The sequence below is a fragment of the Stappia sp. genome (assembly GCF_965276915.1).
Classification (GTDB): Bacteria; Pseudomonadota; Alphaproteobacteria; order Rhizobiales; family Stappiaceae; genus Stappia.
The window spans coordinates 1085962-1141723 of record NZ_OZ255709.1 but is presented as its reverse complement, the minus strand read 5'-3'; the positions used below and the strand labels follow the sequence as shown (position 1 = coordinate 1141723).

At 65.0% G+C, this 55762-nt stretch carries 53 protein-coding genes and 1 other RNA gene (2 of these 54 running past the window's edge); 17 read left to right on the top strand and 37 right to left on the bottom strand.

Annotated elements, in window-relative coordinates; translation table 11 throughout:
• The 3 genes from atpA to ACQY46_RS05335 form a co-directional block, all read right to left on the bottom strand.
• Nucleotides 1-1445, bottom strand: the 5' portion of a protein-coding gene (gene atpA, locus ACQY46_RS05345; protein WP_428699249.1) for a F0F1 ATP synthase subunit alpha. Its footprint begins 85 nt before the window's first position; 1445 of the gene's 1530 nt are visible here — the first part of the coding sequence; its start codon is at nt 1443-1445; its stop codon lies beyond the left edge, outside the window.
• The gene (locus ACQY46_RS05340) at nt 1445-2005 is read right to left on the bottom strand and encodes a F0F1 ATP synthase subunit delta (RefSeq protein ID WP_428699248.1); all 561 of its coding nucleotides are present in this window, start codon (nt 2003-2005) and stop codon (nt 1445-1447) included. Before ACQY46_RS05340 ends, atpA begins: the two co-directional genes overlap by 1 nt.
• A gap of 257 nt (nt 2006-2262) precedes the next feature.
• On the bottom strand, nt 2263-4497 hold the full coding sequence (locus tag ACQY46_RS05335) for a primosomal protein N' (protein ID WP_428699247.1): 2235 nt from the start codon (nt 4495-4497) through the stop codon (nt 2263-2265).
• A 180-nt stretch (nt 4498-4677) separates the two neighbouring features.
• Between ACQY46_RS05335 and fsa the strand changes: the two genes are divergently transcribed.
• From fsa to ACQY46_RS05315, 4 genes are all read left to right on the top strand, one after another.
• Nucleotides 4678-5331 carry a fructose-6-phosphate aldolase gene (fsa, locus tag ACQY46_RS05330; RefSeq protein WP_306028143.1) on the top strand — a complete coding sequence of 218 codons (654 nt, stop codon included), beginning with the start codon at nt 4678-4680 and terminating at the stop codon, nt 5329-5331.
• A 68-nt stretch (nt 5332-5399) separates the two neighbouring features.
• On the top strand, nt 5400-6362 hold the full coding sequence (locus tag ACQY46_RS05325; protein WP_428699246.1) for a tyrosine recombinase XerC: 963 nt from the start codon (nt 5400-5402) through the stop codon (nt 6360-6362).
• 62 nt (nt 6363-6424) lie between these two features.
• Nucleotides 6425-6841, top strand: coding sequence for a hypothetical protein (locus ACQY46_RS05320; RefSeq protein WP_428699245.1), 417 nt, complete (start codon nt 6425-6427; stop codon nt 6839-6841).
• Between the two features lie 201 nt (nt 6842-7042).
• On the top strand, nt 7043-7276 hold the full coding sequence (locus ACQY46_RS05315; protein ID WP_428699244.1) for a hypothetical protein: 234 nt from the start codon (nt 7043-7045) through the stop codon (nt 7274-7276).
• Between the two features lie 116 nt (nt 7277-7392).
• Here ACQY46_RS05315 and lpdA read toward each other — a convergent pair whose 3' ends face one another.
• The 12 genes from lpdA to ACQY46_RS05255 form a co-directional block, all read right to left on the bottom strand.
• Complete coding sequence (lpdA, locus tag ACQY46_RS05310; protein ID WP_428699243.1) at nt 7393-8802, bottom strand: dihydrolipoyl dehydrogenase; 1410 nt, start codon at nt 8800-8802, stop codon at nt 7393-7395.
• A gap of 54 nt (nt 8803-8856) precedes the next feature.
• Nucleotides 8857-9615 (bottom strand): SDR family oxidoreductase, encoded by a 759-nt coding sequence (locus tag ACQY46_RS05305; protein ID WP_428699242.1) that lies wholly within the window; start codon nt 9613-9615, stop codon nt 8857-8859.
• Between the two features lie 35 nt (nt 9616-9650).
• A complete protein-coding gene (locus tag ACQY46_RS05300; RefSeq protein WP_428699241.1) occupies nt 9651-10265 on the bottom strand; it encodes a LysE family translocator in 615 nt (204 codons plus the stop codon).
• Nucleotides 10266-10307: 42 nt separating this feature from the next.
• Nucleotides 10308-11834: a 2-oxoglutarate dehydrogenase complex dihydrolipoyllysine-residue succinyltransferase gene (gene odhB, locus ACQY46_RS05295; protein ID WP_428699240.1), complete on the bottom strand. Its 1527-nt coding sequence runs from the start codon at nt 11832-11834 to the stop codon at nt 10308-10310.
• Between the two features lie 145 nt (nt 11835-11979).
• Nucleotides 11980-14970: a 2-oxoglutarate dehydrogenase E1 component gene (locus ACQY46_RS05290; RefSeq protein ID WP_428699239.1), complete on the bottom strand. Its 2991-nt coding sequence runs from the start codon at nt 14968-14970 to the stop codon at nt 11980-11982.
• 203 nt (nt 14971-15173) lie between these two features.
• Complete coding sequence (gene sucD, locus ACQY46_RS05285; protein ID WP_428699238.1) at nt 15174-16082, bottom strand: succinate--CoA ligase subunit alpha; 909 nt, start codon at nt 16080-16082, stop codon at nt 15174-15176.
• Entirely contained in the window at nt 16083-16367 is a 285-nt protein-coding gene (locus ACQY46_RS05280; protein WP_428699237.1) for a hypothetical protein, read from the bottom strand. It lies immediately after the preceding gene.
• 99 nt (nt 16368-16466) lie between these two features.
• Entirely contained in the window at nt 16467-17660 is a 1194-nt protein-coding gene (sucC, locus tag ACQY46_RS05275; protein ID WP_428699236.1) for an ADP-forming succinate--CoA ligase subunit beta, read from the bottom strand.
• 78 nt (nt 17661-17738) lie between these two features.
• Nucleotides 17739-18701 carry a malate dehydrogenase gene (mdh, locus tag ACQY46_RS05270; RefSeq protein WP_428699235.1) on the bottom strand — a complete coding sequence of 321 codons (963 nt, stop codon included), beginning with the start codon at nt 18699-18701 and terminating at the stop codon, nt 17739-17741.
• A gap of 122 nt (nt 18702-18823) precedes the next feature.
• On the bottom strand, nt 18824-19984 hold the full coding sequence (zapE, locus tag ACQY46_RS05265; RefSeq protein WP_428699234.1) for a cell division protein ZapE: 1161 nt from the start codon (nt 19982-19984) through the stop codon (nt 18824-18826).
• 190 nt (nt 19985-20174) lie between these two features.
• Nucleotides 20175-20582, bottom strand: coding sequence for a carboxymuconolactone decarboxylase family protein (locus tag ACQY46_RS05260; protein WP_428699233.1), 408 nt, complete (start codon nt 20580-20582; stop codon nt 20175-20177).
• Between the two features lie 63 nt (nt 20583-20645).
• Nucleotides 20646-21215: an AprI/Inh family metalloprotease inhibitor gene (locus ACQY46_RS05255; RefSeq protein WP_428699232.1), complete on the bottom strand. Its 570-nt coding sequence runs from the start codon at nt 21213-21215 to the stop codon at nt 20646-20648.
• A 372-nt stretch (nt 21216-21587) separates the two neighbouring features.
• Here ACQY46_RS05255 and ACQY46_RS05250 point away from each other — a divergent pair, with 372 nt between their 5' ends.
• On the top strand, nt 21588-22160 hold the full coding sequence (locus ACQY46_RS05250; protein WP_428699231.1) for an N-acetyltransferase family protein: 573 nt from the start codon (nt 21588-21590) through the stop codon (nt 22158-22160).
• Nucleotides 22161-22171: 11 nt separating this feature from the next.
• Here the strand turns inward: ACQY46_RS05250 and ACQY46_RS05245 are convergent, their stop codons facing one another.
• Nucleotides 22172-22621, bottom strand: coding sequence for a low molecular weight phosphatase family protein (locus ACQY46_RS05245; RefSeq protein WP_428699230.1), 450 nt, complete (start codon nt 22619-22621; stop codon nt 22172-22174).
• Nucleotides 22622-22845: 224 nt separating this feature from the next.
• Complete coding sequence (locus ACQY46_RS05240; protein WP_428699229.1) at nt 22846-23193, bottom strand: carboxymuconolactone decarboxylase family protein; 348 nt, start codon at nt 23191-23193, stop codon at nt 22846-22848.
• Nucleotides 23194-23370: 177 nt separating this feature from the next.
• On the opposite strand from ACQY46_RS05240, the gene ACQY46_RS05235 reads away from it, so the two are divergent.
• Nucleotides 23371-23748: an MAPEG family protein gene (locus ACQY46_RS05235; RefSeq protein ID WP_428699228.1), complete on the top strand. Its 378-nt coding sequence runs from the start codon at nt 23371-23373 to the stop codon at nt 23746-23748.
• A 141-nt stretch (nt 23749-23889) separates the two neighbouring features.
• Here the strand turns inward: ACQY46_RS05235 and ACQY46_RS05230 are convergent, their stop codons facing one another.
• The 9 genes from ACQY46_RS05230 to ACQY46_RS05190 all read right to left on the bottom strand — a co-directional run bounded on the left by ACQY46_RS05230 (nt 23890) and on the right by ACQY46_RS05190 (nt 31243).
• Entirely contained in the window at nt 23890-24672 is a 783-nt protein-coding gene (locus ACQY46_RS05230; RefSeq protein WP_428699227.1) for a succinate dehydrogenase iron-sulfur subunit, read from the bottom strand.
• A 67-nt stretch (nt 24673-24739) separates the two neighbouring features.
• Nucleotides 24740-25585: an FkbM family methyltransferase gene (locus ACQY46_RS05225; RefSeq protein WP_428699226.1), complete on the bottom strand. Its 846-nt coding sequence runs from the start codon at nt 25583-25585 to the stop codon at nt 24740-24742.
• A gap of 38 nt (nt 25586-25623) precedes the next feature.
• Nucleotides 25624-27453, bottom strand: coding sequence for a succinate dehydrogenase flavoprotein subunit (sdhA, locus tag ACQY46_RS05220; RefSeq protein ID WP_428699225.1), 1830 nt, complete (start codon nt 27451-27453; stop codon nt 25624-25626).
• A gap of 4 nt (nt 27454-27457) precedes the next feature.
• Entirely contained in the window at nt 27458-27841 is a 384-nt protein-coding gene (sdhD, locus tag ACQY46_RS05215) for a succinate dehydrogenase, hydrophobic membrane anchor protein (protein WP_428699224.1), read from the bottom strand.
• Nucleotides 27842-27854: 13 nt separating this feature from the next.
• Entirely contained in the window at nt 27855-28238 is a 384-nt protein-coding gene (gene sdhC / locus ACQY46_RS05210; RefSeq protein WP_428699223.1) for a succinate dehydrogenase, cytochrome b556 subunit, read from the bottom strand.
• 196 nt (nt 28239-28434) lie between these two features.
• The gene (locus tag ACQY46_RS05205; protein ID WP_428699222.1) at nt 28435-29094 is read right to left on the bottom strand and encodes a sulfate transporter family protein; all 660 of its coding nucleotides are present in this window, start codon (nt 29092-29094) and stop codon (nt 28435-28437) included.
• A 100-nt stretch (nt 29095-29194) separates the two neighbouring features.
• Nucleotides 29195-29800: a histidine phosphatase family protein gene (locus ACQY46_RS05200; protein ID WP_428699221.1), complete on the bottom strand. Its 606-nt coding sequence runs from the start codon at nt 29798-29800 to the stop codon at nt 29195-29197.
• Nucleotides 29797-30744, bottom strand: a complete 948-nt coding sequence (gene nudC / locus ACQY46_RS05195) for an NAD(+) diphosphatase (RefSeq protein WP_428699220.1) — start codon at nt 30742-30744, stop codon at nt 29797-29799. Before nudC ends, ACQY46_RS05200 begins: the two co-directional genes overlap by 4 nt.
• A gap of 79 nt (nt 30745-30823) precedes the next feature.
• Nucleotides 30824-31243 carry an HIT domain-containing protein gene (locus tag ACQY46_RS05190; RefSeq protein WP_428699219.1) on the bottom strand — a complete coding sequence of 140 codons (420 nt, stop codon included), beginning with the start codon at nt 31241-31243 and terminating at the stop codon, nt 30824-30826.
• A 212-nt stretch (nt 31244-31455) separates the two neighbouring features.
• Here ACQY46_RS05190 and ACQY46_RS05185 point away from each other — a divergent pair, with 212 nt between their 5' ends.
• The 6 genes from ACQY46_RS05185 to ACQY46_RS05160 all read left to right on the top strand — a co-directional run bounded on the left by ACQY46_RS05185 (nt 31456) and on the right by ACQY46_RS05160 (nt 37666).
• On the top strand, nt 31456-33102 hold the full coding sequence (locus ACQY46_RS05185; RefSeq protein WP_428699218.1) for an acyl-CoA synthetase: 1647 nt from the start codon (nt 31456-31458) through the stop codon (nt 33100-33102).
• A gap of 58 nt (nt 33103-33160) precedes the next feature.
• Nucleotides 33161-33258, top strand: an RNA gene (gene ffs / locus ACQY46_RS05180) — signal recognition particle sRNA small type.
• Nucleotides 33259-33410: 152 nt separating this feature from the next.
• Nucleotides 33411-35330: a DNA polymerase III subunit gamma/tau gene (locus ACQY46_RS05175; protein WP_428699217.1), complete on the top strand. Its 1920-nt coding sequence runs from the start codon at nt 33411-33413 to the stop codon at nt 35328-35330.
• A gap of 89 nt (nt 35331-35419) precedes the next feature.
• Nucleotides 35420-35740: a YbaB/EbfC family nucleoid-associated protein gene (locus tag ACQY46_RS05170; RefSeq protein WP_306028113.1), complete on the top strand. Its 321-nt coding sequence runs from the start codon at nt 35420-35422 to the stop codon at nt 35738-35740.
• A 4-nt stretch (nt 35741-35744) separates the two neighbouring features.
• Complete coding sequence (gene recR, locus ACQY46_RS05165; protein ID WP_428699216.1) at nt 35745-36353, top strand: recombination mediator RecR; 609 nt, start codon at nt 35745-35747, stop codon at nt 36351-36353.
• Between the two features lie 89 nt (nt 36354-36442).
• Nucleotides 36443-37666 (top strand): lytic murein transglycosylase, encoded by a 1224-nt coding sequence (locus ACQY46_RS05160; RefSeq protein WP_428699215.1) that lies wholly within the window; start codon nt 36443-36445, stop codon nt 37664-37666.
• A gap of 3 nt (nt 37667-37669) precedes the next feature.
• Here the strand turns inward: ACQY46_RS05160 and ACQY46_RS05155 are convergent, their stop codons facing one another.
• The 9 genes from ACQY46_RS05155 to ACQY46_RS05115 all read right to left on the bottom strand — a co-directional run bounded on the left by ACQY46_RS05155 (nt 37670) and on the right by ACQY46_RS05115 (nt 48845).
• On the bottom strand, nt 37670-39301 hold the full coding sequence (locus ACQY46_RS05155; protein ID WP_428700419.1) for an ABC transporter ATP-binding protein: 1632 nt from the start codon (nt 39299-39301) through the stop codon (nt 37670-37672).
• Nucleotides 39301-39807: a type II toxin-antitoxin system VapC family toxin gene (locus ACQY46_RS05150; RefSeq protein ID WP_428699214.1), complete on the bottom strand. Its 507-nt coding sequence runs from the start codon at nt 39805-39807 to the stop codon at nt 39301-39303. Before ACQY46_RS05150 ends, ACQY46_RS05155 begins: the two co-directional genes overlap by 1 nt.
• Entirely contained in the window at nt 39807-40049 is a 243-nt protein-coding gene (locus ACQY46_RS05145) for a hypothetical protein (protein ID WP_428699213.1), read from the bottom strand. Before ACQY46_RS05145 ends, ACQY46_RS05150 begins: the two co-directional genes overlap by 1 nt.
• Nucleotides 40050-40080: 31 nt before the next feature.
• Nucleotides 40081-41253 (bottom strand): ABC transporter permease, encoded by a 1173-nt coding sequence (locus tag ACQY46_RS05140; RefSeq protein WP_428699212.1) that lies wholly within the window; start codon nt 41251-41253, stop codon nt 40081-40083.
• 1 nt (nt 41254) lies between these two features.
• Entirely contained in the window at nt 41255-42361 is a 1107-nt protein-coding gene (locus ACQY46_RS05135; RefSeq protein ID WP_306028109.1) for a microcin C ABC transporter permease YejB, read from the bottom strand.
• Nucleotides 42362-42442: 81 nt separating this feature from the next.
• Nucleotides 42443-44341, bottom strand: coding sequence for an extracellular solute-binding protein (locus tag ACQY46_RS05130; RefSeq protein ID WP_428699211.1), 1899 nt, complete (start codon nt 44339-44341; stop codon nt 42443-42445).
• Complete coding sequence (locus ACQY46_RS05125; protein WP_428700418.1) at nt 44338-46155, bottom strand: extracellular solute-binding protein; 1818 nt, start codon at nt 46153-46155, stop codon at nt 44338-44340. Before ACQY46_RS05125 ends, ACQY46_RS05130 begins: the two co-directional genes overlap by 4 nt.
• Before the next feature lie 311 nt (nt 46156-46466).
• Nucleotides 46467-47855: a diguanylate cyclase gene (locus tag ACQY46_RS05120; RefSeq protein WP_428699210.1), complete on the bottom strand. Its 1389-nt coding sequence runs from the start codon at nt 47853-47855 to the stop codon at nt 46467-46469.
• A gap of 345 nt (nt 47856-48200) precedes the next feature.
• Nucleotides 48201-48845, bottom strand: coding sequence for a c-type cytochrome (locus ACQY46_RS05115; RefSeq protein WP_428699209.1), 645 nt, complete (start codon nt 48843-48845; stop codon nt 48201-48203).
• A 238-nt stretch (nt 48846-49083) separates the two neighbouring features.
• On the opposite strand from ACQY46_RS05115, the gene ACQY46_RS05110 reads away from it, so the two are divergent.
• Genes ACQY46_RS05110 through ACQY46_RS05100 form a run of 3 tightly spaced genes read left to right on the top strand, consistent with a single transcriptional unit; the run spans nt 49084 to nt 51752 of the window.
• Complete coding sequence (locus tag ACQY46_RS05110) at nt 49084-49800, top strand: 3-deoxy-manno-octulosonate cytidylyltransferase (protein WP_428700417.1); 717 nt, start codon at nt 49084-49086, stop codon at nt 49798-49800.
• Nucleotides 49801-49814: 14 nt separating this feature from the next.
• The gene (locus tag ACQY46_RS05105; RefSeq protein WP_428699208.1) at nt 49815-50705 is read left to right on the top strand and encodes a prephenate dehydratase; all 891 of its coding nucleotides are present in this window, start codon (nt 49815-49817) and stop codon (nt 50703-50705) included.
• 39 nt (nt 50706-50744) lie between these two features.
• Complete coding sequence (locus ACQY46_RS05100; RefSeq protein WP_428699207.1) at nt 50745-51752, top strand: adenosine kinase; 1008 nt, start codon at nt 50745-50747, stop codon at nt 51750-51752.
• Nucleotides 51753-51857: 105 nt separating this feature from the next.
• Here the strand turns inward: ACQY46_RS05100 and ACQY46_RS05095 are convergent, their stop codons facing one another.
• Together ACQY46_RS05095 and dapB are read right to left on the bottom strand one after the other, a co-directional pair.
• On the bottom strand, nt 51858-52478 hold the full coding sequence (locus tag ACQY46_RS05095; RefSeq protein WP_428699206.1) for a 2,3-bisphosphoglycerate-dependent phosphoglycerate mutase: 621 nt from the start codon (nt 52476-52478) through the stop codon (nt 51858-51860).
• A gap of 55 nt (nt 52479-52533) precedes the next feature.
• Nucleotides 52534-53346 (bottom strand): 4-hydroxy-tetrahydrodipicolinate reductase, encoded by an 813-nt coding sequence (gene dapB / locus ACQY46_RS05090; RefSeq protein WP_428699205.1) that lies wholly within the window; start codon nt 53344-53346, stop codon nt 52534-52536.
• Nucleotides 53347-53667: 321 nt separating this feature from the next.
• On the opposite strand from dapB, the gene ACQY46_RS05085 reads away from it, so the two are divergent.
• Nucleotides 53668-54795: an autoinducer 2-binding periplasmic protein LuxP gene (locus tag ACQY46_RS05085; RefSeq protein WP_428699204.1), complete on the top strand. Its 1128-nt coding sequence runs from the start codon at nt 53668-53670 to the stop codon at nt 54793-54795.
• A protein-coding gene (locus tag ACQY46_RS05080) for an EAL domain-containing protein (protein WP_428699203.1) crosses the window boundary here: on the top strand, nt 54792-55762 show its start. The gene runs 1792 nt beyond the window's last position; only the first 971 of its 2763 coding nucleotides appear in the window; the start codon lies at nt 54792-54794; its stop codon lies off the right edge, out of view. Before ACQY46_RS05085 ends, ACQY46_RS05080 begins: the two co-directional genes overlap by 4 nt.

Genomic DNA, 55762 nt, shown 5'->3' with positions numbered 1-55762 from the left:
GCATCCAGGAGGTCGGCATGTTCGCCACGCAGGTTGAGCAACAGGCCTTCCTCGAAGGCCTTCACCTTGTCCAGCGGCAGCTTGTCCAGGTAACCGTTGACGCCGGCATAGATGACGGCGACCTGCTCCTGGGTCTTCAGCGGCTGGAACTGTCCCTGCTTCAGAAGCTCGGTCAGTCGCGCGCCACGGTTCAGCAAACGCTGGGTCGTGGCATCGAGGTCCGAACCGAACTGGGCGAAAGCCGCCATCTCGCGGTACTGGGCAAGCTCGCCCTTGATCTTGCCCGCAACCTGCTTCATCGCCTTGATCTGGGCGGACGAGCCCACGCGCGACACCGACAGGCCGACGTTCACCGCCGGGCGAATGCCCTGGAAGAACAGATCCGTCTCCAGGAAGATCTGGCCATCGGTGATCGAGATCACGTTGGTCGGAATGAAGGCCGAAACGTCGTTACCCTGGGTCTCGATGACCGGCAGCGCGGTCAGCGAGCCAGACCCGTTGGCCTCGTTCAACTTGGCCGAACGCTCGAGCAGGCGGGAGTGCAGGTAGAACACGTCGCCCGGGAAAGCTTCGCGCCCCGGCGGACGACGGAGAAGAAGCGACATCTGGCGATAGGCCACGGCCTGCTTGGTCAGATCGTCGTAGCCAATCACGGCGTGCATGCCGTTGTCGCGGAAGAATTCGCCGATCGCGGTGCCTGCGAACGGCGCCAGGAACTGGAGCGGAGCCGCGTCGGACGCTGTGGCCGCGACGATCACCGAGTACTCAAGGGCACCCGATTCCTCCAGCTGCTTCACGAACTGGGCGACGGTGGAACGCTTCTGGCCGACGGCAACGTAGATGCAATAGAGCTTCTCGCCCTCATTGTCCGTCGCGTGCATCGACTTCTGGTTGAGGAAAGTATCCAGAATGATCGCGGTCTTACCGGTCTGGCGATCGCCGATGACCAGCTCACGCTGGCCGCGACCGACCGGGATCAATGCATCGATGGCCTTGAGGCCGGTCGACATCGGCTCATGCACGCCTTTGCGCGGCAGAATGCCCGGCGCCTTGACGTCGACGCGGCGCATCTCGGTTCCCTCGATCGGACCCTTGCCGTCGAGAGGCTGGCCGAGCGGATCGACAACGCGGCCGAGAAGGCCCTTGCCCACCGGGATCTCGACGATTGCGCCGGTCCGCTTGACCGTGTCGCCTTCCTTGATGTCACGGTCGGATCCGAAAAGCACGATACCGACATTGTCGGTTTCGAGATTGAGCGCCATGCCCTTGATGCCGCCCGGAAACTCGACCATCTCGCCGGCCTGGACCTGGTCGAGACCGTAGACGCGAGCGATACCGTCGCCCACCGAGAGCACCTGACCAACTTCCGTAATTTCGGCTTCCTTGCCGAAATTCTTGATCTGGTCCTTGAGGATGGCGGAGATTTCCGCTGCCCGAATATCCATCAGCCGACCTCTTTCATCGCGAACTTGAGGGAATTGAGTTTTGTCTTGAGCGAAGTGTCGATCATCCGGCTGCCGACCTTGACGACAAGGCCGCCGATCAGCGAGGGATCCACCTTCGAAGAAATCACCACCTTCTTGCCGGTCGCCGCATCGAGCGCTTCGGCAAGGGCGGAAAGCTGGGTGTCCGACAGCTGCGCCGCCGAGGCGACCTCCGCCGGCACTTCCCCGCGGCGGCGCGCGAGATCGGCGCGGAACGCCTGGATCATGCCCGGAACGGCGAAGAGGCGCCGGTTCTTGGCTGCCAGCTTCAGGAAGCTCGCCGCGAGGCCCGTCTGACCTGCCTTGTCGAGAACCGCCGACAGCGCCTTCAGCTGTTCATCGGCGGAAAAGACCGGGCTTGTCACGAGACGGCGCAGGTCGGCACTGTCCTGGAGCAGCTTCTCGAACGCGTTCAGCGCAGTCTCGACCTCGGCGACGGAGCCTTGCTCCTCGGCCAAGTCGAGCAGCGCCGTTGCGTAACGGTGAGCCACACCTGAAATGAGAGATACGTTGTCGGTCACAGGGTCCGTGCTCTCTTAGGCAGGTTTGAGCCGGTGCGCCCAGCAGGGCTGATCGCAAGGCTTTGGAAAATCGTAGTTTTCTCAGAAGCGGGAAAAGCCTGTCGGCGTCTGCCCCGCAAAACCGCGCTTCGATTAGCACAGGCTTCACACCGGGGCAACATCGCCACGGGGTCCAAATGCCGCAATCCGGTCCGAAAAAGGTCAAACAGGCTTAAAAGCCGCAAGGCAGCGGCGCAAGGTCCATCTGCAAGGAAGCGTCAGAAGAAGCTCTGCGGATCGATATCCACCTGCAGCCGGACCCCGCCGGCAGGCTTGGGAAGCCGGGCCAGCCAGCCCCTCAGGACAGCCTGCAAATCCGTGCCGCGTGGCGCCATGGCAAGCAGCCGGAACCGGTAGCGGCCACGAACGAGGGCCAGCGCCGCCTCGGCCGGCCCGAGGACGGTGATATCCCGGTCATGCGGGCTGGCCCGCGCCACCTGTCGGGCATAGTCCTGCGCTTTTGCCTTGTCGGGCCCCGAGACGATGAGCGCGGCCAGCCGGCCGAATGGCGGCAGGCCCGCCACCCGCCGGGCCGCTATCTCCGCCTCGTAGAATGCCGTGCTGTCACCGGACGCCAGCGCCCGGATGACGGGATGCTCGGGCGCGTAGGTCTGCAGCAGGCCGCGCCCGCCGCCGCCGATACGCCCCGCCCGGCCGGTGACCTGTGCCAGCAACTGAAAGGTCCGCTCGGCCGCGCGCGGATCGCCATTGGCAAGTCCGAGATCGGCATCGACGACCCCGACAAGGCGCATCAGCGGAAAATTGTGCCCCTTGGCGACAAGCTGCGTGCCGACGACGATATCCGCCCCCCCCTCCTCGATCACCCGCATCTCGCGCCTGAGCCGGTCGGGCCCGCCCTGCAGGTCGGAGGACAACACCAGCACCCGTGCCTGGGGAAAGAGTTCGGCCGCCTCTTCGGCGATCCGCTCCACGCCCGGACCGCATGCCACCAGCGACTGCGTGTCGCCGCAAGACGGACAATGGTCCGGGGTCGGCTCGCCATGGCCGCAATGATGACAGGCCAGCCGTCCCCGGAAGCGGTGCTCGACAAGCCAGGCGCTGCAATTCGGGCACTGGAAGCGATGGCCGCAGGAACGGCACAATGTCAGGGGGGCATAGCCGCGGCGATTGAGAAAAAGCAGCGACTGCCCGCCTCCGGCGAGCGTTTCGGCCATCGCATGGCACAGCGTCGGTGCAAGCCACCGTCCCCGCTCCGGCCCGTCCTGGCGCATGTCGACGATCGAGATCTCCGGCATCGGCGCGCCGCTGGCCCGCTCCGGCAACTCGAGCTTGATGTAGCGCTTCTGGTCCGCGTTGACGCGGCTTTCGACGGACGGGGTGGCGGAGGCGAGAATGACCGGGATCCCGGAAAGATGCCCGCGCACGACGGCCATGTCCCTTGCGTTGTAAGGGACCCGGTCGTCCTGCTTGTAGGCGCCGTCGTGCTCCTCGTCGACGATGATGACGCCGGGGTCGCGAAACGGCAGGAACAGCGCGGAACGGGCCCCGACTACGACACGGACATCGCCGGTCGCGACCCCGCGCCAGACCCTGGCCCGCTGGCGGGGGGTGACTTCCGAATGCCATTCGGCCGGCCGCACGGCAAACCGTTGCTCGAACCGTTTCAGAAAGGCACTGGTCAGGGCGATTTCCGGGATGAGAACCAGCGCCTGGCGGCCCTGGCGCAGCGCCTCGGCGACGGCCTCGAAATAGACCTCGGTCTTGCCCGAACCCGTGACGCCGTCGATCAGGAAAGTTCGAAATCCCTTGCCGATATTCTCAACCAGCACCTCGGCCGCACGGGCCTGTGCCGGGGTCAGTTCCGGTGCATTCCAGTCCGGCTCGGGAAGCGGCGGGGGCGGTGCGGCGGGGAGCTCGACGACCTCCAGCGTGCCATGGGCAAGCAGCCCGTCGACGACCGAGGGACTGACGCCGGCGGCATGGGCCAGCCCGCTCTTGGTGAACGCGAGACCGTCCTCGAGCAAGGCGAGAACGCGCTTGCGCGCCGGCGTGAGCCGGTCCGGCGGACCTCCGCCCTCGACCCGCCGGACGCCGGGCAGGGGCGGCTCGGCGACCAGCGCCTCCTCGGATCGCAGAACCATGCGCAGAACCATGCCGGGAGGCGCCAGTGTCCAGCTGGCAACCCAGTCGACAAAGGCGCGCAGCGTGTCATCGAGCGGCGGCGCGTCCCGGTAGACCTCGATGATATCCTTCAGCCGCGAGGGAGAAATTCCATCGGCACCGGCAGGTGCGAGCGACCAGACGGCACCGGTCACCTCGCGCGGGCCGAGCGGCACGCGAACGATCGTGCCCGGGCGAACGCTCACCCCGGCCGGCACGCGATAGCTGTAGGCAACATCAAGCGCCACCGGTAGCAGGACGCGCGCGATCGCGGCGCCGCCGGCACCCGCATCGTCGTTTCCGAACAGGTCCTGCCCGTTGCCCGCCGGCATCTTGTTCGCCCTCGTAACCTCGTGTCCGCCGCGCCGGCTTTCGCCACCGGGCGCGAATCGGGACTGTCGTCGCGCGCCATCCTACGGTATGCAGACAGGCGCGGGCGACAGCGCTTGCGCGCGCCCTCGCGATTTCCGCGTCCGCCTTACGCCGCCTTTGCCGAAGGAGCCAGAGCCGTCATGAAATTCTTTGTCGACACCGCCGATACAGCAGACATCAAGGAGCTTGCCGCAACCGGCCTGCTCGACGGTGTGACGACCAACCCGTCGCTCATCCTGAAGGCCGGCCGGCCCATGAAGGACGTTATCGCCGAGATCTGCGATCTGGTCGAAGGGCCGGTTTCCGCGGAAGTTACCGCCACCGAAGCCGACGCGATGATCGCGGAAGGCCGCTCCCTGGCTGCCATCGCCGACAATATCGCTGTCAAACTGCCGTTGACGCTGGACGGGCTAAAGGCCTGCCGCACGCTCACGGACGAAGGACGCATGGTCAATGTCACGCTGTGCTTTTCGGCAAACCAGGCGCTGCTCGCCGCCAAGGCCGGCGCAAGCTTCATCTCGCCGTTCATCGGCCGGCTCGACGACATCAACATCGACGGCATGGACCTGATCCGGGAAATCCGCATCATTTATGACAATTACGGGTTCGAGACAGAGATTCTCGCCGCCTCGATCCGCAGCGCCAATCACGTCAAGGACTGCGCGCTGGTCGGCGCCGACGTCGCGACCGTGCCGCCCGCCGTGCTCAAGGGACTGGTCAAGCACCCGCTGACGGACAAGGGGCTCGAGCAGTTCCTGTCCGACTGGGCAAAAACCGGACAGAGCATCCTCTGATCCTGCCGTCCCGGTACTGGCGCGAACCGCCCGCGCGTCAGTACCGACGAACCTGCTAGACTGCCCTCATGAGCAATGCTGATTCCCTCCTCGTCTCAGCAAAGGCCGACGTCAACGCGGCGATCGGCGACTGGCTGGATCAGCTCGGCTCGGAGCGGCGTCTTGCCGACAAGACGCTGGTCGCCTACGAACGCGACCTGCGCCAGTTCCTGCGCTTCCTCACCATGCATCTTGGCGAACCTCCGGCGATCGCCGATCTCGCGGCGTTGAAGCCGGCGGACTTTCGCGGCTTTCTCGCCGCCCGCCGCAAGGCCGGCGCGGAAAGCCGGACGCTTGCCCGGGGTCTTGCCGGCATCCGCTCCTTCCTCCGCTTCCTGGAAGCGCGCGGCCAGGTCAACGCCGCGGCGAGCGCCGCCATACGGCCACCCCGCCAACCGAAATCCCTGCCCAAGCCCGTCTCCGCCGGCGACGCGATGACACTGGTCGACGCGGACGCGAGCTTCGAGGAGGAGCCCTGGGTGGCCGCCAGGAACGCGGCAGTCCTCACACTGCTCTACGGTTGCGGCCTGCGCATCTCGGAAGCCCTGTCACTGACGGGAAAGACGGCCCCGCGGCGCGGCACGCGAAGCCTGCGAATTGTCGGCAAGGGCGGGCGGGAGCGGGTCGTTCCGGTCCTGCCCGTCGTCTGCGACGCGGTCGATGCCTATCTGGCGCTGTGCCCTCATGTTCCCGCCGCCGAGGGTCCCCTGTTCCTCGGGGTTCGCGGGGGACCGCTCAATCCGCGCATCGTGCAGCTGGCCATGGCGCGGGCGCGCCGGGCCCTGGGCCTGCCGGACAGTGCCACGCCGCATGCGTTGCGCCATTCCTTCGCCACGCATCTGCTGGCCGGCGGCGGCGATTTGCGGACCATCCAGGAATTGCTCGGGCATGCCAGCCTGTCGACAACCCAGATCTACACCGAGGTCGACACGGCAAGGCTGCTGGATGCCTATGACAAGGCTCATCCGCGCGGCGCGGGACGGTCGCAATAGGGCAACCGTCGGCGGGTTCCGAAACCGCTTGCGGCACGGGCTGTTCCGGGCGAGAATCATGCATGCCGGTGATGCTGATTCTGTCCTTCATCGTCCTGCTTGTGTGCGCTCCGCTCCTCGCAACGGTCGCACAGGCTGAGGATCGTTGCCGCATCCCCGAGGTCGGGCATTGGTACAATTCAGCCGCCCAGACCCAGCAAATCCGTCGCATCGAGATCGAGAGCCACTGTGCCGGCGGCGTTATCGTCTCGCGTATGCGGGCGTTCACCCGATGTGCGCCGCGGGACTGCAAATGGGGCTGGACACCCGCGATCCGGCTGACCAACGGTCGCCTGATCGCCCGTTTCCCCGGCTTCTTCGGCGCGCGGGAGATCGAGATCATCTCGATGGGATCGCGCATTGAGGCGCTGGTGAAGATCGATTCGCACGATCCCAAAGTCGCCGACAGCTTCCACGCGGCAATCCTGACGCGGGAATAATGCGCCCGGTCTTCAACGAATCATCACTGGTCGCAGCAGCGTCGGCACGTTAAACTCACGTAGCGTTTTCCTTGCCTCACGCGCCTGCCCGAGGCAGCGGGCGACGCCCAAGGTGCCGCTGCTTTTGGCGCCACGCCATGTCGAAACCGCCAGCGGCGGGCGCGGGTTTTCCACCGCTCGCCGCCAACAACGGAGAGGAACATGCGTATTCTAGCCGGACTGACGGGACTTGTTGCCCTGGCCGCCTTTTCCACCGCGCCGGCCATGGCCGAGTGCGACTGGATGAAGACCTCCCAGACGAAAATGAGCACGGTTGCGTCCGCCGAGCTGCCGCAGACATCCCTGGCCACCAACGACCTGACGGACGAATTGGTGAAAGCCGGCCAGGCCGAGGCTCGCGATCTGCCCGGCGAGGAACCTGACACGCAGAAGTGACAGGGTGATCATCGCTGTTGCGCAGATGATCCCGGCCCGCCACACGCAAAAGGCCCGCGCCGTAGCCCGGCGCGGGCCTTTTGCCATTTGGCCGACACCCGGCCCTCCGGGAGGGATCAGGCGTGGATCGGCTTGGCGAAGGCGGCCATCGCGGCTTCCTTGACGGCCTCGCTCATGGTGGGGTGAGCATGGCAGGTGCGTGCCAGGTCCTCCGAAGACCCGCCGAATTCCATCAGGACCGCGGCCTCGTGGATCATTTCGCCGGCGCCGTGGCCGAGAATATGCACGCCAAGTACACGATCCGTCTCGGCATCGGCGAGCACCTTCACGAAGCCGTCCGTGTGGCCGGTTGCCTTGGCGCGACCGTTGGCGATGAAGGCGAACTTGCCGACCTTGTAGGAGATGCCCTCGGCCTTCAGCGCCTCTTCCGTCTTGCCGACCTCGGCAACTTCCGGGCTCGTGTAGACCACGCCGGGAATGACCCCGTAATTCACGTGACCCGCCTGTCCGGCCAGGATTTCGGCGAGGGCGACACCCTCGTCTTCCGCCTTGTGGGCAAGCATCGGCCCGGCAATCACGTCGCCGATGGCATAGATGCCGGGCACGTTGGTCTGGTAGTGACCGTCCGTCTTGACCCGGCCACGGTCGTCGAGCGCCACGCCGGCCGCATCCAGCCCCAACCCCTCGGTGACCGCGCGGCGGCCAATGGCGACCAGCACGACATCGGCCTCCAGCGTGCGCGCGGCCGCCTCCCCGCCAGCCGCAGGCTCGACGGTGACGGCAAGCTGCTTGCCCTTCTTCTCGACGGCGGTGACTTTTGACGAGAGGTGGAACTCCATCCCCTGCTTCTTCAGCATCCGCTGGAAATTGCGCGACACGTCGCCATCCATCGGGCCGAGGATCTTGTCCATGAACTCGACCACGGTGACCTCGGCGCCAAGCCGGCGCCAGACGGAACCGAGCTCAAGGCCGATGACGCCCGCCCCGATGACCAGAAGCTTGCCGGGAACCTTGTCGAGTTCCAGAGCACCGGTCGAGGATACGATCTGCTTTTCGTCGATCTCGACGCCCGGCAGGGGCGCGACGTCGGAGCCGGTCGCGATGACGATCGACTTCGCCTCGACAATCTGGGTGGAGCCGTCTTCCGCCTTCACCTCGACCTGGCCGGCCGCCAGGATCTTGCCGGTGCCGTGAAAGGCCGTCACCTTGTTCTTCTTGAACAGGAATTCGATGCCCGAAACGTTGCCGTCCACGGTCTTCTGCTTGTGCCCCATCATCGCCTTGAGATCGAGCTTGGGCTTGCCGACCTTGATGCCGAATCCCTCGAAGCTTTCCGCCGCCTCCTCGAAAAGCTCAGACGTGTGCAGAAGCGCTTTCGACGGGATGCAGCCGATGTTCAGGCAGGTGCCGCCATGGGTGGCGCGCTTCTCCACAACCGCAACCTTGAGGCCAAGCTGGGCCGCCTTGATGGCGCAGACATAGCCCCCCGGTCCGGTGCCGATCACGACGAGATCAAACTGTGACATTGCATTCGCCTCTTGCTTTACGCGTTTCGGCGGCATGCGCCGCCGGATGGTGTCTCAGGGCAGGATCGAGCGGCCGCCGGACACGTCGAGAATCGCTCCCGTCGTGTAGCTGGCGGCATCGGACATGAGCCAGGCGATCGCCTCGGCACATTCCTCCGCTGTCCCGGCACGACGCATGGGCAGGTCGGCGGCCATGCGGGCCGCCCGGTCGGGATCGCCGCCCGAGGTGTGTATCTCGGTGTCGATGATCCCCGGGCGCACGGCGTTGACCCTGATGCCGTCGCCCGCGACCTCCTTTGCCAGTCCCACCGTGAATGTGTCGATGGCCCCCTTGGCGGCGGCATAGTCGACATACTGGTCCGGAGAACCGAGCTTGGCCGACGCGGACGACAGATTGACGATGCTGCCGCCATCGCCTCCATGTGCGGTGGACATGCGCCTCACCGCTTCGCGGGCACAGACAATCGAGCCCAGCACGTTGATATCGAAGATGCGCCGAAGGCGCTCGAACGACATGTCGGTCACCCGGCACGCCAGATCAACCACCCCGGCGTTGTTTACCAGTCCGCGGAGCCTGCCGATCCGGTCGGCTTCCACGAAAATGCGCAGGCAGTCGTCTTCCGTGCCCACATCGGCGCGAAGCGCGACGGCCTTGCCGCCCTGGCCGGCGATTGCCGAAACCACCTCGTCCGCGCGCCCGGCGCTGGAAACATAGGTCAGGAGAACCGTGGCGCCAGTGGCGGCCAGCCGGCGCGCGGCTGCCGCTCCTATCCCCCGGCTGCCGCCGGTTACCACGACGACATCTTCAGCCATCATATCCCCCGAATGGATGCGTCACACATGACCGGCTAGCGCTCGGAAAGGGCGAGCCGGATGCCGAACCCGGCAAAAGCGACAGCCACCGTCCGGCTTAGCCAGGCCATGGCCCTTCGGCTTCCCAGAACGCGCGCGCCGAGCACAGCGGCAAACATGCCGTAGCCGACGAAGACCGCCAGCGTGAGCGCCATGAAGACGCCGCCCATCTGCAGCACTTGCAGTGTCGCCGACCCGCCATCCGCGTGGATGAATTGCGGCAGGAACGCCAGGAAGAAGATCGACAGCTTGGGATTGAGCACGTTGATGAGAAAACCCGTCCGGGCCACGGCCCAAGGGCTGGGCGCGTTTGCCGAGCGCCCCGCCAGCGCCATCGGACCGGCCTCCCTGAAGGCCTGCCAGGCGAGATAGAGAAGGTAGGCCGCCCCCGCATATTTCAGGATCTGGAACAGAAGCGCGCTGGCATGCAGCAATGCCGCCAGACCCAGCGTCGAGGCCACGAGCGCCGGCACAATCCCGATCGTGCAGCCAAAGGCCGCCGCAATTCCCTGGTGGCGGCCAAGCGCAAGACCGGTCGCCACCGTGTAGACCACCCCGGTTCCGGGGATCAGGACCACGAGCAGGGCCGTGAGCAGGAATTCCAGACCCATGCGTGCGCCTCCCGATTCGCGGTTCCGTACCGTCCGTTCGGCCTAAAGATCCAGGACGAGGCGCTGGATGTCTTCCAGGCTCTCCTTGACCCGGACAAGGAACGTCACGGCCTCCTTGCCGTCGACGATCCGGTGGTCGTAGCTGAGAGCCAGGTACATCATCGGCCGCGCCACGATCTGGCCGTCAACGACCATCGGTCGCTCCTGGATCTTGTGCATCCCCAGAATGCCCGACTGGGGCGCATTGAGGATCGGCGAGGACATCAGCGAGCCGTAAACGCCGCCGTTGGAGATGGTGAAGGTGCCCCCCGTCATGTCGGCCATGCCGAGCTTGCCGTCACGCGCCTTGCGGCCAAGATTGCCGATCTCCTGCTCGATCTGGGCGATCGACATCTGGTCGGCATCGCGTACGACGGGAACCACAAGACCCTTGTCGGTGCCCACGGCCACGCCGACATGGCAGTAGTTCTTGTAGATGATGTCGGTGCCATCGATCTCGGCATTTACCGCCGGGATTTCCTTCAGGGCATGGCAGACCGCCTTGGTGAAGAACCCCATGAAGCCGAGCTTGACGCCATGCTTCTTCTCGAACAGGTCCTTGTAGGTCTTCCGCAGCTCCATCACCGGCCCCATGTCCACCTCGTTGTAGGTGGTCAGCATGGCTGCCGTGTTCTGGGCGTCCTTGAGGCGGCGAGCGATGGTCTGGCGCAGCTTGGTCATGCGCACGCGCTCCTCGCGTCCGGCGTCTTCCTCGCCGGACGGCGCGCGGGCGGCGGCCGGTGCGCTCGCCGAAGGCGCCTCCTGCGTCATGCCGGACGCGACAGCCGCGATCACGTCACCCTTCAGCACCTGGCCACGCTTGCCGGAACCTGCGACCTGATCGGCGGAAACGCCCTTCTCGGCCATCATCTTGGCAGCGGCAGGCGCAGGCGGCATCGAGGTGGCCGGATCGGCCTGGGCAGCGGCCGCGGGCTTTGCTGCCGGCGCGGCGGCGGCGGCGGCACCCACCGCGATCTTCAGCAGCAACTGGCCCGGGGTGACCGTGTCACCTGTAGCGGCGGCAATCTCGGTCACGGTCCCGGCGACCGGTGCCGGGATCTCCTGGGCCGCCTTGTCCGTCTCCAGCTCGACAAGAATGTCGTCGGCCTTGACCTGCTGGCCGACCTTCACGAACCACTCGCCGACATCGGCTTCGGTTACGCTCTCGCCCGCCGACGGCACGACGACGTCAACCGTCTCCTTGGAGGCGGACGCCTTGGCGGGAGCCGCCTCGGACTTCGCGGCCTCTGACTTCGCGGCCGTGGGCTTGGCCGGAGCAGCACCGGAACCGGCGCCTTCCTCGATCTGTCCGAGCAGAGTGCCGACTTCGACCGTATCGCCTTCCTTGACCAGAATTTCGCCAAGCTTGCCCGAGGCCGGCGCCGGCACCTCGACGGTCACCTTGTCGGTTTCCAGTTCGACGATCGGCTCGTCGGCCGTCACCTGCTCGCCCGGCTTCTTGAACCACTGGGCAATCGTCGCTTCAGTCACGGATTCGCCGAGGGTGGGCACTCGAATTTCGGTCGCCATGATCACAATCTCTTTCATTCGGTGGCTGCGCGAAGATCCCGGCTCTGCGCGCGCGAACGACGGGTTCTGGCATTTTCCCGGCCAGCGGCCAGGGAGAACGTTGGCGTCCCGCTCCCGGCATGGATACCGGGAGCGGGACGACCGGCTATGACTGGTCGGCAAAGGCCTCGTCGAGGAATGCCTGCAGCTGGGCCGCATGCTTGGACATCAGGCCGGTCGCCGTCGCCGCGGACGCTGCGCGCCCGATATAGCGCGGACGCGCATGCCTGGCGTCGATCTGGTTCAGGACCCACTCGAGGTAAGGCTGAACGAAGAACCAGGAACCCATGTTCTTCGGCTCTTCCTGGCACCAGACGAAATCCGCGTCCTTGAACCGGGCGAGCTCGGTGACAAGCGCCTTGGTCGGGAACGGATAGAGCTGCTCGACGCGCAGCAGGTAGACGTCGTCGATGCCGCGCTTCTCGCGTTCCTCGAACAGGTCGTAATAGACCTTGCCCGAGCACATGATCACCCGCCGGATCTTGTCGTCCGCCGCCAGCTTGATTTCGCTATAGCCCTCAAGCTGGGCGTCGTCCCACAACAGCCGGTGGAAGCTTGACCCGTCCGCGAACTCCTCCACCCGGCTGACCGCGCGCTTGTGGCGCAGAAGCGACTTGGGCGTCATCAGGATCAGCGGCTTGCGGAAGTCGCGTTTCAGCTGACGCCTCAGGATGTGGAAGTAGTTGGCAGGCGTGGTGCAGTTCGCCACCTGCATGTTGTCTTCCGCGCACATTTGCAGGAAACGCTCGAGGCGGGCGGAGGAGTGCTCCGGCCCCTGTCCCTCGTAGCCATGCGGCAGGAGGCAGACAAGGCCCGACATGCGCAGCCACTTGCGCTCGCCCGACGACAGGAACTGGTCGAAGACGACCTGGGCGCCGTTGGCGAAGTCGCCGAACTGGGCTTCCCACAAGGTCAGCGCACTCGGCTCCGTCAGCGTGTAACCGTACTCGAAGCCGAGCACCGCCTCTTCGGAGAGCATCGAGTTGATGACCTCGTAGCGGGCCTGGCCCTCGCGCAGGTTGTTGAGCGGGATCAGCCGCGATTCGTCTTCCTGGTCGTAGAGAACCGAATGACGCTGGGAGAACGTGCCACGCTCGCAATCCTGACCGGAAAGCCGCACCGCGTGCCCGTCGAGAAGCAGGGACCCGAAGGCCAGCGCCTCGGCGGTCGCCCAATCGACGCCTTCGCCGGTTTCGAACATCTTCTTCCGGTTGTCGAGGAAGCGGCGAATGGTCCGGTGCACGTTGAAACCCTCGGGAACCCGGGTCAGGGCCGCCCCGATTTCACGCACCTCGTCGATCGGCAGACCGGTCTGGCCCCGGCGGGGATCGTCGAGATCCTGCGCCTGCTTGAGGCCGGACCACTTGCCGTCGAGCCAGTCGGCCTTGTTCGGCTTGTAGGCCTGTCCGGCCTCGAATTCCTCGTCCAGGCGCGCACGAACCTCGGCGCGCATGGTGTCGATTTCCTCGGCCGTCAGCACGCCGTCCTTGACCAGGCGTTCCGAGTAGATCTGCAGCGTCGTCGGGTGGCTGCGGATCTTGCGATACATGATCGGCTGGGTGAACGCCGGCTCGTCGGACTCGTTGTGGCCGAAGCGGCGGTAGCAGATCATGTCGATGACGACCGGCTTGCCGAAGAGCTGGCGGAACTCGGTCGCGATCTTGGCCGCATAGACGACGGCTTCCGGATCGTCGCCGTTGCAATGGAAGATCGGTGCCTCGATCATCTTGGCCACATCCGAGGGATAGGGCGAAGACCGCGAGAACCGCGGATTGGTGGTGAAGCCGATCTGGTTGTTGATGATCACGTGGATCGAGCCGCCGGTGCGGTGGCCACGCAATGCCGAAAGCCCGAAACACTCGGCAACGACGCCCTGACCGGCGAACGCCGCATCGCCATGCAGCAGCAACGGCAGCACCTTCGACCGGTCGACATCGGTCGTGTCCACCCACTTGCCGTCGACCGCGGACAGCTGGTCCTGCTTGGCACGGGCCTTGCCCAGCACCACCGGATTGACGATCTCCAGATGCGACGGGTTCGCGGTCAGCGACAGATGCACCTTGTTGCCGTCGAACTCGCGGTCCGAAGACGCGCCGAGGTGATATTTGACGTCGCCGGAGCCTTCCACGTCGTCCGGCGTGAACGACCCGCCCTTGAACTCGTGGAAAATCGCGCGCAACGGCTTGCCCATCACCTGGGACAGGATGTTCAGCCGGCCGCGATGGGCCATGCCGAGCACGATTTCCTGTACGCCGAGCGCGCCGCCGCGCTTGATGATCTGCTCGAGCGCGGGCAGCAGCGCCTCGCCGCCATCAAGACCGAACCGCTTGGTGCCCGTGTACTTGATGTCGAGGAACTTCTCGAAGCCCTCGGCCTCGATCAGCTTGTTGAGGATCGCCTTCTTGCCCTTCGGGGTGAACTCGATCTCCTTGTCGGGCCCCTCGATGCGCTCCTGGATCCAGGCCTTCTCGGCCGGATTGGAGATGTGCATGAACTCGACGCCAAGCGTCGAGCAGTAGGTCCGCTTGAGGATATCGAGCATCTCGCGAATGGTCGCGAACTCGAGCCCGAGCATGTAGTCGATGAAGATCTTGCGATCCCAGTCGGCCTCGGTGAAGCCGTAGGAGGAGGGATGCAGCTCCTCGTGATCAAGCTGCTCCTTGAGGTGCAGCGGATCCAGGTCCCCGTGCAGATGGCCGCGCATGCGATAGGCACGGATCATCATCAGCGCGCGGACCGAATCGCGTGTCTGCTGCTGGACGTCGGCGTCGGTCAGCTGCTTGCCGCCCTTCTCCGCCTTCGCCTTCAGCTTGTCGCCAATCGCCTTTTCGACCGGGGCCCAGTTGCCGTCAAAGGCATTGACCAGATCGCCATTGGCCGCGGGCGGCCAGTCGGGACGCTTCCAGGAAGCGCCGCGCGCCTCTTTCAGGACGTCCGACTTTTCATCAGCGAGATTGGAGAAGAAATCGCGCCACGTCTCGTCGAGAGAGCCGGGGTCTTCCTTGAAGCGCGCATAAAGATCTTCGATATACGCTGCGTTGCCGCCGTAGAGAAACGACGTCATCGCGAAAGCATTGTTCGCGTCTTGCCGAGCCATCACCATAGCGAGGGTGCCCCCGCCCACCTGTTGAGGGGAGCCCTTTCACGCAGCGCCCCGTTAAACGGATGTGGGATGAAGCCACGCGAGGCGTGTCCCGCGCGGCTTCTGTGTAAAGCGGTACACGGGAAACTTCCTTGAGGGAAGCACCCGAACCCATATGTGACTGCGAACTCGGTAAAAAAACCGGTGATCGCGAAAAATCAGCCCTTCAGCACTTCGAGCAAGGTCTCGCCGAGCTTGGCCGGGGACGGGGACACGCGGATGCCCGCCGCTTCCATCGCCGCGATCTTGTCCTCGGCTCCGCCCTTGCCGCCGGAGATGACGGCACCGGCATGGCCCATGGTACGGCCCGGAGGCGCCGTGCGACCTGCGATGAAGCCGGCCATCGGCTTCGAACGGCCCTTCTTCGCCTCGTCCTTGATGAACTGCGCGGCCTCTTCCTCGGCCGAACCGCCAATCTCGCCGATCATGATGATCGACTGGGTCGCGTCGTCGGCGAGGAACATCTCCAGGATGTCGATGAACTCGGTGCCCTTGACCGGATCGCCGCCGATGCCGACGGCCGTGGTCTGGCCGAGGCCCGCGTTCGAGGTCTGGAACACCGCCTCATAGGTGAGCGTGCCGGAACGCGAGACGACGCCGACCGAGCCCTTCTTGAAGATCGAGCCCGGCATGATGCCGATCTTGCACTCTTCCGGTGTCAGGACGCCTGGGCAGTTCGGGCCGAGCAGACGCGAGTTGGACTTCTCGAGCCGGCGCTTGACCTTGACCATGTCGGCGACCGGAATGCCTTCCGTGATGCAGACGATCAAGGGCACTTCGGCGTCGATCGCCTCGATGATCGCGGCGCCCGCTCCTGCCGGCGGGACGTAGATCACGGATGCGTCCGCACCGGTCGCTTCCTTCGCTTCGCCGACAGTGGCGAAAATCGGAAGCTCCGCCGCGCTTTCCAGACCCGACGACCAGCTTTCGCCGCCCTTCTTGGGATGCACGCCGGCAACCATCCTGGTGCCGTAATATTCCAGTGCCTGTTCCGTGTGGAACGTGCCGGTCTTGCCAGTCAATCCCTGGACGATGACCTTGGTGTCTTTGTTGACGAGAATGGACATCTAGCTGCCTTCCTTGATTTTCACGGCACGCCTGCGAAACCACATTCCAAACAATGCCAGTAGGGCATTCATCAAGAAGACTACGGAAGTAAAGAACGCAAAATAGGCGGCCACCATCGGCTGGAACCCGTTATCTGCATTGCTCGATAGATAGCCAGCAAAAACCCAACAAGCGCCGCAGACCAAGCCAGACAAGGCAACGGATGTTAGAGACACCCATCTTTCAAACCTAACCCAACCAGCCCAGCGGCCCGCTGCAAACGAGAAGATGCTCAGCACCAACAATGCCAGCGCAACTCCCCCCAACGGACTGCCTATTGGAATCAAAGCTCCTATCAACACCAAACTTCCATAGCCCTACGTCGTTTCAAGCGTGCGTGTGGCTCAACCTTTAACGGCCTTGACGATCTTCTGCGCGGCGTCGTCGAGATCATCGGCGGCGATCACGTTGAGACCGCTCTCGTTGATGATCTTCTTGCCAAGCTCGACATTGGTGCCTTCGAGGCGCACGACCAGCGGCACCTTGAGGCCAACGTCCTGCACGGCCGCGATCACGCCTTCCGCGATCACGTCGCAGCGCATGATGCCGCCGAAGATGTTGACCAGGATGCCCTTCACGTTCGGATCGGAGGTGATGATCTTGAACGCCGCCGTCACCTTCTCCTTGTTGGCGCCACCGCCGACATCGAGGAAGTTCGCCGGCTCCGCACCGTAGAGCTTGATGATGTCCATGGTTGCCATGGCAAGGCCGGCGCCGTTGACCATGCAGCCGATGTCGCCCTCGAGCGCCACATAAGCGAGGTCATACTTGGATGCCTCGATCTCCTTGGCGTCCTCCTCCGTCTCGTCGCGCAGGGCGACGATGTCCGCATGGCGGAACAGCGCGTTGCCGTCGAAGGAGACCTTGGCGTCGAGAACGCGCAGGCGACCGTCCTTCATGACGATCAGCGGGTTCACTTCCAGCAGCGCCATGTCCTTTTCGACAAAGGCCTTGTAGAGGATCGGGAACAGCGTCATGCCGTCGGTGCGCGCCGCACCGGTCAGCTCCAGCGCATCGCAGAGCTTGGCCGCATCGGCTTCCGTCACGCCCGTGTCCGGGTCGATCGGCAGGGTGTGGATCTTCTCCGGTGTCTCCTCGGCCACGGCCTCGATGTCCATGCCGCCCTCGGTCGAGACGACAAAGGCCGGACGGCCGACAGTGCGGTCGACGAGGATGGAAAGATACAGCTCGCTCTCGATGTCGGCGCCGTCCTCGATGTAGAGGCGGTTGACGACCTTGCCGGCATCGCCGGTCTGCGCGGTCACCAGCGTGTTGCCGAGCATGTCGGTCGCGTGCGCCTTGACTTCGTCGATCGAGAAGGCGAGGCGAACACCGCCCTTGGCGTCAGGGCCGAGTTCCTTGAACTTGCCCTTGCCGCGGCCGCCGGCATGGATCTGCGACTTTACCACCCAGAGTGGACCGGGAAGCTGCTTCGCGGCGGTTTCGGCCTCGTCGGCGGAAAAGATTGCGACCCCGTTGGCCACCGGCGCACCGAAGGACTTGAGGACCTCTTTGGCCTGGTATTCGTGGATATTCATGCGTCTATCCCCCGGATAGTTTGAAAGAGGGTTGGCGTCATGCAAAACGGGAGGCCGAAGGGCCTCCCGAAAGCGACGTCAGGCAAGAGCCGGCTGGATCTTCTTGCAGGCCTCGACGAGGCCGTCGACGGAGGCGATGGACTTGTCGAACATCGCCTTCTCGTCACCGTTCATCTCGATCTCGATGACACGCTCGACGCCACCCGCGCCGATAACCACCGGAACGCCGACATAGGTGTCGTTGAGACCGTACTGGCCATCCAGATGCGCGGCGCAGGGCAGCACGCGCTTCTTGTCCTTGAGATAGCTCTCGGCCATGGCGATCGCCGAGGAAGCCGGGGCGTAGAACGCCGAACCGGTCTTCAGCAGGCCGACGATCTCGGCACCGCCGTCACGGGTGCGCTGGACGATTTCTTCTAGGCGCTCGGCCGTGCACCAGCCCATCTTGACCAGATCGGGGAGCGGGATGCCGGCAACGGTCGAATAGCGCGTCAGCGGCACCATGGTGTCGCCGTGGCCGCCGAGCACGAAGGCCGTCACGTCCTCGACGGAGACCTTGAATTCCTCGGCCAGGAAGTAGCGGAAGCGGGCGCTGTCGAGAACGCCGGCCATGCCGACCACCTTGTTCGCCGGCAGGCCGGAGAACTTCTGCAGGGCCCAGACCATCGCGTCGAGCGGGTTGGTGATGCAGATGACGAAGGCGTTCGGCGCATGCGCCTTGAGGCCCGCGCCCACCTGCTCCATCACCTTGAGGTTGATCTCAAGCAGGTCGTCGCGGCTCATGCCGGGCTTGCGCGGCACGCCGGCCGTGACGATCACGACATCGGCGCCGGCAATCGCCTCGTAGGAATTGGCGCCCGACAGGTTCGCATCGAAGCCGTCGACGGGCGAGGATTCGGCAAGGTCGAGCGCCTTGCCCTGGGGCGTGCCTTCGGCAATGTCGAAAAGGACGATGTCGCCGAGTTCCTTCAGGCCGGCGAGGTGGGCGAGCGTGCCGCCAATCTGTCCCGCGCCGATCAAAGCGATCTTGTTCCGAGCCATATCCTGTTGCTTCCCTTTACGTAAAATGGAGCATGGACCGTTCCCAACGGTCGCGCATGGCACTAAACCCTTTGGCGCCGGGGTGCAAGCTAATCGAAGGAATAGCCCCTCCCCGGGACGGCCTACGCCTCGTCGCTGAGCCAGTCCTGCGAGCGCATCTCGACAAGGCGCGAGACGGTCCGCTGGAACTCGAACGACTCCGTCCCGCTCGTGGCCACATAGAGGCCTTCCGGCTCTGTTGCGGCGGAAACGATCAGCTTGCTGCGGTTGTTGTAGAGCGTGTCGACGAGGTTGATAAAGCGCTTGGCCGCGTTGCGCTGCGCCAGGTCCATGACAGGCACCTCCTCGACGACGAAGGTGTGATACGACAGGGCAAGCCGCTGATAGTCGGCCGCGCCGAGCGGCTGCTCGCAAAGTTCCGCAAAGGTAAAGCGTGCGACGCCGGCTGCCGTGCGCGATATCGGAATACGCCGCCCCTTGACCTCAAGCTCCTCGGAATGGGGCTGCAGGCCGTGCGTCAGCTTCCGCCACAGGGTCTCGATCCCCTTGTCGGCCTCCGGACCCAGCGGCGAGATATAGAGCGGTGCCCCGGCAAGCTTCTCCAGCCGGTAGTCGGTGCGCGCATCGAGGCAGACGACGTCGACCCGCGTTTTCAGAAGCTCGACGAAGCCGAGGAAATGCCCCCGGTTGAGGCCGTCGCGATAAAGATCGTCCGGATCGACATTCGATGTCGCGACCACGATCACGCCGCGCTCGAAAAGCTTGGTGAACAGCCGGCCGAGGATCATCGCATCGGCGATATCGGTCACCGTGAATTCGTCGAAACACAGCAGCCGCGTCTCGCCGGAAATCTCGGAGGCAACCGGCGGGATCGGGTCGTCGCCGCTCATCTTGCCGTCGCGGATCGCCGCCCGGACCCGGTGGACGCGTTCGTGCACATCGGCCATGAACTCGTGAAAATGGACGCGCCGCTTCTTCTTCGTCACGGCGATGTCGAAGAACAGGTCCATCAGCATGGTCTTGCCGCGGCCGACCTTGCCCCAGACATAGAGCCCCTTGACCGGCTCGCGGCTCGCGCCGCGCTTTCCGAACAGCCAGCCAAGCGCGCTCTTCTTCGAAGCCGGGCCGGTCTCGGCGAGCAGTTCATTCAACCGGTCAAGCGCCGCAACGACCTCGGTCTGCGCCATGTCCCGTTCTATCTCGCCGGCCTCGACGAGGGCGTCGTAGCGGCCCGCAACCGTATGCGCGATCGGGATTGTCCGGACTGACGGCGTCGCACTCATGTCGATGTGACCCTTCGGAGAAACGGGAGACAGCTTGTCCGGACGGCCCGCGATGCGAGGTGCCGGGCCCGGTGCGGCGCTGATAGCGCAAGCCCGGGTCCGCAGGCAACACCATTGGGAGGCGCGCCTTGCGAGCCCGGCAACGACCGGACGCCTGCGGCCGGCGCAGGAGCAGCGCCCGGACCCGTGTCTAGTCCTTTGCCTCTGGCAGAAACTGCGGGTCCACCGGCACCTGCAACCCGGTCGCCAGCCTGTTCGTCTCGCTCGCCATGCCGACGATCGCAAGCAGTTCGCCGAGCTGCTCCTCGCTCATGCCCTTGGCCCTTGCCGCCGCCGTATGCGAGCGAATGCAATATTCGCAGCCATTGACGATCGACACCGCGACGTAGAGCATCTCCTTGGTCAGCGGATCGATCGAGCCAGGGCCCATGACCTCCCTCAGGCTGGACCAGGTGCGCTCCAGGAGCTTCGGATCGTTGGCAAGAACCCGCCAGAAATTGTTGATGAAGTCAGTGTTTCGCGTCGCCCTGATATCGGCGACGACCGCGGCGGAACGCGCCGGCAGCTCGTCATCTGCAAGTATCGGCCAGACCGACATGCCTCCCCTCCCAGTCTCGGGCCGCCCCGGCCGCTCGGCCGTGCGGGCCCTGCGTCGGATTTCCTAGCGGAACACCTGGACAGGCGCACCGGACGTCGTGCGACCGGAGAAGCTTTCCGCGCCGGTCGCATAAAGTTCCGCAACCGTGGTGCCGCTGTTGTCCTTGAGCAGCACCTGCTTGCCCTGCAGGTCCCAGGCGGAGATCGTCTGCATCTGCGGAGACGCGCAACCGCGGGAGTTGGCGCGATAGCCGCCGCTCCAGGTGGTCAGCGTCATGAAGAGCTTGCAATTGTCGGAGCCGGAGGCAAGCGACCATCCGCCGAGCATGTCGCTGCGACCGATTTCGCGCGCGCCGGCAGGCGGAGCGCCGGAGGCACCGGCTGTCGGATCGACACCGGCAACCTGGGTGCCGGTGTCACCAAGCGGCGCGCCGTCGACACCGGTTCCAGGCTGGCCGTAGGCCGGATCAAGGGGTTGCAGCGGCTCCAGCGACTGGCTGGCAACAGGCGCGGTGGGCGTTGCCGGGAGCGGCGCGCTGCGGCTTCCGTACCCAAGGCGCTGACAGCCGGCCAGCGCCACGGTGAGGCAGAGCATGGCTGCCAGGGGTGCGCTATGCTGGGCGGAACGGATCATGTTCTGTCTGTCCTTGCTCGTTCTGGCTTCACACGGTTTCACAGTGCGCGACCCGAGCCGGGCGGGGCATCATCTGCTTGCCATGACACGCAAACCGGCTTCCGGAAGCCAAGTTGGACCGGGCCCGGTGTCCCGGTCGACCTGCCCGCGATGTCATGGCACCAACCGTCATGATTCTTGTCGGTTTTGGTGACCAAATGGTTGACGCGTTTCCAATGGGCAGGCAATTGGGTCCAAATAATGACCCGCGGCCTGCAGGAAATGCCACCCGGGATGCCCCGGATCGCCACGAATCCGCCGCAAGTCGCGCCTAGCAAGGGATCTGGTCTGGGGAGACCCCAAGGAGCGGTGCCTATCCTTCAGGAGCATCGCATGCCTCATTCAAGCGAAAAGCCGCAGACCGGCTACTACCGAAAACTGACATTCGCGGACCAGCCGCTTTTTCGCGACCACCTGTTGCGGCTCGATCCGCAGGCGCGCCGCGCCCGTTTCGCCATGCCGGCGAGCGATGCGTTCCTACGCTGCTATGCCGATACAAGCTTTACGCTGGGAACGATGATTCACGGCTATTTCGTTGACGGGCATCTGCGCGCAGTGGCGGAGCTTCGTTCGTTCAGTGATGGCGAGACGGCCGAGGCCGCGTTTTCCGTCGAAAGCGGCAGCCAGCAGACCGGCGTCGGGACGCGGCTGATGGAACTGACGCTGATCGCGGCGCGCAATCGCGGCTGCCGGCACATCTACATGAATTGCCTGGCAACCAACCGTGCCATGCAGCAGCTGGCACGGAAGTTCACAGCGGATCTCACCTTCGAGATGGGCGACATCATCGGCCGCATCGAGCCGCGCTCGTTCTCGTTTTTCAGCCTTGCCCGCGAGCAGATTGCCGACGCCTTCGGCGTGATCGGCGCCTTCACCGACACCGGCCGTCGTCCGGCGGGACGCTAACCGCCGGCCAGTCAGGCAATGCGGCGAAAGCCGGAATGCCGGAAGCTCTGCTCGTCGATGGCCCGGTTGATCCGGCGGCGGATCTCATGGAAAGCGTCGCGCAGCGCCTCGCGCCCGACCAGCGTCGTTGCGCGCGTGCCAAGGCCCCAGTCGACCAGTCGCGTGTGGGCGGGCCAGGCACGGGTCGTCGCCACCAGGGCCGCCGGTGTAAGCCCGACGACGACATCGGGGACGGGCGCGTGCGGCAGAGTGAAGAGCCGCCAGCTTTTCGGCTGCAGGCCGGTCAGCGGCAGTCCGTGTGCGGCCAGGGTCTTGCCAACACCTTCGGCAAGATCCGGCGCAGGCGAAAGGCCTGCGGAAAAAGCCCGCAGGCCGCGAGAGGGGTCCACGTTGAGATAGGCCTCGGCCATCGGGCTGAGACGCGCGTTGTCGTCGCACAGGAACAGGACATTTACCGACATCGTCACTCCTTGGATCGCGACCGCCGCATGACGCAGGCGATGCAGGATCCGCCCGGCTCCGGTGCGCGACTGGCGCTGGCCGGAGCCTTTGTCCGTGGTGATTTCGAATCGCCCCCCGGCGCAAGCGCAGGTGATACGCGGGCTTCGAAACGGCAATGTGACGAGCCGCCAAACACTTCCGGGCCAAATCGCGGCGATCCCGTGGCAGGAGGAAAGGACCGTTTTCAAGCCTCCGCAAAACTGTCGAAGGCCGCCAGCGCCTCCGCGCCGTAGATCATCGACGGCCCGCCCCCCATGTAGACGGCGACCCCGATCGTCTCCATCACCTCCTCGCGGGTGGCGCCGTATTTCGCCGCGGCCTTCGCGTGATAGGCAAGGCATCCGTCGCACCGTGCGGCAATGCCGATGGCAAGCGCGATGAGTTCCTTGGTTCTGCTGTCAAGCGCGCCGGCGCCAATCGCTGAACGCGCGATGTCCTGAAATCCTTTCGCAACGCCCGGAATACCGGACCGCAACGCGCCCATCCGCCCGTCCGTCTGCTCGATGAAAGCCTGCCAGTCGCTCACGGCCATTTTCGGGGAACTCCGTTCGGTTTTCGACGGGCCGGACGATAGCGAACGCGAGGGTTCGCGCCTTGTTCTGGATCAAGTCTCCTTTCGGCTTGACCCGACAGTCACAACGCCGCAAGGCATGGCCGGAGGTACGGACCCCGTGTCCGCACCAGCACAAGTCCAGTGAGGAACCCGCCGATGCCTTTCGCCCTGTGGTGCGTACTCGCCGCCGCGATCCTGCCAATCCTGTCGGCCTTCCCGGCCAAGCTGACGAAGGAGTTCGACAACGCGAAGCCACGCGATCCGGACTTCTGGAAAGACGGTTTCCGGGCCCGGGCGGCAGCGGCGCAGGCGAACGGTTACGAAGCCTTCCCGCTGTTCGCCGTCGCGGTCGTCACCGGGCTCTGGCAGGGCGGCAATGCTGAGTGGATCGACAACCTCGCCGGGCTCTTCATCGGCGCGCGGGCAATCTTTGTCTTCTGCTACTGGACGGATCGCTCCACCCCGCGTTCGCTCGCCTGGGCCGTCGGTTTCGCGGCAAGCGTGGCGATCTTCACCAGCCCGGTGTGGAGCTGAGCAACGAGGCGACGAGAGGGTTGCACTTATGGCGGCGATGTCGACCTTGTGCGCGGCGGTCTCTCGGTTCACTTCTGAGCAGAAAAGCGAAAGGCGGCACACCGGCCGCCCTTCCAACTCCCGTATCGGCCGGAAACCCGGTCAGTAGCGGCGCTCGACCATCATCTTCTTGATCTCGGCGATCGCCTTGGCCGGGTTGAGCCCCTTCGGGCAGGCCTGGCTGCAGTTCATGATCGTGTGGCAGCGATAGAGGCGGAACGGGTCCTCGAGATTGTCGAGGCGCTCGCCGGTGGCCTCGTCGCGCGAATCGATCAGCCAGCGATAGGCCTGCAGCAGGACGGCCGGGCCGAGATAGCGGTCGCCGTTCCACCAGTAACTCGGGCAGGACGTGGAACAGCAGGCGCACAGGATACACTCGTAGAGACCGTCGAGTTTGGCCCGGTCGTCGTGGCTCTGCCGCCATTCCTTTTCGGGAGCCGGCGTCGTCGTCTGCAGCCAGGGCTCGATCGAGCGGTGCTGGGCATAGAAACGCGTCAGGTCGGGAACCAGGTCCTTGACCACCGGCATGTGCGGCAGAGGGTAGATCTTCACCGGCTTTTCGCCGATCTCTTCCATGCCCCGGGTACAGGCGAGCGTGTTGGTGCCGTCGATATTCATCGCGCACGACCCGCAAATGCCCTCGCGACAGGACCGGCGGAATGTCAGCGTCGGGTCGATCTTGTCCTTGATGTAGATGAGCCCGTCGAGAACCATCGGCCCGCAATCGTCACGGTCGATGAAGTAGGTGTCGACCCGCGGATTGCGGCCGTCATCCGGGTTCCAGCGGTAGATGCGGAACTCGTGCAGGTGATTGGCGCCGGCCGGCTTGTCCCAGACCTTGCCTTCGGCAACCTGGGAATTCTTGGGAAGCGTCAGCTGTACCATATCTCGTCGCTCCGCGTTTCGGCCCGTCCGCAAGGCAGGCCATTCGTTCTGGTTTGCATTCGGCCTTTCAGGCGGCGCGCCCGAAAAGCATGTTGTCCATTGTCTCGCCTTCGACGGCGTAGCCCAGGCCGGCAAGAACGGCGAGGCAGTCCCGCGCCCAGTGCTCCCGGCAATTCGTCTCGAGCAGCACCGCCCGAGGCAACAGGCCGGGATCGCAGTCCTGCAGATAGGGCAGGAGGACGCGATCCTCGAAGCCTTCGACATCGACCTTGAGCACGTCGACACGGCCGATCCCGTGCGCGGCAAGAAGGTTCGCCAGCGGACGCACGGTCACGGTGCGCGGTGACCAGTCCCCGGCCCACTCGCCTGTTGTCAGATCCTCGACCAGCGTCGCGAAACCGCAATTCGTCGGCTCGCTCCACAGCTGCATCGTTCCGGGAGCCTCGCCGACGGCAACGGTCGCAACGACGATCTCGTCGAGACGATTGGCTGCGACGTTGAACGCCAGCCGCCCCGCAGTCTCCGGATTGGCCTCGACCGCCAGCACCTGCGCACCCCGCCGTGCCGCCTGGAGCGCATAGCTGCCGATATTGGCCCCGATGTCGACAAAGACCGTCCCCTTGACCAGATGACGCGCGAGCATGTCGTGCTCGGCGCGCTCCGGCAGGCGCCGCCTGGCCATGATCTTTCGGTCGTCATAGTTCGAGCCGGGATAGAGACGAAAGCGAAGCCCGTCCGCTTCCGTGTCATAGGGGCCCGCCCAGATCCGCGACACCAGCGTACGCACGCGTTTTCGCAAACCCGCAGCCATCTCGTGGCGGTCGGCAAGCGCCCAGGCAAACCTGGCCAGACCCTCGGCACCATAGGTGCCGAAGGGCGAGGTCGTGTCGATCGCGATGCCTGTCGCCGTCATGTGCCCAACGGGTTCCTGCTCTCTGTCGCGGCCCTGCCTCAGTAGACGCGCGCCTTCGGCGCGATCTTCTTCGGGTCGATGCCGCCTTCCTCGAAGGTCGTCAGCGGCTCGGTGACGACCGGGCGATAGTCCAGCGTCGTCGTTCCGTCCTCGGCGACCCAGGCAAGCGTGTGCTTGCGCCAGTTGTCGTCGTCGCGCCCGCCCAGCGGACCGTCCTTGAAGTCCTCGCGCGCATGCGCCCCGCGGCTCTCCTTGCGCGCCTCGGCGCCGTAAACCGTGGTGATGGCATTGGCCATCAGGTTTTCAAGCTCCAGCGTCTCGACAAGGTCGGAGTTCCAGATCATCGAGCGGTCGCTCACCTTGAGATCGGCAAGCTCGCCCCAGATCGCGGAAATGCGCTGGCAGCCCTGCTCCAGGCTCTCCTGGGTCCGGAACACGGCGGCATCCTCCTGCATGGCGCGCTGCATCTTCTCGCGCAGCTGCGCCGTCGGCGTGGAGCCGTCGGCATGACGGAGCCTGTCGAAGCGCGCCATGACCTTCTCGCAGCTCGCCTCGTTCGGCGTCGGCACGGCCGACTTGCGGTCGACGACCTCGCCCGCCCTGATCGCGGCGGCACGGCCGAAGACGACAAGATCGATCAGCGAGTTGGATCCGAGACGGTTGGCGCCGTGCACCGAAGCACAGCCCGCCTCGCCGACGGCCATCAGGCCCGGCTGGATGGCGCTCGGATCGTCCTTGGTCGGATTGAGCACCTCGCCCCAGTAGTTGGTCGGCACGCCGCCCATGTTGTAGTGGACCGTCGGCAGGACCGGGATCGGCTCCTTGGTCACGTCGACGCCGGCGAAGATCTTCGCCGATTCCGAGATGCCCGGCAGGCGCTCCGCGAGAATGCCCGGATCCAGGTGGTCGAGATGCAGGAAGATGTGATCCTTGTTCTTGCCGACACCCCGGCCGTCACGGATCTCCATCGTCATGCAGCGCGAGACCACGTCGCGAGAGGCGAGGTCCTTGGCCGAGGGTGCATAACGCTCCATGAAGCGCTCGCCCTCGGAATTGACCAGATAGCCGCCCTCGCCGCGTGCGCCCTCGGTGATGAGGCAACCGGCGCCGTAGATGCCGGTCGGATGGAACTGGACGAACTCCATGTCCTGAAGCGGCAGGCCGGCACGCGCAACCATGCCGCCGCCATCGCCGGTGCAGGTATGGGCGGAGGTCGCCGAGAAATAGGCGCGGCCGTAACCGCCGGTCGCCAGGACGACCATCTTGGCGGAGAAACGGTGGATGGTTCCGTCATCGAGGTTCCAGGCGATGACGCCCTGACAGACGCCGTCCTCGGACATGATCAGGTCGAGGGCGAAATACTCGATGAAGAACTCGGCATTGTGCCGGAGCGACTGGCCGTAGAGCGTGTGCAGGATGGCGTGGCCGGTACGGTCCGCGGCAGCACAGGTGCGCTGCACCGGAGGACCGTCGCCGTAATTCTGCATGTGACCGCCGAAGGGACGCTGGTAGATGCGGCCGTCCTCGGTGCGCGAGAAGGGCACGCCGTAGTGCTCGAGCTCGTAGACAGCCTTGGGCGCCTCCCGCGCGAGATATTCCATCGCGTCGGTGTCGCCGAGCCAGTCGGAGCCCTTGACGGTGTCGTACATGTGCCACTGCCAGCAGTCGGGCGTCATGTTCTGCAGGCTTGCGGCGATGCCGCCCTGCGCCGCCACCGTATGCGAACGGGTCGGGAAGACCTTGGAGATGCAGGCGGTCTTCAGACCCTGCTCGGCCATGCCGAGCGTCGCCCGAAGGCCCGCGCCGCCGGCCCCCACGACCACCACGTCATAGCGGTGATCGACAAAGGAATAGGCTTGTCCTGCCATGTTTTCAGCCTCCGAAGCTGATCTTGAGAACGGCAAAGACCGACGCAAGGCCGACGAATACCGAGAAGAAGGTGTTGCCCATCAACGCCAGCAGCTTCAGCGCCTCGCCGTGAAGGTAATCCTCGATGATCACCTGCATGCCGAGCTTCATGTGATAGATGCCCGACAGGATCACCAGCAGCAGCAGGATCGCGACCAGCGGATTGCCGAGCGCGGAGGTCACCGAGGCGTGGTCCCCGCCCTGCAGGGCGACGACGAGAATCACGAAGAAGGAGATCAGGAAGACGTTGGCGACGGCCGTGACGCGCTGGCGCCAGAAATGGGTGGTGCCGTCCTTTGCCGAGCCGAGACCGCGAACGCGGGAAAGCGGGGTACGCATGTCAGTCATGGTTGTGCCTCCCTCAGCGTACGGCATAGCCGACGATCCAAAGCAGGATCGTCAGGATGACGGAACCGATGATCGTCGCACGGGCAAGCCATTCGCGCGCCTCCGTTCCGAAGCCGTGGCCCATGTCCCAGATGAAATGCCGCATGCCGCCAAGCATGTGATGAACCAGCGCCCAGGTGAAGCCGAACAGCACGAGGCGCCCGAGGATCGACCCGTAGAGCTCGTTGACGAACTCGAAATAATCGGGACCGGCCGCCGCGGCGACAAGCCACCAGGCGAGAAGGATCGTGCCGAAATACAGCGCCGCACCGGTGATGCGGTGCAGGATCGACATGACCATTGTGAGGATGGGTTTGTAGATCTGGAGATGCGGCGAAAGGGGCCGGCTGTTTTTCATCCCGACATCCGACATGGACTGTTCTCCCGTCTCCCCAATCGGCTTACGCTTACGTAAACGTTAGCTAAATCAGGGCCTTGTGTACCCGCCTTCTAAACCCATCGGGCGGGAACGTCAAAATATCCTATCGGAGAAGCCGGTGGAGTCTTTTCACCGCTGCCGCAGGCCGGGCAGACGGAGAAAGCCAGGCCAAGCCTTACCTATAGGTAAGTCGCTTGTTGAGATGCACCATCATGACGGTGGCGAAAATGGGCGTCAGCAGGTTCAGGAGCGGCACGGCGAGAAAACCGGCAATGACCAGGCCTCCCATGAACACGGTTCCCGAGTGGGCGCGGCGCAACGCCCTGGCCTCTTCCGGGGACCGGAACCGCATTGCGGCGAACTCGAAGAATTCGCGGCCCAGCAGATAGCCGTTGACGACGAAGAACGCGATCAGGTTGACACCTGGAACGAGAAGCAGCAGCAGCGCCAGCAGGTTGCCGGCAATCACGATCCCGGCGAACTTGATCGCCTGCGGCAAGGCCTTCGACAATGGCATCGCGCGCCCGGGCGAATCGGCGGGATAGTCGCCCTTCTCCACCACGTCGGCGATCTCGTCCTGCAGGATGCCGGCGATGATGGCCGTGACCGGCGCGACCAGAAATCCGAGCAGGAAGATTGCGCCGATGCCCGTCAACAGGGAAAGCGCCGTTTCCAGCCAAGGATATGGCAGGGTGACCAGCGTCGCCACCGCACCGTTCAGTGCCGCCCACACCAGAACCAGCAGCACCAGCGTGTAGCCGAGCGTTTTCCAGAAGATCGCCCTGAGAGGAGGCTCGAAGATCTGGGAAAGGGCACGCAATGCAGCTGAAATCATGGTGCGATTCGGTCCTGACGATAGAGGTGACAGCGTTCACGTAGGTGGCGGACCGGCACTCCGCAAGACGGCAGGCCGGGACAGGGCCGCGCCGGACCTTTCAACAGTCGGCAATCGAACGCCAGTCGAGCCCGCCGGCGTTGCAATCAGCGAGCGCTGCGCGGGGAAACGCGAAAAAGCATCCGCCGCCGCCCGGCGGTTGGTCGTGACGACGATCGATCGCCAACCCGCCAACATGGCACTTGAGCAGAGTGCCGACACCGCCATGTCCGACGAAGAGCACCGTCTCATCCGCCGGAATCCTGTCCAGATGGGCAAGGACCCGCCCACATATCCGCGTCTGGGCGGCGCGCGCCGTCTCCCAGCCGCGCACGCTCTCGTCGGGAGAGGCGAAGAAGCGATCGGCAACGCTCTCGAACTCCGGCGGAGGCAGGAACCCGGTCGCGGAGCGGTCGTTCTCGTGCATCAGTTCGTCAACAATGATCGTCAGGCCGAGATGACCGGCCAGAATCTCCGCTGTCTGGCGCGCCTTGCGCTCCGCACTGGAGACGACATGGCGCACCCTGGAGAAGTCCGGAAGAACCGCGCCGGCCCGGGCGCGCCGGAAACCGGCCTCGGACAGTCCCCAGTCCGGCACCGGCACGGCCGGATCGATCTCGACCTGCGGATGGGTGAGATAGATGCAGTCGCCGCGGGGAGGAATCATGCGGAAACGTCCGTGCGCTCCGCCCAGTTGCGAATCAGCCAATGCGCGATGGAAAGCGGCGGCGGCACCTTCAGCCCTTGCGGATGACGGTCCTCGAGCATTGCCAGTACCTCCTCGCGCGGGAACCAGCGACAGGCCTCCAGTTCGCTTTCGTCCATGGTGACGTCCCGGCTTGTCGCGACCCCGTGACAGCCGATCATCAGCGAGGCAGGAAACGGCCAGGGCTGGCTCGCGTGATAGTCCACCCGGCCAACGCGAATGCCCGCCTCTTCGAAGACTTCCCGGCGGACGGCCTCCTCGATCGTCTCGCCCGGCTCGATGAAGCCGGCGAGCGTGGAGAACACCCCCTCGGCAAGACGGGGCGGGCGTCCCATCAGGCAGTCGTCTCCATCGGCCACCAGCATGATGGCCACCGGGTCCGTACGCGGAAAATGCAGGCCGCCACAGGAGGGGCAATCACGCCTGTAGCCCCCTTGCTTCATGACGCTTTCGGCCCCGCAGCGCGAGCAGTGGCGGTGTGTCGCATGCCAGTGAAGAAGCGCGCTCGCCTGCGCCAGAATGCCGAGATGCCCGGGCGCCAGAGCATCCTGCAGCGCAAGCGAGCGGATATCGATCAGCTTCAGGCCGGCAGGTGCCGCGGCCTCGACCTCCTCGGCGCTCGCATCCAGCGGCACGGCAAAGACCGGCGCACCCTCGCCATCGAAGCCGAGCAGAACGACCTCGCCCTCGCGCGGCGAGAAACCTGCTCCGGTATCGCGGCCGTGCAGAATGGAGAGAGGATGCTCGGCAATCCCGACAAGCGGGCGCCCCTCGCACAGAAAGACGAAGCGTGCCGCGGCGCCCTGCAGATGCGCGGCGAACCAGCGGTCATCGCCGCGATGCTCCGAGAGGCGGTCGAGGGGGTTGCCGTGATAGGCAAAGCCAAGGGCATGCGGGTCGGTCATGTAGGGCTTTCCGGGAGGATTGTGCAAAGGAGGGGGATGCAATCTTGGTGCCTGAGGGGCTATCGGTCCGCAAGGCGGGTCATCGGACCGCCCCGGAGAAAGCGGCCGCCAACCGCTCGACCAGCTCCTGCTGCCCGGTCTCGGGGCGGGCAACCGCCTGGCCCACACCCCAGACGGGTCCGGGCCAGGCCGGATCGTCTTTCCGGCGGGCGATCACGTGGACATGCAGCTGGGGCACCATGTTGCCCAGCGCTGCGACGTTGAGCTTGTCGCAGCCCGTTTCCGTCTTCAGCACGCGGCTTGCAATGGCAATCTCCTGCATCAGGCGCAACTGGTCCGCCTCGTCCAGATCGACGATCTCGATGAGACCGGCCTGGCGCGGAACCAGCAGCAGCCAGTCGAAGCGACCGTCCCGCATCAGCCGGACCGTGCAGAGCGGAAGGTCACAGACGGGAACGCTGTCGCCGACAAGGCGCGGGTCTGGCTGAAAGGCACTCATGACACCCCCTGACGGTCGATTGGCCCGGACGGCCATGCGGCAAAACCTGGAACAACGGTCTGGTCTTGCGCACTATAGCCACCGCGAACGGCGGCGCCAGCCCGGAACTGACAGCGCTTTTCCCGTTGACGGCGCCGGCGGCCCATTGCATGCGAAAGACGGAACCCGATCATTGATCAACCAATGATCCGGCTGTTCGGGGGGAGATGACGATGCTGGCCGACGCAAAAACCTACGAGGAGCTTGTCGCCCGTTTCGAGTGGAACGTGCCGGAGCGCTACAATATCGGCGTCGACATCTGCGACAAGTGGGCGGACACCGACCCGGAGCGGATCGCGCTTGTCTGCATCGGCGAGGACGGCGCCCGCGAGGAGGTCACCTTCGCCGATCTCAAGGCGCTGTCGAACCGGATCGCCAATCTTTTCCAACGCGACGGCGTCAGGCGCGGCGACCGCGTGGCGGTGCTGCTTCCGCAGGCGAAGGAGACAGCAGCAGCGCATATCGCGGCGCTGAAGCTCGGCGCCGTCACCATTCCCCTTTTCATGCTGTTCGGCGAGGAGGCCCTCGCCTACCGGCTCGGCAATTCCGGCGCGAAGGCGGTGGTCACCAACAGGGCCGGGGCGGCCAAGCTTGCGGGGATCCGCGACGACCTGCCGGAGCTCTCAATGGTCTACCGGATCGACGGCAGCGACGCCTCGACCGTCGACCTGCACGCCGAGGCGGCCACACTGCCGGCGGAGTTCACGCCGGCCGAGACCCGCGCCGACGATCCGGCGATCATCATCTACACGTCGGGAACCACCGGCCAGCCGAAAGGCGCGCTGCATGCCCACCGGGTGCTGCTCGGCCACCTGCCCGGCGTCGAAATGAGCCACGACCTGTTTCCCCGCCCCGGAGACCGGATCTGGACGCCGGCCGACTGGGCCTGGATCGGCGGTCTTCTCGACGTGCTGATGCCCGCGCTCCATCACGGCGTCACGGTCGTTGCCTGCCGCTTCGCGAAATTCACGGCGGACGCCGCGTTCCGGCTGATCTCGGAGGAAGGCGTGCGCAATGCCTTCCTTCCGCCGACCGCCTTGAAAATGATGAGGGCCGCCGGCGATCCGCCGGCAGACCTCGATCTGCGGATGCGCACCATCGCCAGCGGCGGCGAAACGCTGGGCAGCGAGCTTGTCGAGTGGGGACGCCGCGTCTTCGGCGTCACCATCAACGAGTTCTACGGTCAGACCGAGTGCAACATGATCGTGTCCTCCTGCGCGGCGCTGATGCCGGCGCGGCCGGGCATCATGGGACGTGCCGCTCCCGGACATGAGGTCGCCGTCGTCGACGCGCACGGCACCCCTGTGCCGGACGGAACCCAGGGCAACATCAGCGTGCGGCGCGGCGACCCGGTCATGTTCCTGGGCTACTGGAACAACCGCGAGGCAACGGAAGCGAAATTCGCCGGCGACTACCTTCTGACCGGCGACATGGGCGTGAGGGACGCGGAAGGCTGGTTGCGCTTCGTGGGCCGCGACGACGATGTCATCACCTCGTCAGGATACCGCATCGGTCCAGGCGAGATCGAGGACTGCCTGATCGGCCACGAGGCCGTCGCCATGGCCGGCGTGATCGGCAAGCCGGATGCGACCCGCACCGAGATCGTCAAGGCCTATGTGGTGCTGGCGGAAGGACACGCGGCGTCGGCTGCCCTGGCAAGGGAACTGCAGGAATTCGTCAAGTCGCGGCTCGCCGCGCACGAGTACCCGCGCGAGATCGCCTTTGTCGACAGCCTGCCGATGACGACGACCGGCAAGATCATTCGCAGGGAGTTGCGGGCCCGCGCCGCCGCGGAGCCCGGACAGGGGGCTGGTGCCTGAGCCGGATTTTCAGGATTTCTCCTTGCATCCGGCCATGAAAATCACGATATAGGGCTCGGGAGGTTGGTGGTGGACGAGCCACTCGCCAACCGGGTCAGGTCCGGAAGGAAGCAGCCCCAACGAGTCGCGGCACGGGTCACCGTGCCAGCCTCCCACCCTTTTCTTCGAAGATCAGTCTGACCCGCGCGCGCCTATTCCGGCGGCGGCGGCGAAAGCTGTGAGCCGGCCGGGACCGGAGGCGGGGAAATCGTCGCCGCCATGCGGAATAGGCCTCAACAATGCCGGCCCGCACCGCTAAGCTTGACGCCATGGATGGTTCCACACCCAATTCACCGGACGGCACCGGCGGAAGCACGCGCGACCCCGGCTATCGGGTTCTTGCGCGCAAGTACCGGCCGAGAAGCTTCGAGGACCTCGTCGGCCAGGAGCCGATGGTCCAGACCCTGCGCAACGCGTTCGAGACAGGCAGGATCGCCCAAGCCTGGATGCTGACCGGCGTTCGCGGCGTCGGCAAGACAACGACGGCACGCATCCTCGCCCGCGGGCTCAACTACGAGATCCCCGGCGAGATCGACCGGCCGACCGTCAATCTCGACCGCCCCGGCGTTCACTGCGAGGCGATCATGGACGGGCGTCATGTCGACGTCATCGAGATGGACGCCGCCTCGCATACCGGTATCGACGATATCCGCGAGATCACCGAGGCGGCGCGCTACCGCCCTGCCTCGGCCCGCTTCAAGGTCTACATCATCGACGAAGTGCACATGCTGTCCAAGTCGGCCTTCAACGGCCTTCTGAAGACGCTCGAGGAGCCGCCCGAGCATGTGAAATTCATCTTTGCGACGACCGAAATCCGCAAGGTTCCGGTCACGGTGCTGTCGCGCTGCCAGCGTTTCGACCTGCGCCGGATCGACGCCGACAAGCTGGTCGGCCTGCTGCGCCGGATTTCCGCCGCCGAAGGCATCCCGGTCGAGGACGAGGCACTGGCGCTCGTCGCCCGTGCCGGCGAAGGCTCGGCGCGCGATTCGCTCTCCCTCCTCGACCAGGCCATTGCCCATGGCAGCGTCGCCGCCCCCGGCGCGGCCGAGGGGATCACGGCGGATACCGTTCGCGGCATGCTCGGCCTCGCCGACAGGGCCCGCGTCATCGACCTGTTCGAACAGCTCATGCGGGGCGATGCCGGCGCGGCGATGGCAGAGTTCCGGACCCAGTACGATGTCGGCGCGGATCCAGTCGTCGTGCTTTCGGACCTCGCCGAGTTCACCCATCTGGTGACCCGCCTGAAAATCGTGCCCGACGCCGGCAATGACGCCTCGGTGACAGAGACCGAAAGGCTGCGCGGGCGCGAGCTCGCCGCCCGCCTGTCGCTGCGTCTTCTGTCGCGAACCTGGCAGATCCTGCTGAAGGGCATCGAAGAGGTCCAGGCCGCTCCAAAGCCGCACCTGGCCGCCGACATGGTTCTGGTGCGTCTCGCCTATGCCGCGGACCTGCCCGATCCGGAGGAAGCGCTGAAGCTGCTGCGCGCCGGCCAGGGCGAGGCCCTTGCCTCGGCGCTGCCGGCACAAACACCCCCGACCGGCGGGACAGTGGCAAGCGCGCCCCCTCCCCCTCCACAGCAAGTCGCGGTCGAACCCTCCGTTGCCGCTCCGCCTTCCGTCTCTTCCGGCGGCACTGCCACCTCGGCCGGCGCTCCGCCACGCCTGCAAGCGCTGTCGGGAGGTGCCGCCCTGGCTGCGCGCCGCTCCGAGACCGAGCCGCGCCATCAGGCGCAGTTCGCACCCCGGCCGCAAGCCGAGGAACCGGCCCATGACGGCCCGATGTCGCTTGCCGACTGCGCCGCCCTCGCCGCGGAAAAGCGCGACATTCGCCTGAAGGTCGAGATCGAGCGGCAGATGCGGCTGGTGCGCTTCGAACCGGGCCGGATCGAGATCCAGCCGGTAAGGGACGCCGATCCCGACCTTGCCGGGCGTCTCGGCCGCAAGCTGAGCGAATGGACAGGCCGGCGCTGGATCGTCACCGTGTCGAGAACGGAAGGGCGCCCGACGCTTCACGAGGAGCGCGAGGAGACGCAGCGCCAACTCATCTCCGACGCCAAAGCGGAGCCCGCGGTCGCCGCCCTTCTCGCCACCTTCCCGGGGGCCAAGGTTGTCGACGTGCGCGTCAGCACTGCGGAAGACACGCCCCTTGACATGGCCCCGGTCGAAGACGACACCGATCCCGATATCTGAAGCGGGCGCCGGATCGGAGAACACCGCCGGCAGCCCCTATTTTCCGACCGCACGGGCCGTTGAGGGTCGGGCGCGCCAAGGAGACCACGATGGACATTATGAAGATGATGAAGCAGGCGAAACAGATGCAGGAGCAGATGGGCTCCCTGCAGGAGGAGATCGCCTCCCTCACCGTCGACGGCGCGGCGGCCGGCGGCATGGTCACCGTCACCCTGTCCGGCAAGGGAGAGCTCAAGGGGATCCGCATCGACCCCTCGCTCGCCAAGGCCGACGAGGTCGACATCCTGGAAGACCTCATCCTTGCGGCCCATCAGGACGCCAAGGCGAAGGCCGAGGCGATGCTGCAGGAAAAGACCCAGGAAATGATGGGCGGCCTCGGCCTCCCCGCCGGTTTCAAGCTGCCGTTCTGATCCGATGAACAATCGCGCGGTGGCCGGACCCGAGGTCGAACGGCTGATCCAGCTGCTCGCCAAGCTGCCGGGGCTGGGTCCCCGTTCGGCCCGGCGCGCGGCGCTCCATCTGATCAAGAAGAAGGATCAGTTGCTGATCCCGCTCGCCCAGGCCATGGGCGTGGCGGTGGAGCATGTCACCGTATGCTCCACCTGCGGCACGGTCGACACCAGCGACCCTTGCACGATCTGCGCCGACACGCGCCGCGACGGCGCCACGGTGGTGGTCGTCGAGGATGTCGCCGACCTGTGGGCGCTGGAGCGGGCCGGAGCCCTCAACTGCCGCTACCATGTGCTTGGCGGGACGCTTTCGCCGCTTGACGGCATCGGGCCGGACGACCTGACCATCGACAAGCTGGTCGCGCGGGTGGCCGAAGGCGAAGTCACCGAGATCGTGCTTGCCGTCAACGCAACGGTCGAGGGGCAGACGACGGCCCACTACATCACCGACCGCTTGCGCGGGTTCGACGTCAAGGTGACGCGCCTCGCCCACGGCGTGCCGGTCGGCGGCGAGCTCGACTATCTCGACGAGGGAACGCTCGCCCAGGCGCTGAAAGCCCGCACCGCGTTCTGAGCTTCGGCCAGTCAACAAGCGCGGGCAAATGAAACACGGCACCGGGCGTGCTAGGCTCGCCGGTGCAAGGCAAACCGCACCGGATCATCATGCAACGCGCCCTGACCGTCATCTTCCGTCTGTCTCTCATCGCCGCATTGCTCGCTCTCCCGAGCTTGCCGGCTGCGGCCCAGCAAGGCCTCCAGGCGAAATTTTCAAGCTTCCTGGAGACCCGCATCGTGCCGGCCGCGCGCGAGGCGGGTGTTTCAGCTTCCGTGATCGCACGCGAACTCAAGGGCCTTTCGCCGGACACCTCGCTTCCCGGCCTCGGCGACCCGGACGGGCCGGAGCGCCCGCCTTCCGTCAACTACCAGTCGGAGTTTCGCGCGCCGGGAGGCTATTTCCGCGACAGCCAGTTCAACGCGCTGGTCAATCGCGGATGGGCGCTTGCCCGCACCCACCAGGACACACTGGCCCGGATCGAACGAAAATACGGCGTGCCCTCGCGCATCCTGCTCGCCATCTGGGCAAGGGAATCCGGCTATGGCGGCGCGCGCATTCCCCATGACGCGCTGAGAACACTGGCAACCCGCGCCTTCATGGGCGACCGGCGCGACTTTTTCGCAAAGGAAACCGTCGCGGCGCTGCAGATCCTGGCGGACGGGCACATCTCCCGCACCGAGATGAAAAGTTCCTGGGGCGGGGCCCTCGGTCAGCCGCAGTTCCTGCCCTCCAGCTTCCTGCGGCTCGCTGTCGATTTCGACGGCGACGGCAAGCGTGACATCTGGCGGTCGGTGCCCGATACGCTCGCCTCCATCGCCAACTACCTTGCCTGGTATGGCTGGGTGAAGGGGCGCGACTGGGGCTATGAGGCGGTCATCCCGGCCTCCGTCTCCTGTTCGCGCGAGGGGCCGGACCGCGGCCAGCCGATTTTGGCCTGGGTGGCGGAGGGCGTCACGCGCGTGAAGGACCGCCCCTTCCCCCCGCATGAGTTGCCGCAGCCCGGCTTCCTCCTGATGCCGGCAGGACGCAACGGCCCGGCCTTCATCGCCACCGACAATTTCTATGTGCTCAAGGCCTATAACGAATCGGACGTCTACGCGCTCTTCGTCGGTCATCTCGCCGATCGCTACGGCAGCAATTCAGGCTTCGTGCAGGGCTGGAAGGACGTAAAGACGCGCTCGCGCGGCGCCGTCCGCAAGCTGCAACTGACACTTGAAGGAAAGGGCCACGATGTCGGCGGCGCCGACGGGCTGATCGGCTTCAAGACCCGCCGCACCCTCGGGTTCGAGCAGGAAAAAGCGGGCCGGCGCGCCACCTGCTGGCTGGAGTGAGGCCTACTCGCTGACCACGCCCGTATCCGCCGTCTCCAGATGGAAGGCGGCGGCCATCAGCGCCTTCGTGTAGTCGGTTCTCGGCGCGTCGAAGATATCGGCCGCGGCACCTGCCTCCACCACCTTGCCGGCACGCATGACGACCACCTCGTTGGCGAGCGCCCGGACAACCTTCAAGTCATGCGAGATGAAGAGGTAGGCGAGGCCGTGGCGCTTCTGCAGGTCGCGCAGGAGGTCGACCACCTGCGCCTGCACGCTCATGTCGAGTGCCGAGGTGGGCTCGTCGAGCATGACGAATTTCGGCTGCAGCACCATGGCACGGGCAATCGAAATGCGCTGGCGCTGGCCGCCGGAGAACTCGTGCGGATAGCGGAAGCGGGTGTTCTCGTCGAGGCCGACCTCGACAAGGGCCGCGGCCACCTTGGCGTCGCGCTCGTCCGCCGAGATCCCCGGGAAGTGGACCGCCAGCCCCTCGCCGACAATATCGGCCACCGACATGCGCGGGGAAAGCGAGCCGAACGGGTCCTGGAACACCACCTGCATGTCGCGGCGAAGCGGACGCATGTCCTTCCAGGACAGGGTGTCGATGTCTCGCGTGCCGAAACGGATCTTGCCCGTGGAGGAGATCATCCGAAGCAGGGCGAGGCCGAGCGTCGTCTTGCCGGATCCGCTCTCGCCGACAATGCCGAGCGTCTGGCCCTCGCGCACGGTGACGTCAATGCCGTCGACCGCCTTGATGTGGTCGACGGTCCGCCGCAGGAAGCCCCGCCTGACCGGAAACCAGACCTTGACGTCCTTCGCCTCGACAACGATCGGGCGCCGGTCGTCGGTCACGGGCGGCTTGCCCTTCGGTTCGGCCTCGATCAGGTGACGCGTGTAATCGTGCTGCGGGTTCTCGAAGACCTGCGCGACATCTCCGCTCTCGACGATCTTGCCCCCGGTCATCACACAGACGCGGTCGGCCACCTTGCGAACGATGCCGAGGTCATGGGTGATGAACAGCATCGCCATGCCGGTGTCGCGCTGCAGGTCCTTCAGCAGCTTCAGGATCTGAGCCTGGACGGTGACGTCGAGCGCGGTGGTCGGCTCGTCGGCGATAAGAAGGTCCGGCTCGTTGGCAAGAGCCATCGCGATCATGACGCGCTGGCGCTGGCCGCCGGAGAGCTGATGAGGATAGCTCTGCAGACGGCTTTCCGGATCGCGGATGCCGACCTGATCAAGCAGTTGCACCACGCGCTTGCGCGCCGCCGTCTCGCCCATCCCCCGGTGCAGCTTCAGCACCTCGGCCACCTGCTTTTCCACCGTGTGCAGCGGGTTGAGCGAGGTCATCGGCTCCTGGAAGATCATCGAGATCTCGTTGCCGCGGATGCGTCTCAGCGCGACCTCCCCGGCCTTGAGCACGTCCTCGCCCTTGAACAGGATTTCGCCGGTCGGATGCGAGGCCGCCGGATAAGGCAGCAGCCGCACGGCCGACAGTGCCGAGACGGACTTGCCCGACCCGCTCTCGCCGACCAGCGCGACGGTCTCGCCGGGCGCGATATCGAAGGAGACGCGGTCGACCGCGGTCTGGGTGACGCCGTTCTGGGTGAAGGCGACGGAGAGGTCGCGGACGGAAAGAAGCGACTTTTCGACCATCATTGGCGTTGTTCCAGAATTGCCTGAAGATTTTCAACGGTTGGCGAAACGAGGCGCAACGGAGGAGCAGAGCGCCTCCATCCCCATCTCGAATGAGTCAAGCTGATTTCCCTTGGAAGCTTTTCGTCTGCAGTCACGACATGGGTGCATTCAAGACCCACCGCAGTCGACAAGTGGATAGCGTCCGGCAGCTTCACGGTTGGGTATTGATTGCGCAGAACAGCAGCAAACCACAAGACGTCTCGGGTAACAGCTCCCACATCCAACCAGGTATTTTGCGAATCGATCCAGTGATCGTAGAGCTTTATAAGATCCTCGTTGCCATCCCGGTAGGGCCGAACCAGCAATTCAGCCAATGTAAGATCACTGGTGGCAAGAAATTTCTCCGTTTCCTCCTTCTGGGAAACGACGATATCGAGCACCCGATTCCTCCGTGGATCTTCTTCGCCCTCGCCAAGTAAAATGAATATATTCGTATCGAGATACAATTTTCGAATGGGTTCCATCAGTCGTCCCACTCGTTGCGCAGATCTCTCACGCGCTCTGTCGCCGCCTCCAGCGAAACAGGGTTCTTAAGGTTACGCCTCGCGCGTTCGAGATCAGCCTTCAAGGTATCGATGGTCGACGACGCGCGCACGCCATCTTCCGTCTCTATCGTGATGTTCACAAAGCTTCCAGACGGCAGACCGGACCGCAGATCCACTGGCAGGTTCGCTGCCGGATAGTGCTTTTTGATGATCCTGTTCATGACCGGATATCCACTGGTTTTGACCAGACTATCACGCGAAGCTCTTGCGCGGATCGAAGGCGTCGCGCACCGCCTCGCCGATGAAGATCAGCAGGCTCAGCATGGTCGAGATGACGATGAAGCCGGTGATCCCGAGCCAGGGGGCCTGGAGGTTGTTCTTGCCCTGCGCCAGAAGCTCGCCAAGCGAGGCGGAGCCCGGCGGCAGGCCGAAGCCGAGGAAGTCGAGCGCGGTCAGTGTCGAGATCGAGCCGTTGAGGATGAAGGGCATGAAGGTCAGCGTCGCCACCATCGCGTTGGGCAGCAGGTGGCGCCACATGATCGTGGCATTGCCAACGCCAAGCGCGCGCGCCGCCGTCACATATTCGAAGTTCCGGGCGCGCAGGAACTCGGCCCGCACCACCCCGACCAGCGCCACCCAGGAGAAGGCGAGCAGGATCGTGAACAGGGTCCAGAAGCCGGGTATCAGTACGGAAGAAACGATCAGGATCAGATAGAGGGTGGGAATCGCCGTCCAGATCTCGATGAAACGCTGGAACAGAAGATCGGTCCAGCCGCCATAATAGCCCTGCACCGCACCGGCGCCGATGCCGATCACCGAGGAGGCGACGGTCAGCGCCAGCCCGAACAGGACCGAGATCCGGAACCCGTAGACGAGGCGCGCGACGACGTCCCGGCCCTGGTCGTCGGTGCCCAGCCAGTTCCAGTTGCCCAGCGTGCAGTTCGGATCATCGGCACCGAGCGGGTAGCGGCTGCAGCGCTCCTGCTTTTCAAGCAGCCAGGAGGGCGGAGCCGGGGCCGGCACCGGGATCTCGTTGTTCACAGTGCGATACGAGTAGCGGACCAGCGGCCAGAGCATCCAGCCATTGGTGTTGATCTCTTCCTGGATATAAGGGTCGCGGTAATCCGTCACGGCAAGGAAGCCGCCGAACTTTTCCTCCGGATAGTCGACCAGGATCGGCGCCAGCACCTCTCCCTTGTAGACAACGACAATTGGCTTGTCGTTGACGAGAAGTTCGGCAAGCAGCGACAGCACGAACAGCACCATGAAGATCCACAGCGACCAGTAGCCGCGGCGGTTGGCCTTGAAATTGATCAGGCGGCGGCGATTGATCGGCGACAGGAAACCGGTCGGCCGGTCCACCCGCGCGCTCGTGCCCGCCCCTGCGGCAACGCTTCCCGGCCCGTTCATCGGGTGATCCGCCATCTCAGACCTCCCGGCTTTCGAAGTCGATGCGCGGATCGATCCAGGTATAGGTGAGATCGGAAATCAGGTTCACCAGCAGGCCCATGAGCGAGAAGATATAGAGCGTGGCGAAGACCACGGCATAGTCCCGGTTGATCACCGCCTCGAAGCCGAGCAGGCCGAGACCGTCGAGCGAGAAAATCGTCTCGATCAGCAGCGATCCGGCGAAGAAGGACGAGATGAACGCCCCCGGGAACCCGGCAATCACGATCAGCATGGCGTTGCGGAAAACGTGGCCGTAGAGCACCTGCCGCTCGTTCAGCCCCTTGGCCCTTGCCGTCTGGACATACTGCTTGCGGATCTCGTCGAGGAACGAATTCTTCGTCAGCAATGTCACCGTGGCGAAGGCCGAGAGCACCATCGCGGTGAGCGGCAGCGCCAGATGCCAGAAATAGTCCAGGATGCGGGCGGGCCAGGACAACTGCTCCCAGTTCTCCGAGGTGAGGCCGCGCAAGGGAAACCAGTCGAGGAACGAGCCGCCGGCAAAGAGCACGATCAGCAGGACGGCGAAGAGAAAACCGGGGATCGCGTAGCCGACGACGATCACCGCCGACGTCCAGACATCGAAACGCGAACCGTCCCTGACCGCCTTGCGAATGCCGAGCGGGATCGAAATCATGTAGGAGATGAAGGTCATCCACAGGCCGAGCGATATCGACACCGGCATTTTTTCGAGGATCAGGTCGAGCACAGCGATGTCGCGGAAATAACTGTCGCCGAAATCGAAGCGGGCATAGTCCCACAACATGCCGGCGAAGCGCTCGAGCGGCGGTTTGTCGAAGCCGAACTGACGTTCGAGATCCTTGATGAACTCCGGATCGAGCCCTTGCGCGCCGCGATACTTCGAACCGCCTGCTGCCTCGCCACTCGTATCCGCGCCGCTGCCGGCGAAGTCGCTTCCGCCGCCGGAAATCCGGGCGGTCGCGGAGACGTCGGTGCCCTGGAGCTGCGCGATCACCCGCTCGACAGGCCCGCCGGGCGCGAACTGGATGATGACGAAATTGATGGCCATGATGCCGACCAGCGTCGGCACGATCAGCAACAGCCGGCGCAGGATGTAGGCGCCCATCGTGTCAGAGATCCCTTTCTCGAGAAACGGCGACCTGCATGATCATGCAGCCGTTCCGCCCGCGGCCTGCGACCGCCCTTGTCATTGGACGCCGATGCGTTCGGCGCTTTCCCGGTCGAACCACCAATGCGCCTCCGGGGCGAACCCGTGCTCCGGCGGAGTGGCCGGTCGGCCGAAGATATCCCACTTGGCGACGGTGTGAACCGCCTTGTACCAGTGCGGCACCCAGTAGTAGCCAGCCCGCAGCACCCGGTCCAGCGCACGGGCGGCAACCGTCATCTCCTCGCGGGTCGTCGCGGCAAGGATCTTGCCCACCAGCGCATCGACGGCCGCATCCCTGATCCCGGACAGGTTGCTGGAGCCGGGCGTGTCCGCCGCCTCCGATCCCCAGTACTGGCGGATCTCCTCGCCCAGCGTCGCCGGCAGCGCGAAACGGCGCGAGACCACGTCGTAGTCGTAGTCGTTGATCCGGGCCTGGTATTGCGCCGGATCGACGACACGGAAATTGGCGGCAATGCCCAGGCGTTCCAGGTTGTTGATATAGGGCAGCGTGACGCGCTCGAAGGTCGTCGTGTTCGACATGATCTCGAAGGCGAGGGGCTGGCCGTCCGGCAGCAGCAATCTCGCCCCGTCTCGGCGACACCCGGCTTCGCGCAGCAGCCGGTCCGCCTCGCGCAGCATCGACCGATCCTGGCCGCTGCCGTCGGAGACCGGCGGCACGATCGCCGGACCGAAGACCGCCTCGGGGACCTTGCCCCGCCAGGGCTCGAGCAGCGCCAGCTCGGCGGCATCGGGTTCGCCTTTCGCCAGCATGGGAGAATTCTGAAAGAAGGAACGGGTGCGTTCGTAGGCGCCAAAGAACAGCGAGGCGTTGGTCCATTCGAAATCGAAGGCGAGCCCCAGCGCCTGGCGAATCCGCGGGTCGGAGAATTTCGACCGGCGGGTATTCAGGAACCAGCCCTGGCCGCCCGAGGGCCGCCCGTCGGGAATTTCCTCCCGCGTGACGCGGCCGTCCACGACGGCGGGAAAATTATACTCCGTCGCCCAGGTACGTGAGGTGAACTCCTCGCGAAACGTCGTCACGCCCTTCTTGAACGCCTCGAAATCCACCTGGCGATCTCGGAAGAATTCCAGCCGCACGCGGGAAAAATTGTAATGGCCGCGACTGACCGGCAGGTCCGCCCCCCACCAGGACGCGACACGCTCGTATTCGACATAGCGCCCGACCTCGTGGCGGCCCACCTTGTACGGCCCGGAAGACAGGGGCGGCGTCAGCGTCGTCTGCTCGAAATCGTAGCGGGTGTAGTAGGCCTTGGAGAAGATCGGCATTCCGGTCGCGATCAGCGGCACCTTGCGCGACTGCCGGCCGGAGAACACCAGCGTCACCCGGTGCGTTCCGTCGACCCGCGCCTCGTCCAGCTCGCGCAGCACCTGCCGGATGGAGGGATGCCCCTTCTCCTTCAGCGTCGCCAGCGAGAAGGCGACATCCTCGGCCGTCAGGGGGCTTTCGTCGTGAAAGCGCGCCTCGGGCCTGAGGTTGAACGTGTAGGCATTGCCGTCCTCCGACACCTCGACGCTTTCGGCCACCAGGCCGTAGACGGCGTCCGGTTCGTCGAGGGCGCGCACCATCAGCGTGTCGAAACACAGTTCCATCCGGGGCGGGGCATCGCCCTTGAGAATGAACGTGTTGAAGCTGTTGAAGGTCTGCGGGTTCTGGTTATAGGCCCAGGACGGTGCGGTAAAGGAGATCCGGCCGTCCTTCGGCGCTGACGGGTCGACATAGTCGAAACTGCCGAACTCTTGCGGATATTTCAGATCGCCGAAGACGGACAGGCCGTGGCGGCGGTCCACCGCCTCCTCGGCAAGACCGGAGCGAACCGGGAGAAGCGTTGCCGCGGAAAAGGCCGCAACGCCGGCCAGCATCTCGCGCCGGCTCGGATACAGCCGAGCCAGCAGGGTTCGGTTGGCGTCCCCGCTCATCCCCGGCCTCCGACGCGTTCGGCCTTTTGCGCATCCCACCACCAGATCGTGGGGAAGCCGTGGGTGTATTCGGGAATGTTTTCCGGATGGCCGAAACGGTCCCAGCGGGCGGTCCGGTCAACGTCGATATAGAACTGCGGCACAACGTAGTGATGCGCCATCAGCACCCGGTCGAGCGCCCGCGTCGCGGCGACCAACTCGTCCCGGTCGCCGGCATAGATCACCTTTTCGATCAGGGCGTCGATGCCTGCATCCTTGATGCCGCCATAGTTGCGCGACTGGGGTCGGTCCGCCGCCTCGCTGCCCCAGTAGTCGCGCTGCTCGTTGCCCGGCGACAGGGACTGGGCCCAGCCGAGCGTCGTCACGTCGAAGTCGCGCTCGCGGATACGGTTGATGTATTGCGGCGTATCGACCGTGCGCAGCGTCATCTTGATGCCGATACGCTCCAGGTTGTGCGCGTAGGGCAGAACATAGCGCTCGGAATTGGGGTCGTTGTCCAGGAACTCGATCTCCAGCGGCTCCCCGCTCGCCACGTTGACCATTTGCCGCCCGCGCAACTCGTATCCGGCCTCGCGCAGCAATTCGACCGCCTCGCGCAGGTTCTCGCGCAACGAGGCCGGATCGCCATTGACCGGATTTTCATAGGGCGTGGTGAAGACCCGCTCGGGCACGAGATCGCGCACGCTTTCCAGGATCTCCAGTTCCTTTCCTTGCGGCAGACCGCTCGATGCGAGTTCCGTTCCGGCGAAATAGGAAGGAATGCGCTTGTACTGGCCGAAGAAGACGGTCTTGTTGGCCGTCTCGAAGTCAAACGCGAGGTTGAATGCCCGCCGGACGCGAATATCCGAGAACGGCTCGCGGCGCAGGTTCAGGACGAAGGCCTGCATGATCCCGCGCGCCTTGTCCGGGAAGGTCTCGAGGACGACGCGTCCGTCCCTGACCGCCGGAAAATCGTAGCCGGTGGCCCAGTTCTTGGCGCTGTTCTCGGCGCGGAAGTCATACTGGTCGGCCTTGAAGGCCTGCAGGAGAACGGTCTGGTCGCGGTAGCTCTCGTAGCGCAGCTTGTCGAAATTGTTGGTGCCGACCCGCACCGGGTGCTCGTTCGCCCAGTAATCGGCAACGCGCTCGTATTCGATGTAGCGGCCGGGCTCGAACGCGCCGATGCGGTAGGGGCCCGATCCGAGCGGTGCCTCCAGCGTCGCGCCGGAGATATCGCGGGGAGCCCCGTTGGCGCCGGTTCCCTCCCACCAGTGCTTGGGCAGGACGATCAGCTGGCCCACGATCTTGGGCAGTTCCCGATTTCCCGGCGCATCGAAGGTGAAACGCACGACGCGCTCCGCCATGGCCTCGGCACTCGTCACGTGCCGGTAGTAGAAGGCCTGGCTGGGATTGACTTCTTTCAGCTTGCCGAAGCTCCAGATCACGTCATCGACACTGATCGGCGTTCCGTCATGCCAGCGGGCCTGCGGATTGAGCCGGTACTCCACCCAGGAGTAATCGTCTGGGTAGCGGAAAGCCTCCGCGATCAAACCGTATTCGGCGTTGATGTTGATCTCGTCGAGCGCCGGCTCCAGCAGGGAATCGTACATCAGCCCGAGACCGGGTGCGGTGTTGCCCTTCGGCAGGATCGGATTGAGCGTGTCGAAGCCGGTGGATTCGCCGAGCCGCACGATGCCCCCCTTGGGTGCGTCCGGATTGACGTAATCGAAGTGCTCGAACCCTTCCGCATATTTCGGCTCGCCGCTCAGCGCCGCTCCGTGCCGCCACTCTGGTTCCGACTGGGCAAGTCCGGCGGACATTGCCGCAAGCAGCATGACCAGTGCCAGAAGCGGAACCGCAAACCATGCGCCGGCACTGTCAGCATGCCTGTCGCCGGCCGTGGCCGCGATAGAACGAACTGCACGCAGGCCGGCCTGCGCCTCGGTCGGGATGGGATTGGTTTGCATCATGGCGATCGAACGGTTCCGTCTGGTTGTGAGCACCGCCAACCGGCGCGGACGCCGGCAACCGGTCCTTCGCTTTGAATTTCTCTCCAGACATATACTAGGGGGTTCGTCGCCCTGCCGACAGGCGCGAAACGCTTCATGACAAAAGTTTAATCGAAAAAACAGCTCGCCAGGCCCGGTCAGGCGGCCGCGAGCTTGTCGCGATACATGCGACGGTCCGCCAGTTCAAGGATATCCGGTATCGTCGTCGCATCGTCCGGATAGGTTGCCCAGCCCACGCTTGCCCGGATCGCAATGACATGATCGCCGACCTGCACCGGCTCGCTCACCACTTCCCGCAAGCGCGCTGCAATGCTGGTTGTCGTCGGATGATGGATGACACCGGGAACGACAACGACGAATTCGTCTCCCCCGATACGGGCAATCGTGTCGGAGTCCCGCGTTTCGAGCCGCAGCCGGTTGCCCACCTCCTTCAGCACCATGTCGCCGACCGCATGCCCGAACGTGTCGTTGATCGGCTTGAACGCGTTGAGATCGACAAAGAACACCTGAAAGCCGAAGCCGGTGCGCTCGCTGAGCGCCGCCAGCTGTTCGAGGCGGTCCTCCAGAAGCCGCCGGTTGGGCAGCCCCGTAAGCGCATCGTGCAAGGCCATGGAACGGGCACGCTGCTGGGCCAGCACCACAAGCACCGACAAGGACGCGATCGCGAAAGTCACGCCGAAACCGACCACATGGGCGATCTGCGTCTCGGGCGAGGTGATGATCCATCCCGACACCGGGCGACTGGCTATCTGCCAGGTGCCGTTGGGAAGGCTGACCGGCAACACGAGCGCGTCTTCCTCGAAGAGGTTCGGATCGCCCATGATCATGCCGCCATCCGCTCCGAGCCCGTCGGCGCCCCGAATGGCGAAATAATACCCGTTCGCCTCGGGCCGGATCCCGGCATCGGCGAACAGGGCCTGGATGTCGATGACCACGGAGGCGACACCCCAGTAGAGGCGATCCAGGGAGCTTTCGCTGTCGTCGACGGGGATAAGCACCGGCGAGCGCGCGATCAGCGCCTGCCCGCCCTGTACGAGGTTCACAGGTCCCGCAACGATCGTGCGGCGCTCTTCCATGACCCGCTTCACAACCGGCCATTGCGCTTCGTTGGTGCGGTAGTCGAGCCCCAGGGCGCGCAGATTGCCCATCAACGGATAGACGTATTTGACAATGTTGTCGGGAGCCAGGGCGATCAGCTTGATATGCCTGTTGGCCGCGGAAATCTCCTCGGCGAAACGGCGAAACTGACGCTGGGTCAAATCACTGTTGATGGCCGTGAAGCTTACCAGTCCCTGGGAGATGTAAAGGGTGGCGCCGATCTCGCCCTCGAGCCGGGCGCGCGCCTCGGACAGGCGCGCAAGCGTCTCGTTCTGAACGCGCTTGCGCGCGTTTTCTGTCAGCAGGACGGAAATATAGCCCGTCACCCCGATGCCGAACACGCAAACCACCAGCAGAACGGCGGCAGCGACCGCCCGGTGTCGCCACCGGATATGCGCCAGTTCCTTTCCAGCCGACGTCTGCGTCATCTGTCCCCGTGCATCCATGAGGCATAGGCAGCCGGCGCTCCACTGCGCCATGCGGCGGGCCATTCCTGCGGGAGCGCTGTCTCGCCCTCCCTAAAATTACCTCATCACGCCCCCAGCCCGGAGGGACCGATATTGTCAATTCTACGCCGAACCTTCACCAAGCCAACAACCCATTCTCAGCCGGGAAGCCGCGGAGAAGTCCGCACGGTTTCAAGGTTCGACAATTTGACGCTAGGGCAAACAACTTGCAATCCGGTTTACGCACGACGCGGCGCAAGCTGCATGCGAAAAGGCCGGGCAGCAAGCCCGGCCTTCAAACGGTTGTCAGCGCGCCAATGGCGGCCCCTACTGGTTGGCGGCCGGCGTCTCGGTCCCGGTCGCCGGAGCTTCCGCGGCCGGTGCTTCGGCCCCTTCGGCCGGCGTCTCGGCCCCTTCGGCAGGCGCTTCCGGCAATGCCATCGGGCTTTCCGCCAGGGTACGGAGATAGGCGACCAGGTCGGCGCGATCGGCGGGCTTCTTCATGCCTGCATACCCCATCGAGGTACCCGACACGACCGTCTTGGGAGCCGCGAGGAAGGCATCCAGGTTCTCGTAGTCCCAGGCGCCTGCCGACTGCCCGTATTCCTGCATGGCGCCGGAATAGCGGAAACCTTCATGCGAGCCGGGAGCGCGACCGAGCACATCCCACAGTGCCGGACCGACCTTGTTGGCCCCGCCCTGCGAAAAATCGTGGCACGCGGCACATGCGCGCGTCAGCTTCTCGCCGTTCTCCGCGGAGGCGCTTGCCAGACGAACCGCGATCGGTTCGACCTGCGGGGCTTCCTTCGCCGGGGCGTCCGAGCTGTCCGCGTCGGCGACAACGATCTCGTAGCCCGGGATCGCCGGATCTTCCGCGTGGAAGATAATGTCCGAAACGATACCGAGACCCATCGTCACGAGAAGGACGGACAGGACGGCGCCGGCGACCATATTTAGCTTGGCAGAATTCATTCCCGCTGGCTCCAACTCCCTCGGTTGCTGCGAGGCCAATGCGAACCGGCCCCGCGCAACACGCGCGCGTGGTGAAAAAGTTGCCGGAAACTACAAAGTTTTTGACGCTCGTGTCCATAGGTATAAAAGAGCAATCCATGATACAAATCACCGCATGTCGCACCGCGCCGTCCAAACCCGGACGAGAGCGGCCGGAAGAGCGCCCGTGAGGCCTGCACTCGTCATCATTCCGGCGCGCATGGCGTCCACGCGCCTGCCTGACAAGCCGCTTGCCGATATTGCCGGGAAACCGATGATCGTTCACGTCATGGAACGTGGCGAGGCCGCCGGGATCGGACCGGTGGTGGTCGCCTGCGACGATCCGCGCATCAAGGCGGCGGTCGAGACGGCCGGCGGGACCGCCGTGCTGACGGACCCTGCCCTGCCGAGCGGATCCGACCGGGTCCGGGCCGCAGCCGAGGCTGTCGACCCCGAGCGTCGGTACGACGTCATCCTCAACCTGCAGGGCGACGTGCCGCTGATCGAGCGGGAGGCAATCAGGGCGGCGTTCGACCCGCTGGCGGATCCGGCCGTCGACATCGGCACGATCGCGACCGAAATTCTCAACGAGGCGCTGCGTGACGACCCCGGCGCCGTCAAGGCGGTGGGTACGCCGGTGTCGGAGCGCCGCCTGCGGGCCCTTTATTTCACCAGGGCAACGGCTCCCTCCGGCCCCGGTCCGCTCTACCAGCATATCGGCCTCTACGCCTACCGGCGCAGCGCACTCGACCGGTTCGTCTCGCTTCCCCCCTCGGCGCTGGAAAAGCGCGAGAGCCTCGAGCAGTTGCGCGCACTTGAAGCGGGGATGCGCATCGATATAGGTCTCATCGACAGCGTCCCGATGGACGTCAACACGCCCCAGGATCTCCAGGCCGTACGAGCGGCCCTCTCGCGGCGCAACGCCAACCCCAACTGAACAACCGGTCCATCATGTCCACGAAAAAGAAAATCGTCTTCCAGGGCGAGTATGGCGCCAACTCGCACATGGCTTGCAGGAATGTCTATCCGGACTACGAGCCGGTCCCCTGCGCCACGTTCGAGGACTGTTTCACCGCAATCGAAGCGGGCGAGGCCGATCTCGGCATGATCCCGATCGAGAATTCGGTCGCCGGCCGTGTCGCCGACATCCATCACCTGCTGCCGCACTCCTCGCTGCAGATCATCGGCGAGTATTTCCTGCCGATCCGCTTCCAGCTGATGGGCCTGCCCGATGCAGGGATCGAGGACCTTGCCACGGTCCAGAGCCACGTCATGGCCCTCGGCCAGTGTCGCAAGGTCATCCGGGAACTGGGCCTGCGGCCGATCATCGGCGCCGACACCGCCGGTTCCGCCCGCCAGGTCGCCGAGCGCGGCGACCGGAGCGCGGCGGCCCTTGCGCCGGAAATGGCCGCGGACGCCTACGGGTTGAAGATCCTGCGCCGCGATGTCGAGGACGAGGCGCACAATACCACCCGCTTCCTGATCCTTTCGCGCGACACCTTGCGGGCCGCCAACAACGGCCGGACGGTGATCACCACCTTCATCTTCCGCGTCCGCAACGTCCCGGCGGCGCTCTACAAGGCGCTCGGCGGCTTCGCCACCAACGGCGTCAACATGACCAAGCTGGAATCCTACCAGCTGGAAGGCCAGTTCTTCGCCTCGATGTTCTATGCCGACGTGGAAGGGCACCCGGATGACCGGTCCGTGTCGCTGGCGCTCGAGGAACTCGCCTTCTACTCGGCCGAGCTGAAACTGCTTGGCGTCTACCCCGCGGATCCGTTCCGGGACAAGATCCGCGAGCCGGAAGCGAACCGGGCCCTGCGCCCGACGCCCGGCATCTGACCCTTTCCCCACCACCATCAGAAGGATGCTGCCCCCGTCATGACAGGACAAAGCTTCGACACCCTTTGCATCGGCAATGCCATCTGCGACGTGTTCGCCCATGTGGAGGAGGATTTCCTCCTGCAAGAAAGCCTGGTGAAGGGCTCGATGCGCCTGATCGACACGGCAGAAGCCGTGCGTCTTTACGACAAGATGGGGCAGACAACCCGCATTTCCGGAGGCAGCGCCGGCAACACGGCGGCCGGCATCGCCGCGCTCGGCGGGGCGCCCGCCTATTTCGGCAAGGTCGCCAATGACGAGCTGGGCAATGCCTATCGCCACGACATGCGCGGCACCGGCGTCCATTTCGACACACCGGCCCTGATCGAGGGAGAGGGCCCGCCGACGGCCCGCTCGATGATCCTGATCACGCCGGACGGCGAGCGGACCATGAACACCTATCTGGGGGCCTGCGTCGAACTGTCGGAGCGGGATATCGAGCCGGAAACCGTGGCGGCCTCCGCGCTCACCTACATGGAAGGCTATCTGTGGGATCCGCCCGAGGCGAAAAAGGCCTTTCTCAAGGCCGCCGGGATCGCCCATGCCAATGGCCGCAAGGTCAGCCTGACCCTGTCCGACAGTTTCTGCGTCGACCGCTACCGCGCCGAGTTTCTCGGAATGATGCGCGACGGCACGATCGACGTGCTGTTCGCCAACGAGCATGAACTGCGGGCCCTCTACGAGACCTCCGATCTGGACACGGCCATCGCCGCGGTCCGCGAGGATTGCGCGGTGACGGCACTGACCCTCGGTGCCAAGGGCGCAATGGCGATTTCACGCGGCGAGACCGTGCAGGTGCCCGCCGCCAAGGTCAGCGACATCGTCGATCTGACCGGCGCCGGAGACCTTTTCGCCGCCGGCTTCCTGCTCGGCATGTCGCGCGATTTCGACTTCACCACATCGGCGGAACTCGGTTGCCTTTGTGCGGCCGAGGTGATCGGCCATGTCGGCGCCCGGCCGGAACAGTCGCTGCGGCAACTCGCCGGACAGCAGGGCTTCGCTCTTTAGGAAGAGCCCCATCGCTTGCGCAAAAGGGGCGCGGACCAATGCCGGTCCGCGCCCCTTTTTCATTCTTTTCATCCATTTCCGGCCGACGGCAGGAAGGATGCCTGCTCAGTCGGCAAGATCCTGAACGGAGGCAACCGCGCCTTCGTCGGTAAGCCGATAGACGATCGGAGCGCCGGTCGCCAGTTCCCGCTGGAGGATCTGCTCGGGCGTCAGACCTTCCAGTTCCATCACCAGCGCACGCAGCGAATTGCCGTGCGCGGCAACGATCACGCGCTTGCCGGAGATGACCTGCGGCAGGATCTCGGAGCGGTAATAGGGCAGAACGCGCTCCGCCGTCATCTTCAGGCTTTCGCCTCCCGGCGGCGGCACGTCGAACGAGCGGCGCCAGACATGAACCTGCTCCTCGCCGAACTTCTCCCGCGCCTCGTCCTTGTTCATGCCTGTCAGGTCGCCGTAGTCACGCTCGTTCAGCGCCTGGTCGCGAACCGTCTCAAGTCCTTCCTGGCCCAGTTCCCTGAGGATCAGGTCCAGCGTGTGCTGTGCGCGGGTCAGGTCGGACGTGTAGGCCATGTCGAAGGCCAGCTTCAGGTCCCTGAGCTTTGCTCCGGCCGCACTCGCCTCGGCCACCCCCTGCTCGGTCAGGCCGGGGTCCTTCCAGCCGGTGAACAGGTTCTTGAGGTTCCATTCGCTTTGCCCGTGACGGACAAGCACAAGGAGGTGTTCCATGCTTGAATATCTCCAGATGGGGTTTTCAGCCAGATGGCACGGGCAGCGGAATATCTCAAGCCTTGAGGCCGAGAACATCGTCCATGGAGTAGAGCCCGGGCTTGCGATCGCGCGCCCACAGGGCCGCCTTGATCGCACCGCGCGCAAAGATCTGGCGGTCCTGGGCGTGATGCGAGAGCGTCACGGTCTCGAGCGGACCGGCAAGGACGACGCTGTGGTCGCCGATGACGGAGCCGCCGCGCAGGGTGGCAAACCCGATGTCGCCGCGCGGCCGCTCGCCGGTGATGCCGTCGCGCGAGCGCACGCTGCGCGCGGCCAGGTCGATGCCGCGCCCTTGGGCTGCGGCCTCGCCCAGCAGCAGCGCCGTGCCGGAGGGGGCGTCGACCTTGTGACGGTGGTGCATCTCCAGCACCTCGATGTCGAAATCCTCGTCGAGCGCGGCGGCCGCCTGCCGCACCAGCGCCGCCAGAAGATTGACGCCGAGGCTCATGTTGCCCGACTTGACGATCCGCGCATGGCGGGCGGCGGGACGGATCGCCTCCACGTCGTCGTCACTCATCCCGGTCGTGCCGATCACATGGACGATGCGCGCCTGGGCGGCAAGCTCGGCGAACTCGCGGGTTGCCGCGGGCACGGTGAAATCGAGCACCCCGTCGGCGGCTGCGAACACCGCCAGCGCGTCGTCGGTGATCGGCACTCCGTTTTTCGGAAGCCCGGCAACCTCTCCGGCATCCCTGCCCATATCCGGAGCGCCCAGCCGTTCGACGGCGCCCGACAGCATGACCCCGTCAATCTGCGCGATGGCCCGGACCAGCGCCCCGCCCATGCGCCCCGCCGCACCGACAACCGCCAGCCGCATCACCGTCATGTCCACAACTCCATAGCTTGCCGCAGTCCGCTGCTTCCCGCATCATGGGCGGTATAGCAGGTTGACGACGGCCTGCAACGCGTCGCCACACAGTCCTTGCTGCCGGCGACTGCCGGACATCCGAGAAGACATCGCCGCGGCGTCAAGCGTGCTTGCGCGAATCCCGGCGTTGGTCTCCAGTGGAACGGAAACGCCCTTGTAATTTTCGACAGGCGCCATGTTGGAGCGATTTTTCATTCTTTATCAACTGGATACTGTTCTCTTGAAAGTGAACCGGCAATCATCCAGACTTCGCAAGGCGGTCTTCAACCTCGGAATGGAATGGTGAGAAACGACCGAAACAACATTCCGGCATGCCTTTTACTGATGGTGGCGCTGCTTGTTGCAGGATCCGCGAGAGCTGAACTCGGCCGTGAAACACCCGACGAGTACTGGAGCCTTTCCGAACTTTTCGAGAATCAGCCCGAGCAGCGCGACCTCACCGATCGCTTCTCCGACCGGGTCGCGGATGCCGCAGTTCCGATCGAGGCACCTTCCGATCCCGTGCGGATTGCCATCGTCTATCCGGCAATCCAGGCCTCCGACTACTGGCGACGGAGCATTGTCGCGCTCGAGGCGCGGCTCGACGAACTCGGCATCAGCTACGAAATCACGTCGCAGTTCACCCAGCCCGGGCAGGAAATCCAGGAGCAGACCCGGCAGGTTGCGGAGGCGCTCAAGTCCGACCCCGACTATCTCGTCTTCACCCTCGACGCCCTGCGCCATCGCGTCATCGTCGAGCGCCTGATTGCCCGCAAGCGGCCCAAGGTGATCCTGCAGAACATCACCACACCGCTGCGCAGATGGGGGAGCGAACAGCCGTTTCTCTATGTCGGCTTCGACCATGCCTCTGGCACCCGGCTTCTCGCCGAGCACATTCTCCACACACGGCCCCAGGCCGAGCCCTACGCGATCTTCTACGGCCCGAAAGGTCTGGTCAGCCAGGCGCGTGGCGAGCCCTTCCGGCTCGCAATGGTCGAGCGCTCGCGCAAACGCCTGGTTGCCTCGTATTATGTCGGCTTCGACCGCGAAAGGGCACGTGAAGCAGCCATGACGCTGCTGGCACGGCAACCCGATGTCGGCTTCATCTTCTCCTGCTCGACCGATATCGCCCTGGGTGTCAGCGATGCCATCGCCGAAATGGGACTGGTCGGCGACGTCTCGACCAATGGCTGGGGCGGCGGCAGCGCCGAACTGGAACTGATCGAGAACGGGCATCTCTCGGCCACCGTGATGCGCATGAACGACGACAACGGCGTTGCCATCGCGGAAGCCATCTCCCTCGACCTGCAGGGGCGCGGCAACGACGTGCCGCTGGTCTATTCGGGCGCGTTCGAACTGGTTCCCGCCGATCATGACCGGGCCCGGATCGAGGCGCTGAAAAGGAGGGCTTTCCGCTACTCCCGATGAGGCGAAAAAACGATTTCAGTTTCAACAGGTTTGTGCTGGGCCTCTTCGCGGTTGCCCTGCTGACGACGTCGGCCGCGCTGTTCGCGATCAGCTATATCGGCAGCCTGTCGATCGCCGACCGGGAGCTGGAACGTTTCGCCCGCAAGGAGGGCATGCTTGCCCGGCTGGTGTTCAACCAGTCGCTCGCCCGGCTCGATACCCATCTGCGCGCTCTTGCCGACAATTCGGCCCTGCGTCGCGGTATCGCATCCGGCAACGACAAGCTGGTTCGCCAGATCCTCAAGGATGCCGCGGAGCAACCGGTCGGGGCCCAGTTCGAACTGCTTGTCATCGACCGTGCCGGAATGCCCGGCTGGATCGATGCCGGCTCGTCGATCTATGACCTCGGTGCCATCCTTCCGGCGAGCGAGCGGGCCCGTTTGCCCGCCGGCACCTGGCGCCTGCTTGCGGGAGATTCCGGGCGCGACGGCACCCCCCTGCTGCTCGCCGTCGAGGCCATTCCCATTATCGACGAGCTCGACGGGCGGGTTCTCGGCACATTGGCTGGCGGATATGTGCTGAACGACAGCATGTTCATTCTCTCGGACATGGTCCAGGCGCTCGACACGGAGAGCCTGGCGCTGTTCCAGGGAGACCGCGTGGTCGCCAGCGTCGGCATGCTTCGAACGCATTCGGACCCGGAAGAACTGTATGACGGGTTCGTCGATGGATCCCACGTGCTGGTCGACGACAGGCTCCTTGTCCATTCGAGCCTTGCCGGCAGTATAGACGGACCGGAAATCCACCTCGTCAGCGACCATCCCGGCGAAACGATCGAAAACATCCAGGACACCTACCGGACGCTGTTCACACCCTTTCTTCTCTATGTGCTCGCCGGCTCGGTACTGGGCGCCTATGCCCTGCACCGCTTCACCAGTCCGGCCCTGCAACGGCTCGTCGGCTATGCCAACAAGATCCGCAGCGACAC

Bases quoted from the DNA above. Each gene is read 5' to 3' on its own strand.
- sucD (WP_428699238.1), bottom strand. From the start codon at position 16,082: ATGTCCATTCTCGTCAACAAAGACACCAAGGTCATCGTCCAGGGATTG.
- lpdA (WP_428699243.1), bottom strand. From the start codon at position 8,802: ATGTCACAGTTTGATCTCGTCGTGATCGGCACCGGACCGGGGGGCTAT.
- mdh (WP_428699235.1), bottom strand. From the start codon at position 18,701: ATGGCTCGGAACAAGATCGCTTTGATCGGCGCGGGACAGATTGGCGGC.
- ACQY46_RS05190 (WP_428699219.1), bottom strand. From the start codon at position 31,243: ATGAGTGCCTTTCAGCCAGACCCGCGCCTTGTCGGCGACAGCGTTCCC.
- ACQY46_RS05145 (WP_428699213.1), bottom strand. From the start codon at position 40,049: ATGAACAGGATCATCAAAAAGCACTATCCGGCAGCGAACCTGCCAGTG.
- ACQY46_RS05260 (WP_428699233.1), bottom strand. From the start codon at position 20,582: ATGTCGGTCTGGCCGATACTTGCAGATGACGAGCTGCCGGCGCGTTCC.
- ACQY46_RS05335 (WP_428699247.1), bottom strand. From the start codon at position 4,497: ATGCCGGCGGGCAACGGGCAGGACCTGTTCGGAAACGACGATGCGGGT.
- ACQY46_RS05245 (WP_428699230.1), bottom strand. From the start codon at position 22,621: ATGTCGGTAAATGTCCTGTTCCTGTGCGACGACAACGCGCGTCTCAGC.
- ACQY46_RS05185 (WP_428699218.1), top strand. From the start codon at position 31,456: ATGCTGGCCGACGCAAAAACCTACGAGGAGCTTGTCGCCCGTTTCGAG.
- ACQY46_RS05320 (WP_428699245.1), top strand. From the start codon at position 6,425: ATGCCGGTGATGCTGATTCTGTCCTTCATCGTCCTGCTTGTGTGCGCT.
- ACQY46_RS05205 (WP_428699222.1), bottom strand. From the start codon at position 29,094: ATGATTTCAGCTGCATTGCGTGCCCTTTCCCAGATCTTCGAGCCTCCT.
- recR (WP_428699216.1), top strand. From the start codon at position 35,745: ATGAACAATCGCGCGGTGGCCGGACCCGAGGTCGAACGGCTGATCCAG.
- dapB (WP_428699205.1), bottom strand. From the start codon at position 53,346: ATGACGGTGATGCGGCTGGCGGTTGTCGGTGCGGCGGGGCGCATGGGC.
- ACQY46_RS05300 (WP_428699241.1), bottom strand. From the start codon at position 10,265: ATGGGTCTGGAATTCCTGCTCACGGCCCTGCTCGTGGTCCTGATCCCC.
- ACQY46_RS05305 (WP_428699242.1), bottom strand. From the start codon at position 9,615: ATGGCTGAAGATGTCGTCGTGGTAACCGGCGGCAGCCGGGGGATAGGA.
- ACQY46_RS05105 (WP_428699208.1), top strand. From the start codon at position 49,815: ATGTCCACGAAAAAGAAAATCGTCTTCCAGGGCGAGTATGGCGCCAAC.
- ACQY46_RS05120 (WP_428699210.1), bottom strand. From the start codon at position 47,855: ATGACGCAGACGTCGGCTGGAAAGGAACTGGCGCATATCCGGTGGCGA.
- ACQY46_RS05125 (WP_428700418.1), bottom strand. From the start codon at position 46,155: ATGCTGCTTGCGGCAATGTCCGCCGGACTTGCCCAGTCGGAACCAGAG.
- fsa (WP_306028143.1), top strand. From the start codon at position 4,678: ATGAAATTCTTTGTCGACACCGCCGATACAGCAGACATCAAGGAGCTT.
- ACQY46_RS05175 (WP_428699217.1), top strand. From the start codon at position 33,411: ATGGATGGTTCCACACCCAATTCACCGGACGGCACCGGCGGAAGCACG.
- ACQY46_RS05240 (WP_428699229.1), bottom strand. From the start codon at position 23,193: ATGGCCGTGAGCGACTGGCAGGCTTTCATCGAGCAGACGGACGGGCGG.
- ACQY46_RS05150 (WP_428699214.1), bottom strand. From the start codon at position 39,807: ATGGAACCCATTCGAAAATTGTATCTCGATACGAATATATTCATTTTA.
- ACQY46_RS05290 (WP_428699239.1), bottom strand. From the start codon at position 14,970: ATGGCTCGGCAAGACGCGAACAATGCTTTCGCGATGACGTCGTTTCTC.
- ACQY46_RS05325 (WP_428699246.1), top strand. From the start codon at position 5,400: ATGAGCAATGCTGATTCCCTCCTCGTCTCAGCAAAGGCCGACGTCAAC.
- ACQY46_RS05100 (WP_428699207.1), top strand. From the start codon at position 50,745: ATGACAGGACAAAGCTTCGACACCCTTTGCATCGGCAATGCCATCTGC.
- ACQY46_RS05225 (WP_428699226.1), bottom strand. From the start codon at position 25,585: ATGACGGCGACAGGCATCGCGATCGACACGACCTCGCCCTTCGGCACC.
- ACQY46_RS05110 (WP_428700417.1), top strand. From the start codon at position 49,084: ATGGCGTCCACGCGCCTGCCTGACAAGCCGCTTGCCGATATTGCCGGG.
- ACQY46_RS05315 (WP_428699244.1), top strand. From the start codon at position 7,043: ATGCGTATTCTAGCCGGACTGACGGGACTTGTTGCCCTGGCCGCCTTT.
- ACQY46_RS05155 (WP_428700419.1), bottom strand. From the start codon at position 39,301: ATGGTCGAAAAGTCGCTTCTTTCCGTCCGCGACCTCTCCGTCGCCTTC.
- sdhA (WP_428699225.1), bottom strand. From the start codon at position 27,453: ATGGCAGGACAAGCCTATTCCTTTGTCGATCACCGCTATGACGTGGTG.
- ACQY46_RS05115 (WP_428699209.1), bottom strand. From the start codon at position 48,845: ATGAATTCTGCCAAGCTAAATATGGTCGCCGGCGCCGTCCTGTCCGTC.
- ACQY46_RS05235 (WP_428699228.1), top strand. From the start codon at position 23,371: ATGCCTTTCGCCCTGTGGTGCGTACTCGCCGCCGCGATCCTGCCAATC.
- odhB (WP_428699240.1), bottom strand. From the start codon at position 11,834: ATGGCGACCGAAATTCGAGTGCCCACCCTCGGCGAATCCGTGACTGAA.
- ACQY46_RS05085 (WP_428699204.1), top strand. From the start codon at position 53,668: ATGGTGAGAAACGACCGAAACAACATTCCGGCATGCCTTTTACTGATG.
- sdhD (WP_428699224.1), bottom strand. From the start codon at position 27,841: ATGACTGACATGCGTACCCCGCTTTCCCGCGTTCGCGGTCTCGGCTCG.
- sucC (WP_428699236.1), bottom strand. From the start codon at position 17,660: ATGAATATCCACGAATACCAGGCCAAAGAGGTCCTCAAGTCCTTCGGT.
- ACQY46_RS05095 (WP_428699206.1), bottom strand. From the start codon at position 52,478: ATGGAACACCTCCTTGTGCTTGTCCGTCACGGGCAAAGCGAATGGAAC.
- ACQY46_RS05230 (WP_428699227.1), bottom strand. From the start codon at position 24,672: ATGGTACAGCTGACGCTTCCCAAGAATTCCCAGGTTGCCGAAGGCAAG.
- ACQY46_RS05200 (WP_428699221.1), bottom strand. From the start codon at position 29,800: ATGATTCCTCCCCGCGGCGACTGCATCTATCTCACCCATCCGCAGGTC.
- ACQY46_RS05160 (WP_428699215.1), top strand. From the start codon at position 36,443: ATGCAACGCGCCCTGACCGTCATCTTCCGTCTGTCTCTCATCGCCGCA.
- sdhC (WP_428699223.1), bottom strand. From the start codon at position 28,238: ATGAAAAACAGCCGGCCCCTTTCGCCGCATCTCCAGATCTACAAACCC.
- ACQY46_RS05130 (WP_428699211.1), bottom strand. From the start codon at position 44,341: ATGAGCGGGGACGCCAACCGAACCCTGCTGGCTCGGCTGTATCCGAGC.
- ACQY46_RS05255 (WP_428699232.1), bottom strand. From the start codon at position 21,215: ATGATCCGTTCCGCCCAGCATAGCGCACCCCTGGCAGCCATGCTCTGC.
- ACQY46_RS05170 (WP_306028113.1), top strand. From the start codon at position 35,420: ATGGACATTATGAAGATGATGAAGCAGGCGAAACAGATGCAGGAGCAG.
- ACQY46_RS05135 (WP_306028109.1), bottom strand. From the start codon at position 42,361: ATGGGCGCCTACATCCTGCGCCGGCTGTTGCTGATCGTGCCGACGCTG.
- nudC (WP_428699220.1), bottom strand. From the start codon at position 30,744: ATGACCGACCCGCATGCCCTTGGCTTTGCCTATCACGGCAACCCCCTC.
- ACQY46_RS05250 (WP_428699231.1), top strand. From the start codon at position 21,588: ATGCCTCATTCAAGCGAAAAGCCGCAGACCGGCTACTACCGAAAACTG.
- ACQY46_RS05140 (WP_428699212.1), bottom strand. From the start codon at position 41,253: ATGGCGGATCACCCGATGAACGGGCCGGGAAGCGTTGCCGCAGGGGCG.
- zapE (WP_428699234.1), bottom strand. From the start codon at position 19,984: ATGAGTGCGACGCCGTCAGTCCGGACAATCCCGATCGCGCATACGGTT.